This window comes from Nonomuraea gerenzanensis (genome assembly GCF_020215645.1).
In the GTDB taxonomy this organism is placed as follows: Bacteria; Actinomycetota; Actinomycetes; order Streptosporangiales; family Streptosporangiaceae; genus Nonomuraea; species Nonomuraea gerenzanensis.
Genome location: NZ_CP084058.1, coordinates 8490556 through 8546199 on the forward strand (window position 1 = coordinate 8490556; position 55644 = coordinate 8546199).

At 72.0% G+C, this 55644-nt stretch carries 54 protein-coding genes (2 of these 54 cut by a window edge); 14 read left to right on the top strand and 40 right to left on the bottom strand.

The annotated features are described in order from the left end of the window. On the bottom strand, nucleotides 1-530 hold the 5' portion of the coding sequence (locus tag LCN96_RS39525; RefSeq protein ID WP_225267526.1) for a polyprenyl synthetase family protein. It extends 481 nt beyond the left edge of the window; only the first 530 of its 1011 coding nucleotides appear in the window; the start codon lies at nucleotides 528-530; the stop codon falls past the left edge of the window. A 431-nt stretch (nucleotides 531-961) separates the two neighbouring features. Here LCN96_RS39525 and LCN96_RS39530 point away from each other — a divergent pair, with 431 nt between their 5' ends. Further along, entirely contained in the window at nucleotides 962-2266 is a 1305-nt protein-coding gene (locus tag LCN96_RS39530; protein WP_225267527.1) for a cytochrome P450, read from the top strand. After that, entirely contained in the window at nucleotides 2263-3819 is a 1557-nt protein-coding gene (locus tag LCN96_RS39535; RefSeq protein WP_225267528.1) for a prenyltransferase/squalene oxidase repeat-containing protein, read from the top strand. The genes LCN96_RS39530 and LCN96_RS39535 overlap by 4 nt, the downstream gene beginning before the upstream one ends. Here the strand turns inward: LCN96_RS39535 and LCN96_RS39540 are convergent. Continuing rightward, the gene (locus LCN96_RS39540) at nucleotides 3816-4934 is read right to left on the bottom strand and encodes a terpene synthase family protein (protein ID WP_225267529.1); all 1119 of its coding nucleotides are present in this window, start codon (nucleotides 4932-4934) and stop codon (nucleotides 3816-3818) included. The genes LCN96_RS39535 and LCN96_RS39540 overlap by 4 nt on opposite strands. Before the next feature lie 193 nt (nucleotides 4935-5127). On the opposite strand from LCN96_RS39540, the gene LCN96_RS39545 reads away from it, so the two are divergent. From LCN96_RS39545 to LCN96_RS39560, 4 genes are read left to right on the top strand one after another with little or no spacing between them, the layout of a single operon-like run. Next, nucleotides 5128-7494 carry a nitrate- and nitrite sensing domain-containing protein gene (locus LCN96_RS39545; RefSeq protein ID WP_225267530.1) on the top strand — a complete coding sequence of 789 codons (2367 nt, stop codon included), beginning with the start codon at nucleotides 5128-5130 and terminating at the stop codon, nucleotides 7492-7494. Further along, a complete protein-coding gene (locus LCN96_RS39550; RefSeq protein WP_225267531.1) occupies nucleotides 7491-7910 on the top strand; it encodes a roadblock/LC7 domain-containing protein in 420 nt (139 codons plus the stop codon). Before LCN96_RS39545 ends, LCN96_RS39550 begins: the two co-directional genes overlap by 4 nt. After that, entirely contained in the window at nucleotides 7907-8284 is a 378-nt protein-coding gene (locus LCN96_RS39555; protein WP_080036635.1) for a DUF742 domain-containing protein, read from the top strand. The genes LCN96_RS39550 and LCN96_RS39555 overlap by 4 nt, the downstream gene beginning before the upstream one ends. After that, nucleotides 8265-8852: a GTP-binding protein gene (locus tag LCN96_RS39560; protein ID WP_225267532.1), complete on the top strand. Its 588-nt coding sequence runs from the start codon at nucleotides 8265-8267 to the stop codon at nucleotides 8850-8852. The genes LCN96_RS39555 and LCN96_RS39560 overlap by 20 nt, the downstream gene beginning before the upstream one ends. A 51-nt stretch (nucleotides 8853-8903) precedes the next feature. Here LCN96_RS39560 and LCN96_RS39565 read toward each other — a convergent pair whose 3' ends face one another. Together LCN96_RS39565 and LCN96_RS39570 are read right to left on the bottom strand one after the other, a co-directional pair. Then, nucleotides 8904-9452 carry a histidine phosphatase family protein gene (locus LCN96_RS39565; RefSeq protein WP_225267533.1) on the bottom strand — a complete coding sequence of 183 codons (549 nt, stop codon included), beginning with the start codon at nucleotides 9450-9452 and terminating at the stop codon, nucleotides 8904-8906. Between the two features lie 214 nt (nucleotides 9453-9666). Then, nucleotides 9667-10386: a DUF6882 domain-containing protein gene (locus LCN96_RS39570; RefSeq protein WP_397351788.1), complete on the bottom strand. Its 720-nt coding sequence runs from the start codon at nucleotides 10384-10386 to the stop codon at nucleotides 9667-9669. 106 nt (nucleotides 10387-10492) lie between these two features. Between LCN96_RS39570 and LCN96_RS39575 the strand changes: the two genes are divergently transcribed. After that, nucleotides 10493-11002 carry a 2'-5' RNA ligase family protein gene (locus LCN96_RS39575; protein WP_225267534.1) on the top strand — a complete coding sequence of 170 codons (510 nt, stop codon included), beginning with the start codon at nucleotides 10493-10495 and terminating at the stop codon, nucleotides 11000-11002. A 148-nt stretch (nucleotides 11003-11150) separates the two neighbouring features. Here the strand turns inward: LCN96_RS39575 and LCN96_RS39580 are convergent, their stop codons facing one another. Beyond that, nucleotides 11151-11867, bottom strand: coding sequence for a TioE family transcriptional regulator (locus LCN96_RS39580; RefSeq protein ID WP_225276155.1), 717 nt, complete (start codon nucleotides 11865-11867; stop codon nucleotides 11151-11153). 120 nt (nucleotides 11868-11987) lie between these two features. Between LCN96_RS39580 and LCN96_RS39585 the strand changes: the two genes are divergently transcribed. Beyond that, nucleotides 11988-13229 (top strand): erythromycin esterase family protein, encoded by a 1242-nt coding sequence (locus LCN96_RS39585; RefSeq protein ID WP_225267535.1) that lies wholly within the window; start codon nucleotides 11988-11990, stop codon nucleotides 13227-13229. Here LCN96_RS39585 and LCN96_RS39590 read toward each other — a convergent pair. The 3 genes from LCN96_RS39590 to LCN96_RS39600 all read right to left on the bottom strand — a co-directional run bounded on the left by LCN96_RS39590 (nucleotide 13192) and on the right by LCN96_RS39600 (nucleotide 16203). Further along, nucleotides 13192-14619 carry an MFS transporter gene (locus LCN96_RS39590; RefSeq protein WP_225267536.1) on the bottom strand — a complete coding sequence of 476 codons (1428 nt, stop codon included), beginning with the start codon at nucleotides 14617-14619 and terminating at the stop codon, nucleotides 13192-13194. The two genes, LCN96_RS39585 and LCN96_RS39590, sit on opposite strands and share 38 nt — an antisense overlap. A 9-nt stretch (nucleotides 14620-14628) precedes the next feature. Beyond that, nucleotides 14629-15780: a serine hydrolase domain-containing protein gene (locus tag LCN96_RS39595; protein WP_225267537.1), complete on the bottom strand. Its 1152-nt coding sequence runs from the start codon at nucleotides 15778-15780 to the stop codon at nucleotides 14629-14631. Nucleotides 15781-15858: 78 nt separating this feature from the next. After that, nucleotides 15859-16203 (bottom strand): NAD-dependent epimerase/dehydratase family protein, encoded by a 345-nt coding sequence (locus LCN96_RS39600; RefSeq protein ID WP_225267538.1) that lies wholly within the window; start codon nucleotides 16201-16203, stop codon nucleotides 15859-15861. On the opposite strand from LCN96_RS39600, the gene LCN96_RS39605 reads away from it, so the two are divergent. Continuing rightward, nucleotides 16189-16500 (top strand): hypothetical protein, encoded by a 312-nt coding sequence (locus LCN96_RS39605; protein WP_225267539.1) that lies wholly within the window; start codon nucleotides 16189-16191, stop codon nucleotides 16498-16500. The two genes, LCN96_RS39600 and LCN96_RS39605, sit on opposite strands and share 15 nt — an antisense overlap. Here the strand turns inward: LCN96_RS39605 and LCN96_RS39610 are convergent. From LCN96_RS39610 to LCN96_RS39635, 6 genes are all read right to left on the bottom strand, one after another. Further along, entirely contained in the window at nucleotides 16466-18490 is a 2025-nt protein-coding gene (locus LCN96_RS39610) for a prenyltransferase/squalene oxidase repeat-containing protein (protein WP_225267540.1), read from the bottom strand. The genes LCN96_RS39605 and LCN96_RS39610 overlap by 35 nt on opposite strands. Continuing rightward, nucleotides 18484-21060: an alpha-mannosidase gene (locus LCN96_RS39615; RefSeq protein WP_225267541.1), complete on the bottom strand. Its 2577-nt coding sequence runs from the start codon at nucleotides 21058-21060 to the stop codon at nucleotides 18484-18486. The genes LCN96_RS39610 and LCN96_RS39615 overlap by 7 nt, the downstream gene beginning before the upstream one ends. Further along, the gene (locus LCN96_RS39620) at nucleotides 21045-21620 is read right to left on the bottom strand and encodes a D-sedoheptulose-7-phosphate isomerase (RefSeq protein ID WP_225267542.1); all 576 of its coding nucleotides are present in this window, start codon (nucleotides 21618-21620) and stop codon (nucleotides 21045-21047) included. Before LCN96_RS39620 ends, LCN96_RS39615 begins: the two co-directional genes overlap by 16 nt. 147 nt (nucleotides 21621-21767) lie before the next feature. Then, nucleotides 21768-22733: an ROK family protein gene (locus tag LCN96_RS39625; RefSeq protein ID WP_225267543.1), complete on the bottom strand. Its 966-nt coding sequence runs from the start codon at nucleotides 22731-22733 to the stop codon at nucleotides 21768-21770. 107 nt (nucleotides 22734-22840) lie between these two features. After that, nucleotides 22841-23884: a LacI family DNA-binding transcriptional regulator gene (locus LCN96_RS39630; protein ID WP_225267544.1), complete on the bottom strand. Its 1044-nt coding sequence runs from the start codon at nucleotides 23882-23884 to the stop codon at nucleotides 22841-22843. Further along, complete coding sequence (locus LCN96_RS39635; RefSeq protein WP_225267545.1) at nucleotides 23881-25686, bottom strand: MBL fold metallo-hydrolase; 1806 nt, start codon at nucleotides 25684-25686, stop codon at nucleotides 23881-23883. Before LCN96_RS39635 ends, LCN96_RS39630 begins: the two co-directional genes overlap by 4 nt. A gap of 74 nt (nucleotides 25687-25760) precedes the next feature. Here LCN96_RS39635 and LCN96_RS39640 point away from each other — a divergent pair, with 74 nt between their 5' ends. Next, complete coding sequence (locus tag LCN96_RS39640; RefSeq protein WP_225267546.1) at nucleotides 25761-27395, top strand: beta-N-acetylhexosaminidase family protein; 1635 nt, start codon at nucleotides 25761-25763, stop codon at nucleotides 27393-27395. Between the two features lie 65 nt (nucleotides 27396-27460). Here the strand turns inward: LCN96_RS39640 and LCN96_RS39645 are convergent, their stop codons facing one another. The 12 genes from LCN96_RS39645 to LCN96_RS39700 form a co-directional block, all read right to left on the bottom strand. Then, complete coding sequence (locus LCN96_RS39645) at nucleotides 27461-28963, bottom strand: FAD-dependent oxidoreductase (RefSeq protein WP_225267547.1); 1503 nt, start codon at nucleotides 28961-28963, stop codon at nucleotides 27461-27463. Next, on the bottom strand, nucleotides 28960-30669 hold the full coding sequence (locus LCN96_RS39650) for an alpha-amylase family protein (protein WP_225267548.1): 1710 nt from the start codon (nucleotides 30667-30669) through the stop codon (nucleotides 28960-28962). Before LCN96_RS39650 ends, LCN96_RS39645 begins: the two co-directional genes overlap by 4 nt. 3 nt (nucleotides 30670-30672) lie before the next feature. Then, nucleotides 30673-32019, bottom strand: coding sequence for a GH1 family beta-glucosidase (locus tag LCN96_RS39655; protein ID WP_225267549.1), 1347 nt, complete (start codon nucleotides 32017-32019; stop codon nucleotides 30673-30675). Further along, nucleotides 32016-32843, bottom strand: a complete 828-nt coding sequence (locus tag LCN96_RS39660) for a carbohydrate ABC transporter permease (RefSeq protein ID WP_225267550.1) — start codon at nucleotides 32841-32843, stop codon at nucleotides 32016-32018. Before LCN96_RS39660 ends, LCN96_RS39655 begins: the two co-directional genes overlap by 4 nt. Next, a complete protein-coding gene (locus LCN96_RS39665) occupies nucleotides 32840-33742 on the bottom strand; it encodes a carbohydrate ABC transporter permease (protein ID WP_225267551.1) in 903 nt (300 codons plus the stop codon). Before LCN96_RS39665 ends, LCN96_RS39660 begins: the two co-directional genes overlap by 4 nt. 19 nt (nucleotides 33743-33761) lie before the next feature. Next, entirely contained in the window at nucleotides 33762-35153 is a 1392-nt protein-coding gene (locus tag LCN96_RS39670; RefSeq protein ID WP_225267552.1) for an ABC transporter substrate-binding protein, read from the bottom strand. Nucleotides 35154-35489: 336 nt separating this feature from the next. Further along, on the bottom strand, nucleotides 35490-37088 hold the full coding sequence (locus LCN96_RS39675) for a solute symporter family protein (RefSeq protein ID WP_225276156.1): 1599 nt from the start codon (nucleotides 37086-37088) through the stop codon (nucleotides 35490-35492). A gap of 17 nt (nucleotides 37089-37105) precedes the next feature. Further along, complete coding sequence (locus tag LCN96_RS39680; RefSeq protein ID WP_225267553.1) at nucleotides 37106-37435, bottom strand: DUF485 domain-containing protein; 330 nt, start codon at nucleotides 37433-37435, stop codon at nucleotides 37106-37108. 165 nt (nucleotides 37436-37600) lie between these two features. Then, nucleotides 37601-38425 carry a carbohydrate ABC transporter permease gene (locus tag LCN96_RS39685; protein ID WP_225267554.1) on the bottom strand — a complete coding sequence of 275 codons (825 nt, stop codon included), beginning with the start codon at nucleotides 38423-38425 and terminating at the stop codon, nucleotides 37601-37603. Continuing rightward, entirely contained in the window at nucleotides 38422-39306 is an 885-nt protein-coding gene (locus LCN96_RS39690; protein WP_225267555.1) for a carbohydrate ABC transporter permease, read from the bottom strand. The genes LCN96_RS39685 and LCN96_RS39690 overlap by 4 nt, the downstream gene beginning before the upstream one ends. Then, nucleotides 39303-40565 (bottom strand): ABC transporter substrate-binding protein, encoded by a 1263-nt coding sequence (locus LCN96_RS39695; RefSeq protein ID WP_225267556.1) that lies wholly within the window; start codon nucleotides 40563-40565, stop codon nucleotides 39303-39305. Before LCN96_RS39695 ends, LCN96_RS39690 begins: the two co-directional genes overlap by 4 nt. A gap of 40 nt (nucleotides 40566-40605) precedes the next feature. After that, the gene (locus LCN96_RS39700; RefSeq protein WP_225267557.1) at nucleotides 40606-41763 is read right to left on the bottom strand and encodes a trans-sulfuration enzyme family protein; all 1158 of its coding nucleotides are present in this window, start codon (nucleotides 41761-41763) and stop codon (nucleotides 40606-40608) included. A gap of 11 nt (nucleotides 41764-41774) precedes the next feature. Between LCN96_RS39700 and LCN96_RS39705 the strand changes: the two genes are divergently transcribed. The 3 genes from LCN96_RS39705 to LCN96_RS39715 all read left to right on the top strand — a co-directional run bounded on the left by LCN96_RS39705 (nucleotide 41775) and on the right by LCN96_RS39715 (nucleotide 43841). After that, complete coding sequence (locus LCN96_RS39705; RefSeq protein ID WP_225267558.1) at nucleotides 41775-42767, top strand: LacI family DNA-binding transcriptional regulator; 993 nt, start codon at nucleotides 41775-41777, stop codon at nucleotides 42765-42767. Nucleotides 42768-42837: 70 nt separating this feature from the next. Then, nucleotides 42838-43572, top strand: coding sequence for a hypothetical protein (locus LCN96_RS39710; protein WP_225267559.1), 735 nt, complete (start codon nucleotides 42838-42840; stop codon nucleotides 43570-43572). A gap of 8 nt (nucleotides 43573-43580) precedes the next feature. Next, nucleotides 43581-43841 carry a hypothetical protein gene (locus LCN96_RS39715; protein WP_225267560.1) on the top strand — a complete coding sequence of 87 codons (261 nt, stop codon included), beginning with the start codon at nucleotides 43581-43583 and terminating at the stop codon, nucleotides 43839-43841. Between the two features lie 26 nt (nucleotides 43842-43867). On the opposite strand, the gene LCN96_RS39720 is transcribed toward LCN96_RS39715, so the two are convergent. The 14 genes from LCN96_RS39720 to LCN96_RS39785 all read right to left on the bottom strand — a co-directional run bounded on the left by LCN96_RS39720 (nucleotide 43868) and on the right by LCN96_RS39785 (nucleotide 55136). Continuing rightward, nucleotides 43868-45487 carry an IS1634 family transposase gene (locus LCN96_RS39720; RefSeq protein WP_225267561.1) on the bottom strand — a complete coding sequence of 540 codons (1620 nt, stop codon included), beginning with the start codon at nucleotides 45485-45487 and terminating at the stop codon, nucleotides 43868-43870. A gap of 77 nt (nucleotides 45488-45564) precedes the next feature. Then, nucleotides 45565-46440: an inositol monophosphatase family protein gene (locus tag LCN96_RS39725; RefSeq protein WP_225267562.1), complete on the bottom strand. Its 876-nt coding sequence runs from the start codon at nucleotides 46438-46440 to the stop codon at nucleotides 45565-45567. A gap of 65 nt (nucleotides 46441-46505) precedes the next feature. Continuing rightward, nucleotides 46506-47993, bottom strand: a complete 1488-nt coding sequence (locus tag LCN96_RS39730) for a sodium/solute symporter (RefSeq protein WP_225267563.1) — start codon at nucleotides 47991-47993, stop codon at nucleotides 46506-46508. 37 nt (nucleotides 47994-48030) lie between these two features. Next, nucleotides 48031-48450, bottom strand: a complete 420-nt coding sequence (locus LCN96_RS39735) for a hypothetical protein (protein WP_225267564.1) — start codon at nucleotides 48448-48450, stop codon at nucleotides 48031-48033. Further along, nucleotides 48447-49196, bottom strand: a complete 750-nt coding sequence (locus LCN96_RS39740; protein WP_225267565.1) for a LytR/AlgR family response regulator transcription factor — start codon at nucleotides 49194-49196, stop codon at nucleotides 48447-48449. Before LCN96_RS39740 ends, LCN96_RS39735 begins: the two co-directional genes overlap by 4 nt. Before the next feature lie 33 nt (nucleotides 49197-49229). Beyond that, entirely contained in the window at nucleotides 49230-50411 is a 1182-nt protein-coding gene (locus tag LCN96_RS39745; RefSeq protein WP_225267566.1) for a histidine kinase, read from the bottom strand. Nucleotides 50412-50447: 36 nt separating this feature from the next. Continuing rightward, on the bottom strand, nucleotides 50448-50852 hold the full coding sequence (locus LCN96_RS39750) for an HIT family protein (RefSeq protein WP_225267567.1): 405 nt from the start codon (nucleotides 50850-50852) through the stop codon (nucleotides 50448-50450). Continuing rightward, a complete protein-coding gene (locus LCN96_RS39755) occupies nucleotides 50849-51556 on the bottom strand; it encodes a DUF1838 family protein (protein ID WP_225267568.1) in 708 nt (235 codons plus the stop codon). The genes LCN96_RS39750 and LCN96_RS39755 overlap by 4 nt, the downstream gene beginning before the upstream one ends. A gap of 10 nt (nucleotides 51557-51566) precedes the next feature. Further along, on the bottom strand, nucleotides 51567-51998 hold the full coding sequence (locus tag LCN96_RS39760; RefSeq protein ID WP_225267569.1) for a protease inhibitor I42 family protein: 432 nt from the start codon (nucleotides 51996-51998) through the stop codon (nucleotides 51567-51569). After that, complete coding sequence (locus LCN96_RS39765) at nucleotides 51995-52945, bottom strand: YihY/virulence factor BrkB family protein (protein WP_225267570.1); 951 nt, start codon at nucleotides 52943-52945, stop codon at nucleotides 51995-51997. Before LCN96_RS39765 ends, LCN96_RS39760 begins: the two co-directional genes overlap by 4 nt. Before the next feature lie 4 nt (nucleotides 52946-52949). Next, a complete protein-coding gene (locus LCN96_RS39770) occupies nucleotides 52950-53708 on the bottom strand; it encodes a DUF3618 domain-containing protein (protein WP_225267571.1) in 759 nt (252 codons plus the stop codon). Continuing rightward, the gene (locus tag LCN96_RS39775; protein ID WP_225267572.1) at nucleotides 53705-54085 is read right to left on the bottom strand and encodes a phage holin family protein; all 381 of its coding nucleotides are present in this window, start codon (nucleotides 54083-54085) and stop codon (nucleotides 53705-53707) included. Before LCN96_RS39775 ends, LCN96_RS39770 begins: the two co-directional genes overlap by 4 nt. A gap of 71 nt (nucleotides 54086-54156) precedes the next feature. Next, a complete protein-coding gene (locus tag LCN96_RS39780; protein ID WP_225267573.1) occupies nucleotides 54157-54330 on the bottom strand; it encodes a hypothetical protein in 174 nt (57 codons plus the stop codon). 56 nt (nucleotides 54331-54386) lie between these two features. After that, a complete protein-coding gene (locus LCN96_RS39785; RefSeq protein WP_225267574.1) occupies nucleotides 54387-55136 on the bottom strand; it encodes a methyltransferase domain-containing protein in 750 nt (249 codons plus the stop codon). A gap of 81 nt (nucleotides 55137-55217) precedes the next feature. Here LCN96_RS39785 and LCN96_RS39790 point away from each other — a divergent pair, with 81 nt between their 5' ends. After that, nucleotides 55218-55644: the 5' end (the start) of a DEAD/DEAH box helicase gene (locus LCN96_RS39790; protein ID WP_225267575.1), read on the top strand. It continues 2537 nt past the right edge of the window; 427 of the gene's 2964 nt are visible here — the first part of the coding sequence; it begins with the start codon at nucleotides 55218-55220; its stop codon lies beyond the right edge, outside the window.

The following is a 55644-nucleotide window of genomic DNA, read 5'->3' on the forward strand; positions in this document are numbered from 1 at the left end:
TCGATCGTGACCACGCCGGGGCCGCTCCAGGGGCGGCTCTCGAAGGCCATGTCGGCGGTCTGGCCCTGGACGAGCTCGATCAGGGCCGCCGACAGGTACGGCATCGCCTCGGGCCGCGCGGCGAGCCGGCCGACGGCCAGGGCGAGCAGCGCGTCGCCGGTGAGGAGGGCGGGGCCGACGCCGTACGCCTTCCAAAGGGCGGCGCGGTGCCTGCGCAGCTCGTCACGGTCGATGATGTCGTCGTGCGCCAGTGAGAAGGCGTGCACCAGCTCCACCGCCACGGCCGCGGGCAGCGCGTCAGGCGCGGTGCCGCCGACGGCCTCGGCGCTGAGCAGCGCGATGGCGGGCCGCAGGCCCTTGCCACCGTCGGAGTCCAGCTCCCTGCCGTCGAGATCCGCCCAGCCCATCGCGAACGCCACCATCCTGGCGCCCCACGGATGCAGCCCCGAGACCGCCTCACGCAGCGCGGGCTCGACCAGGCGCCGGCAGCGGGCGATCGTGCCGCTGCTGTGCGGATGGCTCAGATTCAATGGTGCTCCTACCCGGGTACGATCTTGAATCTACATGCACAAGCATGTGATACTCCACCCATCGGTTGACATTTGTCAGGGAATGTCCGTGATGTGAGACGTGTACCCTGCGCGATGAAGGGATTACCAGGTGGCAGTCGTGGCTCTGGCCGACGCATCCGCCTCTTCCGCACCTGACGACCCGAAGCCCGCACGTCTCCGACAGGGCCGAGCCGCCCCGCCACTCTAGGACGGCCCCGCGCGGCCACCGCCACGGGCTGCCCCGAGGCGACCGCACCCTCAGTCTCCAGGCGTGGCATCGCCGATGTGCACGCCGTCACTCTCAGTCGCACCACGCATCCGGATCGGGGATCGCTGCCATGCCGCACGTCAAGGGAGCCTTGACGACCAGCCCTCACATCGTCCCGACACACCGGGCCATACCCCGGCTCGTGAGCGACCCGGTCACCGAGCTGGCCAGGATGGGCACCGACGCCTCCGGCCAGGTCGTCCGGCTCCACCTCGGGCCGTTCCGCCCCTACCTCGTCTCGCATCCCGACCACGTCCAGCAGGTGCTCAAGACCGACTGGGGCAACTTCGTCCGCGAGGGCGTGTTCTGGCGGCCGTTGCAACGCCTGATCGGCCAGAGCATCCTCGGCGAGGGCGAGGCGTGGGCGTCGGCCAGGAAGATCCTCCAGCCGCTCTTCACCGCGCGCTACACGGCCTCGCTGGCCGAGGACATGGCCGACATCATCGCCGAGCGCGTCGACGAGCTCGACGGCTTCGCGCGGTCGGGCCAGGCGATCGACGTGGAGCACCAGATGACCTCCATCGTCAACCAGGCCGTCATCAAGGTCCTGTTCGGCGGCCGGATCACCCGTGAGACCGCCGAACGGCTGGCCCCCGAGTTCGCCACCTGCGCCACCTCGATCGGCTTCCGCATGCTCTTCCCCTTCGCGCCGTACTCGATCCGGGTCCCGGGCGACCGCGCGTTCCTGCGGTCGGCGAAGAAGATCGACGAGATCGTCTACCCGCTCATCCAGCAGGCGCAGCGTGAGAACAACAACGGCAAGGAGGTCGTCTCGGCGCTGCTGACGGCCAGGCTGGAGAAGGAGGGCAGGGCCGATCTGCACCAGGTGCGCGACGACCTGGTCAACATCTACGGCGCCGCCTCCGAGACCACGGCGATGACGCTGATCTGGCTGTGGCAGGTGCTGCACGACCACCCGGACGTCAACGCCCGGCTGCAGGAGGAGATCGACCGCGTGGTGGGCGGCGGCCCGGTGCGGCCGGCGCACGTCGCCGAGCTGCCCTACCTGCGCATGGTGCTGCAGGAGCTGCTGCGGGTCTACCCGAACGCCTGGGTCGTCCCGCGCCAGACCGTGGCGGACACGGAGATCGGCGGCGTCCGGATCGGGGCCGGCTCGCAGGTGCTGATCAGCCCGTACACGACGCACCGGCTGGCGGAGTTCTGGCCCCGGCCGCTGGAGTTCGACCCGGAGCGCTGGGCCAACGAGAAGACCGAGCGCCGGCACCGCTACGCGTTCATCCCGTTCGGCCTGGGGCCGCACGTCTGCCTCGGCCAGCACCTGTTCTACGTCGAGGCGTCCCTGGTGATAGCCAACCTGATGAGCAGGTACCGGCCGGTGCTGGCCAACCCGCAGAAGCTGCGTCCCGTCCCGGGCGGCGCCACGCTGCGGCCCAAGCAGAAGCTCTACCTCCACCTGCAGCCGATCGAACGGAACCACGCGGCATGAGCATCGGCGAAGCCGTGAACGCCACCACGGAAGCGGACGAGCTGGTCACGAGCCTCATGCTCCGCCCGTGGGGCCAGGTCTCCCCCTCGGTCTACGAGACCGGGCGGCTGGTCTCGCTCGCCCCCTGGCTGACCGGCCATCGGGAACGCCTCGACTACCTGATCAGCACCCAGCGGCCGGACGGCTCCTGGGGAGCGCCCGACGGGTACGGTGTGGTGCCGACCCTGAGCGCCACCGAGGGCCTGCTCGCCGCGACGGCGCGCGGCGAGCAGGCCCTCGGGGACCTGGACGGCGGGAGCCTCGCCGCCGCGGCGGACCGGGGGCTGCGGGTGCTGTCCACCTGGCTGAGCGGCCCCCTGGAGCTGCCCGACATGCCGGCGATCGAGCACATCGTGCCCTCCTTGGTGCACCGCATCAACCGGCACGTCGAGGGCCTGCCGGGCCGCTCGCCCGTGCCGTTGCCGGAAAGCATGAGCTACGACACCCTCCACGTGGTCAGGTCGCGGGTCCGGGCCGGCGAGGAGGTGCCGGAGAAGCTGCTGCACGCCCTGGAGATCGCGGCCGAGGCCGCCGCCGGCGCGCCCGGCATCCGTCCCACGCCCATCGGCAGCGTCGGCGCCTCGCCTGCCGCGACCGCCGCGTGGCTGGGCGAGGAACAGGGCGGGCATCGCGAGAACGGGGAGCACGAGCCGGCGCGCAGGCACCTGGAGGCGGTGGTCCGGCTGTTCGGCGGCCCGGTGCCCGTCGGGCTGCCCATCACCGTGTTCGAGCGCGGCTGGGTGCTGAGCTGGCTGCTGCGGGCGGGCGTGAGCGTCGAGGTGCCGCCGGAGATGGTGGCCGACATCAGGGCGGCCATCGGCCCGGCCGGCACGCCGGCGGGCCCCGGGCTGCCCGCCGACTGCGACACGACGTCCGTGGCGCTGTACGCGCTGGCGCTGCTCGGGGCGCCCTGCGAACCGGACAGCCTGTGGGCCTTCCGCACCGGCACCCACTTCGCCACCTGGCCCGGCGAGCAGGGCGTCTCGGTCAGCGTCAACGCGCACGTGCTCGACGCCTTCGGCGAGTACGCCCGCCGCCGGCCCGCCGCCGCGCCGCGGTACCAGGCGGCCGTCGCCGAGCTGGCCGCCTGGATCCGCGACCGCCAGTTACCTGACGGGAGCTGGACGGACCGCTGGCATGCCTCGCCGTACTACGCCGCCGCGAGCTGCGCGCTGGCGCTGGACGCCTTCGGCGGCGACGCCTCGCGGGACGCGGTGCGCGCGGCGGCCGAGTGGGTGCTGGCCACGCAGCGGCCGGACGGCTCCTGGGGCCGGTGGGAGGGCACGGCCGAGGAGAGCGCGTACGCGATCCAGATCCTGCTGCTGACCCGGGGGCACGAGGAGCCACGGCGCCTGCGGGCGGCGGAGCGCGGTGAGCCGCACCTGACCGGCTCGGCCGGCGACCATCCGCCGCTCTGGCACGACAAGGACCTGTACGTCCCCAGGGCCGTGGCCCGCGCCGCGGTGATCGCGTCGTCGCACCTCATCCGGCGCGCGCGGGCCGGGGCGGGCTAGCCGCGATGAGCATCCGCATCCGCTGCGAGGTCCTGCGCGGTGCAGGCGTGGGCGTCCCTGTCCGCGCCGAGGCCCCGGGCGACGTCGGCGTGCGCGTCCCTGTCCGCCGCGAGGTCCCGGACGGTGTAGGCGTGCGTGTCCCTGGCCATGTACCAGCCTCCGCTGAAGGTCACGCACCTGTACTGCCCGTCCGCGACCCACGCCAGCCCGGCCGGCAGGTCGGCGACCGCCGCCGCGAAGTCCGCGTTGAGCGAGCGGATGTGCGCCGACACCCGCTCGACCGCCGCCTCGGTGCTCAGCCCCGCGCGTTCGAGGATCAGGACGGCGTTCGGCTTGCCCTCGTCGCGCTCCCGCTGGAAGGTCCTGACGTCGTTGGCCAGCCGCAGGCACGCCGCACCCAGGTCGGTGACCTGCTCGACGGAGCTCCAGACGGCGGCGTCGGCGTGATCCGGGCCGCAGATGCCCAGGGCCGCCAGCCACCACGTGTGGTAGAGGAAGGTGACGGCGGCGTGCGGCAGGTACTCCTCGTACGCCGGCCACGGCTCGCCGCCCGTCGCCCAGACCCGCTCCTGCGCCATGGCCGCGCCGGTGCGTTCGAGCTGCGTCACCAGGCTGGGCACGTACGCGCCGGCGCCCTCGTAGCGGTGGAAGCGCGCGCACCACGTCCGCCAGGCCCGAAGGGCCTCGTCCACGGGCCCCGTGCCGCGGTCAGTGCCGCTGTGCGTGCCCGCCAGGACGGCGGCCAGGTCGCCGAACAGCGCCACGATGTCGCGGTCGGTCCACTCCCCCGCGATGTTGTCGGTGATGTCGTCCACGCCGAACAGGATCGTGCTCAGCGCCCCGAGATCGGCGATCCGCTCCCGCGGCGCGTCCGGGAACGTGGCCGCGGCGGACAGGCAGCTGAAGGCCAGGCGGCTGGCGGCGCTGTTGCCGTCGGCGAACAGCGAGGCATGCGGGCGCAGCAACCGCTCCACCTCGGGGACGGCGCCGAGCGCGGCATCCAGGACGTCACCCCGGTCCTGCTCGGGCACGCCGGCCAGTTGATGTGACTGTTCGAGGAGCTGGTCGGCGAGGTCATTGCGGATGCCGAAATAGGCGGGGGCGGGGTCGATCACGTGCTAATAATACTGATTTTGACCTATTTCGTCGGAAATTTGACTAAATTGGGTCAAGTCTCTGACTTCTGCGATTCTCGTTACTTGAGAGGCGCTTTGCCCTCCGCTAGGGTTCCTTGATCGATATGATGTCCCGCGTCACCGCATGCCAGGTGGCCGGAACACAACATGTGACTTTCACAGGGTGGATACAATGCGCTTCCGCAAGACGCGGCTGCGGACCAAGATCACAGCGATGCTGCTCTCCCTGGCGGCATTGTGGGTCTTCGCCGCGTGGGTCACCCTCCGCGAGGGTGTCAACCTCCTGTGGGTCTCCCAGCTCGACGCCTCCGTGTCGGCCCCGAGCGACCCCTTGCTCTTCGCTCTGCAGAGAGAGCGCCGGCTGTCCATGGTCAGGCTGAGCGAGAAGACGGTCCAGACCCGCAAAGAGCTCGAGACCCAGCGGAAGGAGACCGACCGCCTGCACGCCGCCTTCCGCGAGGAAGCCGACACCACGGTCGTGAGCTGGGCCCTGGACGACCAGGGCGAGGAGCGGCTCGCCGGGATGCTCAAGCGGCTGGAGTCGCTCAAGGAGATCCGCAAGAGCATCGACGCGGGCCGCTTCGACCGGGGCCAGACGTCGGGGGCCTACGACGGCGTCATCGACCCCATCTACGCCCTCTACGGCTCGCTGGCGACGCTCGACGACAAGGAGCTGGCCAAGGACGTCCGCTCCCTGCTCGCCCTCAGCCGCGCCCGTGAGCTGCTCACCAGGGAGGACGCCCTGCTGGCCAGCGCCCTCGGCGAGGGGCGGCTGACGCCCGCGACGGTGGCCGAGTTCGCCCAGCTCGTGGGCTCGTGGCGGATCACCGCCGAACAGGCCGCGACCGACCTGCCCGACAGCGACAGGGCCGCCTACGACAAGCTGGTCAAGGGCCAGGCGTCCGTACGGCTGCAGAGCCTCGAACGGCAGGTCATGCAGTACGACCAGGCCGCGCTGAGCCTGCCCTTCACCACCGAGGAGTGGAAGGCGGCGACCGAGCGGTTCCTCGCCGACTTCAACACCATGGTGCTCGACGCGGGCGACAGAGTGGTGGACCGCACCGTGCCGGTCGCCGTCAACGTCATCATCCGGCTGGTCCTGGCCGGCGGTCTCGGCCTGCTGGCGGTCATCGCCTCGATCATCCTGTCCATCACCACGGCCAGGGCGCTGCTCGCCCAGCTCCAGAAGCTGCGCGACGCCGCCCACGAGCTGTCCGACGAGCGCCTGCCCGGCATCGTCGAGCGCATCGGTCACGGCGAGGAGGTGGACGTCGCCAAGGAGGCCCCCGCGCTCGACTTCGGTGACGACGAGATCGGCCAGGTGGGCCAGGCGTTCAACACCGTGCAGCGCACCGCCATCGCCGTCGCCGCCGAGCAGGCCGAGCTGCGCCGCAGCATCCGCGACATCCTGCTCAGCCTGGCGCGCAGGACGCAGGGCCTGGTGCACCGCCAGCTCACCGTGCTGGACGTGATGGAGCGCCGCGAGACCGACCCCGAGGAGCTGAAGGAGCTCTTCCGCCTGGACCACCTGGCCATCCGCATGCGCCGCAACGCGGAGAACCTCATCGTCCTGTCCGGCTCCTCCCCCGCCCGTACGTGGCGGCGCTCGGTGCCCATGGTGGACGTGGTCCGCGGCGCGCTGGCCGAGGTCGAGGACTACACCCGCGTCTCGCTCCTGCCGATGGGCGACGTGGTGCTCGTCGGCCGCGCCGTCGGTGACGTCATCCACCTGCTGGCCGAGCTGATCGAGAACGCCGTGTCGTTCTCGCCCCCGTACACGAACGTGCAGGTCAGCGGACAGCTCGTGGCCAACGGGTACGTGATCGAGATCGAGGACCGCGGCCTGGGCATGAAGCCCGAGGACCTGGACGCGGCCAACGAGCGCATCGCCGACCCGCCCGAGTTCCGCATCACCGGCACCGCCCGGCTGGGGCTCTACGTGGTCAGCCAGCTCGCCAGGCGCCACGACATCCAGGTGGTGCTCAAGGCGTCGCCGTACGGTGGCACCACGGTCGTGGTGCTGCTGCCGCAGGAGCTCGTCCAGCTCGACCCCACGCCCGAGCCGCGCGACGGCGGCACGCGGGAGGGGCTGCCGCGCAGGCAGCCGGCCGTCGCCACGGCCACCAGGCCCGCCACGGCGGAGAACGTGCGCACGCTGCCCTCGCGGCCCGTCCCCGCCTCCGTTCCCGAGCCCCGGCCCGCCCGATCGGCGCGGCAGGAAGCCGCACCCCGGCCCGTGCGGCCGGCGCGGCCGGAGCCCGTGCCCGCCCCCGAACCATCAGCACCAACGCCAGCCGAACCGGAGCAGGAGTCTGTGACCGAGTTCACACCAGGGGGGCTCCCCCTTCGGGTGCCCCAGGCCAACCTGGCGCCAGCGCTGCGGGACGACACGCCCACGCAGCCCGACCTTGAGGAGGACGATGACGAGCGTTCGCCGGAGGAGATCCGCGCGATGATGGGATCTCTGCAGTCAGGCACCCGTCGCGGCCGCTCCCAGGCGGCCAAGATGCTGGAGGAACAGCAAGGAGGTGACGCATGACCCCCACCGCGGGCACCGACCTCAACTGGTTGATGGACGACCTGGTCAACCGGGTCAAGGAGGCCGAACACGCGATCGTGCTGTCGTCCGACGGGCTGCTGATGGCCTCGTCGGCCGCGCTGCAGCGGACCGACGGCGAGCACCTGTCCGCCGTCGCCTCCGGGCTGCAGAGCCTGGCCAAGGGCGTCTCCGACCACATCTCCGGTGGTGCGGTGCGGCAGACGGTCGTGGAGTGGAAGAACCAGTTCCTCATCGTCACCGCGGCCGGCGAGCGGGCCTGCCTGGCCGTCCTCTGCGCGCAGAACGCCGACATCGGGCTGGTCGCGTACGAGATGGCGATGATGGTCGCGCGGGTGGGCCAGTATCTCACCTCGGGCGCGCGCAACGCCGAGGCCGCCGCCAGGAGCGACCGGTGAGAGGCGCGGACGAGCCCACGGACGAGCACTGGGTGGATCCGGAGATCATCCGGCCCTACGTGGTGACCCGTGGCCGTACCCAGCCTGCCCACGGCAGGTTCGACCTGATCTCCATGGCGCTGGCGGTCGGCCCGCCGCCGGGGCCGGACGCCGGGCTCGACCCCGAACACCTGCGCATACTCCAGCTCTGCCGCGAACCCAAGTCCGTAGCCGAGATAGCCGCATACCTGGACCTCCCGGCCGGCACCATCCGCGTGCTGCTCGGCGACCTGTTCGACCGCGAACTCGTCTCTGCCCAGGAACCCCGATCCGAGGTGGACATGCACGACATGAAGATGTACAGGGCGGTGCTCGATGGTCTTCGCTCGCTCTGAGCGTCCGCGCCTGCCGACGGCGATCAAGATCCTGGTCGCCGGCGGGTTCGGCGCGGGCAAGACGACGATGGTGGGCGCGGTCTCCGAGACCAGGCCGCTGCGCACCGAAGAGGTGCTGACCGACCGTGGCATCGGCGTCGACGACCTCACCTCGGTCGAGGCCAAGCGCACCACCACCGTGGCGATGGACTTCGGCCGGATCACCCTCGGCAACGACTACGTCCTGTACCTGTTCGGCACGCCGGGGCAGGAGCGCTTCTGGTTCGTGTGGGACGAGCTGGCGGAGGGCTCGCTGGGCGCCGTCATCCTCGCCGACACCCGCCGCCTGGCCGACTGCTTCCCCTCGGTCGACTACTTCGAGCGGCGTGGCACGCCGTTCGTGGTGGCGGTCAACTGCTTCGAGGGGGCGCCGACGTTCGAGCTGGACGAGGTGCGGCTGGCGCTGCAGCTCAGCCCGTCCATCCCGATCATCTTGTGTGACGCGCGCAAGCGCGACTCCAGCCGGGAGGTGCTGATCACGCTGGTCAAGCACTCGGCCAGGCTGCGCGCCGAACCGGTCGGCAGCTGACCCCCCGGGGGCTCGCGGTTCCGGCCGCGAGCCCCCTCGACGGGGCGTCCGTCAGAAGCCGTCCGGCACCGTGTAGGACCACCCCGGCTGCCAGGCGAACCGCCCCTCCCCCACCGCCTCCTCCAGCGAGGCCCCGTCGAGCAGGCAGTCCAGCGCCCACCGGTTGGCGGAGTGGGCGATCACCAGCACCCGGGCGCCGTCCCAGCCCTTCGCGAGATCGTGCAGGAAGGCCCGCGTGGCCGCCACGACCTGGCGGTAGCTCTGCCCGCCGGGGAACGGCTCGTCGAGGTGGCGGGCCCGGCGTTCGGCGATCAGCGTGGCGGGGCTGCCGTTGAGGTCGCCGTAGTCGCATTCGCGCAGCCGCCGGTCCTGGTGGACCGGCGGGCAGCCGTCGGGGAACGCGATGCGGGCCGTCTGGACGGCGCGGTGCAGGTCGGAGACGAACACCGCCGCCAGGCCGTCGGAGCGGCGGCGTTCGCCCAGCTCGCGGGCCTGGCGGCGGCCCGTGGCCGACAGCTCGCCGGGGAGCCAGCCGGTGGCGATGCCGCTCTCGTTGTCGGTGGTGGTGGCATGCGTCTCGTAGATGAGCTCCACGGCCATGACAGGGCTCCTTCGGCTCGATCGTGCACGGGCCGGCGGTGCGGGCCGCCCGGCTGATCTCCATCCTCGCCGGGCAGGACCGCCGGGGCCAGCGGCCCTGGCGTCGCGGGTCAGCCGCCGGGCCGTCGGCCTTGGCGTCGCGCGCCAGCTGCCGGGGTCAGCGGCACCGGCGTCACGCGTCAGTTGCCGGGGTCAGCGGCATCGGCGTCGCGCGTCAGTTGCCGGGCGGCGCGGACAGGGTCGCCTTGATGCCGGCCACGCGGCCGTACCCGTCGAAGTCCACGAGCCCCTCGAACCCCGGCCCGGCGATCCTGGCCTGGTCGCCGGCGAAGTCGGCGTCGAAGCCGCGCTTGACGGCGTAGCTGTGCAGGGCGCGCCGGCGGTCGCGGAGCATCAGGCCGGTGAGCCCCTGCTGGAGGACGCGCATGACGCGGGCCGGCTCCGGCGCGGGCAGGCGGAAGTCCGGGTGCTCGACGAGGAAGGCGGCGCGCGTGCCGCCGCCCGCGTCGCCGTTGTAGGAGGACCAGAGGCCGGTCACCGCCTTGGCGGCCTCCGTCAGCAGCCCCGCCACGAGGTGCGGCTCCGTCGGCGAGCCCGGCAGGGCGCTGAACGGCACCTCCGCCGAGGCGAGCTCCTGGATGCCGTGCTGGAGCCCGAAGTCGCGCAGCCGTGCGGACGTGCCGACCACCGGCTCCGGCCAGCCGGACGGGTTCGCCCACGCCCACAGCCACGTGCCGGGGCCGGCGGCGGCGCTGCCGAGCAGGTGGAAGGCGGTGCAGGTGATCGTGCGGGCGCCGATGAAGTCGAAGCGTGGCTGCTGGAGGTCCACGTGCCAGCTGTGCTCGGCGAGGACCTCCTCCAGGTGGAGCTGGTGTTCCAGGGACAGGAGGGCGGCGTCGTCGAGCAGATCGGCGAGGGTGAGGGAATTGTGCACCTTCCGCACCCTAGCGGCTGGGACGCCGCCCGCCGCGGCCCCGATGGGGCGGCGGTGGTGCGTTGGCGGGATCGACGGCATGCGGGTCCGGGAGGACAGTGGGGGGATGACTGCCACCGGGACCAGGGTGTCGAGGGAAGGGGAGACGGCGCTCGTGCTCGACGTGCCGGAGGCGGAGCCTCTGGTGCGGCCGTGGCGGGCGCGGGACGTCGGCCTCGGCGCGCACGTGACCGTGCTGACGCCGTTCCTGCACGCCGGGGTGATCGACGAGGGTGTGCGTGGGGAGCTGCGGGCGTTGTTCGCCCGGTTTCCGGCGATCGACGTACGGTTCGGGGAGATCCGGCGGTTTCCCGGGGTGGTGTACCTGGCGCCGGAGCCGGTGGGGGTGTTCACGCGGCTGATCGAGGCGGTGACGGGGCGGTGGCCGCAGACGCCTCCCTACGGCGGGCTGTACGAGGAGATCGTGCCGCATCTGACCCTGGGGGTGGAGGGTGCCGTGGACGAGGTGCGGGTGGCCGGCGGGCTGCCGCTGGCGGCGCGGGTCTCGGCCGTGTCGCTGCTGGCGCGCGACGCCGTCGGGCGCTGGCGAACGGCCGGCCTCTTCCCGCTGGGCTGAGCCGCGTCAGCTTCCCGCTGGGCTGAGCCGCCGCAGCTTCACGCCGGGCTGAGCCGCCGCAGCTTCACGCCGGGCTGAGCCGCGTCAGCGCTTGTACGGGGCGGCCAGGCGGGGCAGGCTGCGGCCGACAAGAACCGCCCGGCACAGGTCAGTCCGCCCGGTCCAGGTAAGCGTCCAGGTAGGCGTCCAGGGCGGCGGCGCCGCGCAGCATCGCCCGTCCCCTGGCCGACAACCGCGCCTGCCAGTCGCGCAGCGCGCTCTCCAGGGGGGCCAGCCCGCCCGCCGTACGCACCTGCCGGATCAGCGGCGCGATCTGCTCCAGCAGGTAGCCGCCCCGCCGGAGCTGGTGGGCGAGCTGCGCGTCCCGTACGTCGGCGGCGCTGTAGACGCGGTAGCCGGTCGCCGGGTCGCGGCGCGGCTCGACCAGCCCGGCCTGCTCCCACTTGCGCAGCGTCGCGGGGCGGATCCCCAGCTTCCTGGCCAGCGGCCCGATGAACGTGGCGCCCCCGGCGGGCTCCGGCGCGCGCGGCGGCACCAGGGAGCGCAGCGCCTGCTCGACCGCCTGGAGGGTGCGCCGGTCCTCGAGGAGCTGGGCGTGGCTCTCGTCGATGAGCCGCAGGGCCTCCTCGGTGGCGCCCTCGTTGGCCGCCCGCATGATGGACGTCGCCGTCGCGTGCCCGTGCCCCGGCACCAGGGCGAGGAACGCGCGCAGCGCGGAGGCGTGGCGGCCCGTGTAGGTGCGGTAGCCGTGCTCGGTGCGCGCGGCGGCGGGCAGGATGCCGGCGTCCTCGTAGTTGCGCACCGCCTGGGTGGACAGGCCGTGCTCGCGTGCCAGGTCCACCGGACGCAGCCGCCCTCGGGGCATGATGTACCTCACCGGGTTGAGGGTCCGGCAGCGGTGCCGCAGCGGAGCCGGCGTCAAAGTCTCAACAAGTGCTTCAACGATACCGTAGAAGGTATGAACCCGGCAGAACAGGACCGTGCGATGAGTGCCGCCCCCCTGGTCCGCGACGCCGCCCGCGACCTCGACGTCGAGGGCGCCGCCGCCGTCACCCGGCTCGTCCGCTCCCTGCCCGCCCGCCCGCGCCTGCTCGGCCTGGGCGAGGCGCTGCACGACGAGCGGGCGGTCCACGAGCTGCGTAACGAGATCTTCCGCGAGCTGGTCGAGCAGGAGGGCTACCGCGCGTTCGCCCTGGAGAGCGACTGCCTGGCGGGCCTGGTGGTGGACGAGTACGTCCGGACGGGCGCAGGCTCGCTGGACGACGTCATGCGGACCGGGTTCAGCCACGGGTTCTGGGACCGGGAGGCGACCCGTGACCTGCTCCGGTGGATGCGCGCGTACAACGAGGGCCGCCCCGAGGCGGACCGGCTGCGCTTCTTCGGCTTCGACGCGCCCCTGGAGATGATGAGCGCGGCCAGCCCGCGCCACGCGCTCCTGGCCCTGCACGACTACCTGGCGGCGGCCGGCGTGCCCCTCACCTGCGCCCGCGACACCCTGGAGCGGCTGCTCGGCCCCGACGAGCGGTGGACGAACGAGGCCGCCGCCCTGGACCCCGCCCAGTCGGTGGGCGGCTCCCCCGACGCCGCCGAGCTGCGCCTGCTCGCCGACGACCTCGTACCGCTGCTGACTGTGCACGCGCCGCACCTGCTCGGCGCGACCTCGCGGGCGCAGTGGGAGCGGGCGCACCTGTACGCGCGCACCGCCACGGGGCTGCTCCGCTACCACGCGATCATGGCCGACCCGGCGCCGGCGCGGGTGGTGCGGATGCTGGGGCTGCGCGACGCGATGATGGCCGGCAACCTGGAGGCCGTCGCCCAGCACGGGCCCGCGCTCGTCTTCGCCCACAACCGGCACCTCCAGCGCGAGGTCAGCCGGTGGCAGCTCGCGGACCTGGACCTGCGGTGGTGGAGCGCGGGCGCCATCGCCGCCGCGCGCCTCGGCACCGGGTACGCCTTCCTGGCCTCCGTCCTCGGCGCCGTCCGCCATCACGGCCTCGGCGACCCGGATCCCGGCACGATCGAAGGGGTGCTGTCCACGCTGCCGGGCAACCGGTACGTGCTCGACTCGCGCCTGCTGGCGGCGGCGGTGCGGGAGGCCCGGCTGGTCCAGCGGACGGACGTCGCGGACAACCACGGGTACTTCTCGTTCGACCCCGATCAGCTGGGCGAGACCGACGGGATCGTCTTCGTCAAGGACGTGCCCGGCCCCGATCGGAGTACCTCGTAGAGATCAGGAGGACCGCGGCGAGAGCCGCGGCCAGGTAGAACGCGCCGGCGCCGAGCAGCCCCGTGGTGTAGCCCGCCGTGACGGCGCCCCGGTCGAGGAGGCCGGCCTGCTGGGTGGCGGTGGCCGCGACGCCGGACAGGATCGCCAGCCCGAGCGCTCCGCCGACCTGCTGGCTGGTGTTGACCAGCCCGGAGGCGATGCCGGACTCCTGCGCGGCCACCCCCTGCACGCCGCCGATCGTCGCGGCGACGAACCCGATGCCCAGACCGACGCCCGCGACCAGCTGAGCCGGCAGCAGGGTCACCCAGGCGTCCTGGTCCGGGGTGAGCAGACTGAACCAGCCCATGGCCGCCGCAGCCACCGCCAGGCCCGTCACCAGAGTGGCGCGGGCGGAGGCGCGGGCCTGCAACCGGGGGCCGACCAGGCCGGAGCCGAGGCCGATGCCGATCGCGAACGGCAAGTAGGCCAGCCCGGTGAGCATCGGCGGATACTGCTTGATCGACTGCATGTAGAGGGTGAGGAAGTAGAAGGTGGCCAGCTGCCCGCCGCCCATCAGCAGCATGACCAGGTTCGCGCCGACGCGCCCTCGGTCGGCCAGCACCCTGGCCGGGATCATCGGAGCCGTGACACGGCGCTGGACGAGGACGAAGGCGAGGGCCAGCAGGGCGCCCGCCGCGCCGGAGGCGAGGGTGAGCGGGTCGGCCAGGCCGTCCGTCCCCGCCCGGTTGATGGCGTAGACGAGCGAGCCGAGCGCGAGGGTCGCGGTGAGCGCGCCGGGCAGGTCGATCCGGCCGCGCTCGCGGGTGCCGGGGACGACGGCGAGCGTGCCCGCCAGCAGCGCCAGGGCGAAGGGGACGTTGACGAACATGATCCAGCGCCAGCCCAGGTACTCCGTCAGCGCACCGCCCAGCAGCAGGCCGGCGACGGCGCCCAGGCCGCCCATCGCGCCGTACACGCCCAGTGCCCTGTTGCGGGCCGGCCCGGCGGGGAAGGTGTCGGCGAGCAGGGAGAGCGCGGCCGGGGCGATGAGCGCGCCGCCGACGCCCTGCAGCACCCGCGCGGCGATCAGCACGCCGCCGCCCGGCGCCACCCCGCCGAGCAAGGAGGCCAGCAGGAAGACCACCAGCCCGGCGCGGAACAGCCTGCGGCGGCCGAACAGGTCACCAGCCCGACCGCCGGCCAGCAGCAGCCCGCCGAAGGACAGCGCGTAGGCGGTCAGCACCCAGCTCAGGTGGGCCTCGGGGATGGCCAGGCCGGCGCCGATGACGGGCAGCCCGACGGTCACGATGGTGCCGTCCATCACGATCAGCAGCTGGGCGGCGGCGATCACCAGCAGCGCCAGGCCGCTGTTGCGGACGGGTGGGATCGAGGTCTCGGTGGTCGAGGTCATGAGGGTTCCTCAAGCCGTGGTGACCGCGCGGTGGACCGCGGCGGCCAGCCGGTCGTGTTCGGGGTAGGACCAGTTGAAGGAGAAGCGGCGGCGGGTGTAGGCGAAGGCGACGCCGCTGCGGGGGTCGGCGAACGACTCCGCGCCGGCGGAGCCGTTGTGGCCGAAGGCGGTCGCGCTCAGGAACGGGTAGCGCAGGCCCTTGGCCTGGAAGCCCAGCGCGTACTGGCCGGCTTCGCCGACCACCAGGTCACGGCCGGTGGAGTGCGGCATGGCGAACTCGCCCACGGTGTCCGTCCCGAGCAGCGGGGCGTGGCCGTCCCGGCCGAAGACGGCCGCGCTGTAGAGCGCGGCGAGCCCGCGGGCGCTGCCCACGGCGCCGGCGGAGGCCTGGCCGAGCGCGCGCACCCTCCTGGTGTTCAGGAACGCCACCTGGTCCAGCGGCGGGGTGGAGTTCAGGCCGTAGCCGATGCCGGTGAGGCTGTGCGGTCCGGGCACCGCCGCCCAGAACGCGGCCTGCTCCTCCTCGCTGGCCAACCCGGGGAGTATCGGCCGGTAGCGGTCCTCCTGCTCCTCGGGCAGGCCGAGGTGGACCGCCAGGCCGTACGGGGCGCGGATCCGTTCCTCGAAGTGCTCCTGCAGCGAGCGGCCGGTGGCGCGGCGCACCACCTCGCCGACCAGCGCGAACACCACGAACCCGCCGTAACCGTACGCCGTCCCCGGCCGCCAGTACGGCCGCTGCCCGGCCAGCCGCCGGGCGATCATCCGGTCGTCGGCGAGCTCGTCGGCGCTCAGGCCGCCGTCCACGCCGATCACGCCGCTGCGGTGCGTCAGCACGTCCCGCAGGGTGATCCCGGCCTTGCCCGCGGCGGCGAACTCCGGCCAGTGATCGGCCACCGGCCGGTCCAGCTCCAGCGCGCCCTCCTGCACGAGGAGCGCCACCACCAGCGTGGCCGCGCCCTTGGTGACGGAGTAGAGGCCGGTCAGGGTGTCGCCGGTGATCTCCTCCCCCGCCCACAGGTCCACCACGCGGCGGCCGTGCACCTCGACCGCGAGCTGCGCGCCGGTGGGCCCGCGCTCCCCGGCCACCACGGCGGCGAACTCCTCGCGCACCGCCTCGAACCCGTCGGCCACCGTCCCGGAGACCTCGATGGTGCTCGTCATGTGTGCTGCTCCGTTCGTCAGGTCGGAAGTCATCGACGGCATGACGGACGGGCGGCGGAGAAGGTGACCGGCTCGGGATCAGGGTGACAGGACGCGCGCGGTGGCGAGCCATCCCTCGCGGGCGCTGGGGTAGCGGGGTGCCCACCCCGCCGCCTGGCGGAAACGCGCGTTGCTGACGCGCGGCGAACGGGTGAGCGAGGTGAGCCGCTCACCGAACACGTACGCCAGCCGCCCTGGCCCGCGCACCCACGTCGCCGCCCCGGCGGCCCTTGCGAGCGCCTGCGCGTAGGCCCGCTTGGTCAGCGGCTCGTCGTCCACGACGTTGTACGTGCCCCCCGGCACCGTCAGCGCGGCCACCACGGCGGAGGCGGCGTCGGCCAGGTGGATCGAGGAGACGTACCCGCCGGGGTGGCCGAGGATCATGCCGACGTGGTGCCGGGCCTGCGCGAAGAGCTGTTCGAGGGCATGTGGCAGGGCGTGCTGGCAGGCGGGTACGCCGAGGGGGCGCGGTGGATCGCGGAGCAGCGGGAGCTGGGCAGGGTCCAGACCGGTGACCCGGAGGCCACGGCGGCCGTGCTGCTGTCCTCGCTCACGTACTATCCGCTGCTCCGCCTCCTGATCGGCCACACCCCCGGCGACCTGGAGCCCGAGCGGTTCCTCGCGGCCTGGGTCGAGCACGCCGCCGTCACGCTCGGGCTGCCGCCCGCCGCCCGTCCGTAGCCGCGAGCACCTGCTCGCACGCCAGCAACAGCACTCCCGCGCTCCAGGCGTGCGACAGCGTCAGGTACATGCCCTTCGGCTGGAAGCAGTCCGTCTGGTAGTAGCGTTCGGTGATCATGCCGCGGTAGGCGTTGAGGTCGCCGTCGGCCGCCGGCAGGAGCTGGCGGAAGCACTCCAGCGTCTCGTGCGCCCGCTCCGCGTAGTACGGGTCCCCGAGCGCCTGCGACAGCTCCACCAGCTCCGCCGTGCACACCAGCCCATACGCGTGCAGGTGCTGGTTCGACGGCGAGGCCTGGTCGGCGCCGCGGGTGGCGAAGCCGTAGCGGCCGAGCGGGGTCCGGGGGCCGAAGCGCACGTTGTAGGTGTAGCGGAAGGTGAGCGTCCAGTCGGCGGCGCGGCGGGCCAGGCCGAGCCAGCGGGCCGCGCCCGTGCGGCGGTGCAGCGCCATGTACGCCATCACGGCGGCGTACCCGTCCTCCGAGGTCGGGGCCAGGTCCACGTCCTCGGGGGCGCCGTAGACGAACTCGTCGTGCACGAACGAGGCGTAGTACTCCCCCGCCCGCTCGGCCGCCCGCAGGTGGTCCGGGTCGCCGGACTCGGCGAGCGCGGCCACCCAGGTCAGGCCCGAGGCGCCGGACCAGGACAGGACCTCGCCGGTGGCGGCGTGGTGCAGTGTGCCGAGGTTGCCGTCGGCGCGCTGGCGGGCCGCCATCACCCGCAGGTTGGAGCGGGCGGCCGCCTCCCAGGCCGGGTGCGGCCGGTGGCGCAGCGCGCGCAGCAGGAAGAGGGTGGCCTCGCCGAGGGTGCGCGCGTGCAGGGCGTCCTTGACGTGACTCCAGCTCTGCGACCAGCCCGACTGCCGGTACCAGGTGCCCCAGAACGTCCCGGACGGCGACAGGTTGGCGCAGATGAAGTCGATGACCCGTTCGGCGGCGGCGACGTGCTCAGGCCGTCCCCTCCGCAGCCCGTGCTCCAGGAGCGCCGCCGCCCACGGGATCCCGCTCACCCAGCCGACGTGCATGGCCTGCCGGTCCACGCGCTCGCCGTTGGTGCCGCTCACCTCCCTGTCGAACCCGACCGTCTCCAGCAGCACGCCGGGGTCGGGGTCGTAGTGCCAGCGGTACAGGCCCTCGGCGGCGATGTCGGCGGCCTGCGCCACGTCCTCCCACGGCTCGACGGGCGCGCCGGGCAGCCGCAGGTCGCGGTCCTCGCGCAGGAGCGGCGCGTACGCGTGCCGGTCCGCCGGCAGGGCGCTGGTCGCGAGCGTGAGGACGTGCTCCTGACCCGGCTCCCACACGTGCGTGGCCGCGTGGGCGGGCACCGCGAGGGCGGAGCCGTAGTAGGTGACGGGGAACTCCCGGTACGGGAACAGCAGCGCGATTGTCGCCCGCCCGTCCTCGTGCTCGATGGCCAGGCCCGTCGGCCCGACCGGCGAGTGCTCGTCCGCGATCAGCGCGGTGCCGCCGGTGTCGCCCCAGACCAGGACGGCGGGGGTGGCGGCCCGGTCGGCGCGGAAGCCCCAGCGGGCCGAGACCATCTCCTCGGGGCGGTCGGCGCCGGGCTCGAAGCGGGGGAAGACGCGCTGGCAGGCCGCCGGGCGGTTCTCGCCGTAGAAGAGGCCGGGGATGAGCCACCACGGGTCGCCGACGGCCGTCACCGATCTGCTCACGCGGACGGTCGCGGCGGACGGCTCGGCGCCCTCGTACCGGATGCGCAGGCTCAGCCCGCGGCGGCCGGTGGGGCGGCGCTCGCCCCACGCCCACTCCACGCTGAACGGCCCCGCGGCGTCCAGCAGCTCGACCAGCACCTCACCGCCGTCGGGGTCGGCGACGACGACGCGCGGCGCCGGCTCGGGCAGGCGGGCGAGCGGCCCACCGACCGCATCGGCGTGCGGCGGGTCCGCGAGCTCGCCTGGCCGAAACGCGTCCTGCGGCGGGTCCGCGAGGTCGCCGGGCCGGGGTGGGTCCGCGAGCGGCCCGGCGGTCACCACGCCTCCACGGTGAACGCGCCCTTGCGCACCCCCAGCTCGACCAGGTCCGTCTCCATCGCGGAGAGCGGGTCGTCCAGCGGGATCCGGAACGTGCGGATCTCGCTCGGCCCGAAGTCGGCCGTCAGCCTGATCCCGGCCATGGGGATGTTCAGCGTCGCGACCGCCGCCCGCCCCGTGGTCTCCACGGCCCGCACCACGAGGTCGCGCGGCGCGTCCTCGTGCAGCTTGACCGCCGTGACCATGACCTGCGCGCCGCCGTCGTCCAGGTAGCCGCGCGCGCTGGGCAGCGGGCCGTCGTGGAAGCTCTCCAGCATCGCCCGCACCGGCGAGCCGAGCAGCGCGGCCCGCCGGGTGAGCCCGGCCGCGCGCCAGTCGCCGGCGTGCGGTACCAGCAGGTACGTGAACCGCTGCGTCCCCTGGTCCTGGAAGGAGTAGTAACCGTCGGGGTCCAGCAGCCGGGGGTCGTGCCAGGAGTAGACCGGGCTGCGGACGGCGGTGATGCCGATGCTGTGACCGCGCCCCGGGCTCGGCGGGGAGACGTCGTAGCCGTGCTTGGCGTTGTTGATCACGGCCAGGCCGGCCCGGGTGCCGCGCACGGAGCCCGACAGGTCCACCCACGACTGGGCCGGCTCCTCGGCTCCGTCGATCGGCCTGTTCAGGTGGGCGAACGGGATCTCGTACGTGGCCACGGGGCTCTCCAGCCCGACGGGGAAGCGCAGCTTCATCAGGTGCGCCTGCTCCCGCCAGTCGAGCGTGACCCGCACCTCGACGGCGTCGTCGTCGCCCGCGCCCAGGATGAACTCCTCGGCCATCGTGGAGCGGCCCCACTCGCGCTCGACGCGCAGGCGGGCCCGCAGCGGGCCGTGCTCGCGCAGCACGATGGCGGTGGTGACCATCTCCTCGCCCGGCCAGTCGTAGGAGACGACCCGGTGGCCCCAGGTGTCGGTGGGGTCCTCGCAGACCTGGGTGTGCGGGCCGGCGGCGCCGGCCAGCAGGTCCACGCCGGTGCGCTTGTCGACCAGGCTGGACAGCCAGCCGGTGACGGGGTCGAGCTCCAAACGGAGCACGTCGTTCTCCAGGCGGCTCGCCGAGGCGAGCAGCGTGCCCGCCGGGTGCGCGCCGGGGCCCTGGCGCAGCCGGTAGAGGCGGTAGCCGAGCGCGGGCAGCTCCGCCCGGAACACGGTGGCGCCGCGCCCCTTGTCGTCGGTGGTGGCGACCGACTGGGTGCGCTGGCAGGGCACGTCGGCGCCGTCGGCGTCCACGACGTGCACGCCGTTCGGGGCCAGGCCGTACTGCATCTCGACCCTGGTGGTGACCGGCCACGGGTGCGGGTTGAACACGACGACCGGCTGCGTGCCGCTCTCCTCGGGCACCGCGATGTCGCGGGCGATCATGTTGTGCGCCCTGGTGATGATCCGCTTGGAGATCGCCACGGCTTCGCCGAGCTGGTCGCGGGCGTCGTCGTAGGCGGGCTCGATGGCCGAGCCGGGCAGCACGTCGTGGAACTGGTTGAACAGCACCTGCTTCCACGCCCGCTCCAGGTCGGCGCGGGCGTCGTGGCCGGCGACGGCGGCCCACCGCTCGGCCGACAGCACCGCGGCCTGCGCCCTGCGCTGCCAGGCCTTGATGCCGGAGTGCGCGGAGTAGCAGCCGGCCGCGTGGTGCTGCAGGTCGTCGCGCCACACGGGCAGCTCCGCCAGGCCCTGCTCGCCGAGCCGCTTGGCCATCTCGTCGAAGTAGCGGCGCGGGGACGACATCGTCAGCTCCCCGAACGTGCCCATCCGGTCGTAGCGGTGGATGGACTCGATGTTGGCCTTGGTGGGGCCGCCGCCGTGGTTGCCCACCCCGTAGAAGATCATCAGGTCGCCGAGGGAACGGTCGAGCTGGCCGAGCGCCTTCTCCGTCTGCCCGGCGACCTCGCCGGGCGGGCTGCAGTACTCGAACGGGATCCGGTAGGCCAGCACCCGGCTGCCGTCGGGCGCCTCCCACCAGAACATCGTGCCCGGCAGGTCGCTCTCGTGCGGTCCTGGACGTAGGAAGCAGTACGAGTCCATGCCCTGGCCGCGCAGGATGGCGGGCAGCATGGCGTTGTGGCCGAACGGGTCCACGTTCATGCCGACCGAGGCCGTGACGCCGAACTTCTCCTTGAGGTAGCGCTGCCCGTACAGGCCCTGCCGGACGAACGACTCGCCCGACGGCATGTTGCAGTCGGGCTCCACCCACCAGCCGCCGACCATGACCCAGCGGCCCTCCGCCACCTTCTCCTGGATCCTGGCGAACAGCTCGGGGTCCGACTCCTCCACCCACGACAGCAGCACGACCTGGTCGCAGGTGAAGACGAAGTCCGGGTACTCGTCCATGCGGTGGATCGCCGACCAGAACGTGGCCCGCGCCTCCTGGTAACCCTCCTGCCACGGCCACAGCCACACCGGGTCGAGGTGGGCGTTGCCGATCATGTGCAGGGTACGGCCGGGGGAGGCCACGGGCCTGGGCGCCCTGGGCAGGTCGCGCGGCTGGTCGCCGGAGGGCGCGTTCGACATGGGGGCCCGCCGGGTCATGCCGCCGCCCATGCGTCGACCTTCTCGCTGATCATGTGCAGCATCAGTGTGTGGATCTCCTGGATGCGCGGGGTCTCTGAGCTGGGGGCGAGGAGGAGGTGGTCGGCGTGCTTGGCGGCGGCCCCGCCGTCGCCACCGCCGAACAGGACCGTCACCGCGCCGTTGGACTGGGCGACCTCTAGTGCGCTGACCACGTTGGGCGAGTTGCCGCTCGTGGTGAACGCGGCCACGACGTCGCCGGGCCGGGCGAGCGCCCTGACTTGACGGGCGAAGACGTCATCATAGGCGTAGTCATTGGCTATGCAGGTCATAACGGTCGCATCGGTGGTGAGCGTGACCGTGGGCAGGGGGCGGCGGTCGCGCTTGTAGTGGCCGATCAGCTCGCCGGTGAGGTGCTGGGCGTCGGCGGCACTGCCGCCGTTGCCCATCGTGTAGAGGGTGCCGCCGCGGGTGAAGGTGTCGATGAGCAGGTCGGCGGCTGCCTCCACGGCGGGCAGCAGCGCCGTCATGCCGCGGGCGGCGGCCAGGTGACCTGCCACGTGCTCGGCGAGGACGTCAGTGATCGGGGGCATCGGGGGAAGATCAGGCATCGGGGGTCTTTCCTGAGGCGAGTTCAGGCGTCGGTGCCGGTGACCGCACCGGGCTCCGGCGATGGCGTCAGGCGCCGGCGCAGACGGTGGCACAGACGGTGGCACAGACGGTGGCGCAGACGGTGGCGGTCAGGCCTTGGCTCCGGTGACGAGGTCGTGGGCGACGGCGCCGGCGCCGACCACGCAGACGCCGTCGCCGAGCTTGGCCAGCTCGAAGCGGGCGGCGCGGGCGGCGGGCGGCATGGCGTCCCTGGCGACCGCCGCGGCGACGGGGTCGAGGAGCCGGGCGCCGGATCGGGTGACGCCGCCGCCGAGGACGACGAGCTCGGGCTCGAACGCGTTCACCAGGTCGGTGAGCGCCGTTCCCAGTGCCCATGTGGTTTCGTCCCACACTTCGACGGCGAGCGCGTCACCCGCCTCGGCCGCGCGGGAGACGTCCTCCGCCCTGGGCTGGGCGAGTGCGGACAGCGAGGAGGGCCGGCCGGCGGCCAGCGCCTCGCGGGCGCGCTCGGCGATGGAGGTGCCCGACGCGTACGCCTCCAGGCAGCCCCGGCGCCCGCACGAGCACAACCGCCCGCCCGGACGCACCATGACGTGCCCCAGCTCACCGCCGTTGCCGGCCGCGCCGCGGTGCAGCCGGCCGCCGATGACGGAGCCGCCGCCGACGCCCGTGGAGATGGTGAGGTAGAGCATCGTGCTGGTGCCGCGCCCCGCGCCGTACCGGAACTCGCCCAGCGCGGCGGCCGTGGCATCGTTCTCAAGCGCGGCCGGTACGCCGAACGCCTCCGTGGCCAGCGCGCAGATCGGGACGTCGATCCAGCCGGGCAGGTGCGGCGGGCACTGCAGGACGCCGGTCGTGGTGTCCAGCGGGCCGCCGCACGAGATGCCGACAGCGGCCACCTCCGGCACGCCGGCCTCCGCGATCGCCTTCCTGCCCAGGTCGAACAGCCTGGTCAGGACGTGCCGCGGCCCCTCCTCCCTGCGGGTGGGGGTGACCTGCCACCCGTGGATCAGGCCATCGCCTGTGACCACGCCCGCGGCGAGTTTCGTGCCGCCGATGTCCAGGGACAGGACGGCGGGAAGATCGTGCTCCATTGGGCCTCCGACGGGAACGACTGCCGCGTTGAGGCTGTGACATCGTTCCCACACGGGATCCTAGGGCGACCTTTCCCCGTGGGTCAACGCACCGGACGGGAGAAATGTCAGAGGGCGGGGGGCGGCGCGGTCGACCCGCGCTCGACGAGCCGCACGTTGAGCACGGTCGTGACGGAGTCGGACTCGGGCCGCTCGATGCGCTCGTCCAGCCTGCGTACGGCGGTCGCGCCCAGGTTGAAGGTGTCCTGCGAGACCGCGCTGACCGTGGGCGAGACCATGCTCATCCACGGCGCGTCGTCGAAGGCGACGAGGCTGATGTCGCCGGGCACGCGCAGGCCCAGCTCGCCGATCGCCCGCCAGACACCTTCGGCGAGCACGTTGTTGGCGGCGAACACGGCTGTGGGACGATCCGGGCCACGCAGCATGTCGAGCGCCCGGCGGCGCGAGTCGGCGACGTCCCAGCCGGAGGAGACGACGAGGTCGGGATCCACCTTGATGTCGCCGGCGGTCAGCGCCTCCAGGTAGCCCTGGTAGCGCTCGTAACCGGTGGTCCAGTCGGTCTCGTCGATGAACAGCGCGATCCTGCGGTGGCCGAGCCCGACGAGGTGGGCGGTGGCGGTGCGGGCGCCGACGCGGTTGCCGACGACCACGCCGTCGGTCGAGCCGGCCGCGAACTGCCGGTCCACCTCGACGACGGGGATGCCGTGGCCGGCGAGGTAGGTGGAGACGGCCGAGGAGTTGGGCGTCACGACCACCCCGGCCACGCGCAGCGCGACCAGCGCCTCGGCGGCCTCGCTCTCGGCCTGGGCCGACAGGCTCGTGTCGGCCAGCACCATGGTGTAGCCGCGCTCGCGGGCCTCCCTGCTGGCGCCGGCGGCCAGCTCCGCGTAGAACGGGTTGCGCAGGTCGCTCACCAGGACCCCGACCGACCGGCTGACCTGCTGCTTGAGCGTGCGGGCCATGACGTCGGGCACGTAGCCCAGCTCGGCCGCGGCACGCAGGACCCGCTCGCGCACGTCGCTGGCGGCGTAGCCGCGCCCGGTGAGCGCCCGGGAGACGGTGGAGCGGGAGACGCCGGCGGCCTCGGCCACGTCCTTGATGGTGGGGCGGCGGGAACGGCTGAGGGGGGTGCTGCGCCGTTCTATGGTCATCGAATCCCTTCCCCGACCACGTCGACGAGTGCCTCGGCGTGCTGTCCGAGACGCAGATCGCCGATGGTCACGTCGACTGCGAGGCGAACGCGGCGTCGTGGCACGACGTCGGCGCCGAGACGGAGATGCACCTGCTCCATACCCCCTCCGGGCAGCCTAAGCGTCAGGGATCCCTGCTCGCGCCGCCAGCCGGGCGGCACCACCGGCTCGACGGTGGCCACGACCTTGTCCGGCCACGGGTTGCGCACGGTGGCGGTCAGCACGACCTCGCCGCCCGCGGGGACGCTCGTATAGTACGGCGTCAGCCGGCACAGCACGCCGTCCGCCCCGAGGTCGATCCGGTCCAGCGGGAGCAGGTCGTGGTGCAGCGCGACCAGCTCCTCGCCTCGTTCGGTCAGCATGTGCAGGTAGTCGTCGTCCACCCAGCGGGGTCGCCAGTGGCCGCTGACCATGAGATCGGGCCGCAGGCGCCGGTAGAGCGCGGCGCTCCGGCGGTAGTCCTCGATGCGGAACCTATTCTTGTACTGAAAATTCAGAATCTCCTGGCGTTCGCCGGGAATCCCCATCCCGTCCTGCTGGTCGCCGGTCACCAGCACCCGGTGCCCGTCCACCTCGAACTCGTACGCCGCCGCGAACAGCGTGTGCCCCGGCAGGTCGTGCACCGTGATCTCGTACTCCCGCCAGCGCACCGTCTCCCCCAGCCCGAGCACGCGGTCGGCCGGGATCGGGTCGAACCACTGGCACGGCAGGTCGTGGTGGAGCGGCGTGGCCAGGATGGGCGCCATGTGGGAAGGTGCCCAGATCGCGGTGCCCTCGACGTCGCGCAGCAGCGGCATGCCCGCCACGTGGTCGTCGTGGTAGTGGGTGGGCAGGGCGACCTCGACGGTGGTGACGCCGTGGTGCTCGCGCAGCGCGGGCAGGGAGGCCAGCCAGGGGCGCCGGGCCTCGCGGGCGGTGCTCTTGACCAGCCCCGTGCACATGTCGTAGCCGAAGTCGAAGACCATGGCCGCGCCCGACTCCGACAGCAGCACGTAGCTGTGGGACTGGCTGCTCCTGTTCATCAGCAGGTGCGGTGTGACCTGCACGAACGGGTTGTTCAGCAGGCCGCGCACGTCCCAGGGGTGCGGGCGGCGGAAGTCCACGTAGCGCTGCATCGCGGCCGACAGCCGGGTCAGGGCGTCGCCGGGGTCGATCATGGGCTCGCCGTGCGAGGGCAGCAGCACGTCGAGCTCCTCCCGCTGGAGCAGCTCCGCGCTGAGGACGACCATGGCGGGGCCCTCGTTCTCGGTGTACGACCACTGGGTGGCGGCCAGGGACCACACCTTGCCGGGGGCGTAGATCAGGTCACCGGTGAAGGCGGCGCGGCCCACCACGTACGTGACGGAGCCCGGCGTGTGACCCGGGGTGGGCAGGACGCGCACGTCCACCCCGCCGTATTCGGCCGTCCGATACTCCGGCACCACGTCCGTGATCGCGACCGGCTCCAGCAGCGAGAAGCGGTCGTCGCGCAGGTCGTAGTCGTTGAGCAGCTGACGCCCCGCCCACATCTCGCCGACCTTCTCGAACAGGTCGCGCTCGACGGGCGGCACGTGGATCTCCACGCCCGCCTCGGCCGCCCGGTGCAGCCCCTGCACCTGGTCGCGGTGGTGGTGGGTGACGAGGACATGGGTGAGGCGGTCGAGGCCCAGCTCGCCGAGCAGGTCGAGGACCCGCCCTGAACCGAAGTCGACGGCGATCCCGGTGCGCTCCTCACCCTCGCGGACGGGAGCCTTGATGACGTAGACGTGGCAGGTGTCCTCCACGCGGAGCACCCCGGGCACAACTTCGGTTACATCCATACCCACGAGGCAGGATCCTATCCGGTATCGTTCCCACAATGGATGTCCTGGAGTGGATTGTTCCCTGTCCGAAAAAGGCCACTTTCGGTATTTCGCACGTCGAGCTGTGTGACGCTGGAGTCCAGGGCGACACCGCTTCCGAGAGTGCCGTCACCGAGCTGCGCCACGCGCTCGGCTCCCCCGCCTGCGCCACGCCGCTCGTCCAGGTGCGCGTCGACGCCGGTGCCGGGCTGCCGCCGGAGGGGTACACGCTGACGGCGGGCGACGGCCGGGTCTCGATCGTGGGAGCCGATCCTGCCGGGGCGTTCTACGGGGCGCAGACCCTGCTCGCCATGGCCGGGGCGCCTTGTGCCGAGCACGCGGTGTGCGTGCCGGAGTCCGACGTGCGCGACTGGCCCGACCTGCCGCTCCGGGGCACGATCGAGGGCTTCTACGGCACGCCGTGGACCCACGCCGACCGCCTGGACCACCTGCGGTTCTCCGCCAGGCACAAGCTCAACGCCTACGTGTACGCGCCCAAGGACGACCCGTTCCACCGGGAGCGGTGGCGGGAGCCGTACCCGGAGGAGGAGCTGGCGCGGCTGGCCGAGCTGGTCGGGCAGGCCGCGGCGCGGCACGTGCGCTTCGTCTTCGCGCTCAGCCCCGGCCTGTCGATGGTCTACAGCGACCCGGCCGACCGGGCGGCGCTGCGGGCCAAGGCGGAGCAGGTGTGGCGGGCCGGCGTCAGGGAGTACGCGCTGCTGTTCGACGACATCCCGCCCGAGCTGAGCCACCTGCCCGACCGGGAGGCGTACGGCACGGCGGAGGGGGCGAGCGCGAGCGCCCACGCGGCGGTGTGCCGCGACTTCGCCGAGCACTTCCTCGCCCCGCACGGCGCCGACCGGCCGCTGACCATGGTGCCCACCGACTACGCGGGCACCGCGCGCACCGCCTACCGCGACCGGCTGGCGGCGGAGCTGCCCGCCGACGTGCTGGTGTGGTGGACGGGCTCCGACGTGGTGGTGGGCGCGATCTCCGCCTACGACATGACGGCCGCGGCGGCCTCCTACGGGCACCGTGTGGCGCTGTGGGACAACTTTCCCGTCAACGACTTCGACTTCTCCAGGGTGTTCCTCGGGCCGCTGGTCGGGCGGGCCACGGAGCTGGAGGACGTGCCGATCGAGGGCATCACGGCCAACCCGATGGTGGAGGCGGCGGCCTCGCGGATCGCGCTGACGACGGTGGCCGACTACGCCTGGCACCTGGCGGCCTACGACCCGGCGCGCGCGCACGAGCGGGCGATCCGGCTGCTGCCCGGGGCCGCGGAGCTGCTGCCGCTGGTGGAGGCGTGCTCGGCGTGGCCGCCCGGCGACGACCAGAGCCCGGCGCTGACCGCGCTGTGCGCCGCCGCGCTGGAGGGCGGGCCCTACGAGGGGCTGCGCGCCGAGCTGACGCGGCTGGCGGAGCTGCCTTCTGACGTGCCCGGGCCGATCGCCAGGGAGCTGGCCCGGTGGGTGTCGGCGGCCAGGGACATGGGCGCGGCCGGGCTGGCCGCGCTCGACCTGCTGGCCGGGGCGGGCGGCCTGGCGGCGGCCGAGGAGGCGCTGGCCCGCGCCGAGGCGCACGAGGCGAACGTGCTGCGCAAGGTGATCCCGCCGTTCGCCCGACAGGTGCTCGAACGCGTCACCGCCTGAGACGCGGAACGGCCCGTGGCGGTGAGGCGCACCTCACCGCCACGGGCCGTTCCATGGCACGCGGGTCAGAGTGACAGCACCTGACCGGCCGCCCGCAGCTCCTCCTGCAGCGCCGTCACGTCCACGTCCTGCACCGCCTTCCCGCTCCCCGCGGCCCGGGCGGCGGCCAGCCCGGCGGCGTGCCCGAGCATCTGGTACTGCACCTCCATCCGGATGGAGGAGAACGCCACGTGCGAGGCCGACACGCACACCGGCACGAGGAGGTTCGCGCATTCCTCCCGCCGCGGCACGATCGCCCCGTACGGGATCGGGTACGGCGCCACCCCCACCGACAGGTACCCCTCGGTCACCACCATGGGCACCGGGTCGGGATGCTCGTACACCTCCCGCCAGGTCCGCTGCACCTCACGGATGTCCAGGTGGTAGGACCCCATCGCGACCACGTCGGGCCGCACCCCTCCCCGCACCAGGTCGTGCTCGGTCAGATGCGTCTGCCCCAGCATCCGCCGCGCCTCGCGCACGTAGAGCTGGTGCGGCAGGTGCCCGGTGTCGGCGAACTCGTCGGCGGGCAGCCCCCACCGCGACAGCTCGGCCCGCACGGCGGCGGGCACCTCGGGGTCGTGGGAGAGGAAGTGGAGCAGGTCCTGGGCGTGGTGCAGGTGGTGCAGGCGGATGCGCTCGCGTTCGTCGGCGCCGGCGTCGGGGTAGGCCCAGGCCGAGCGGTCGAGCACGCTGAGCGAGAACGGCCCCAGCGAGTTGCCGTCGCACTTGCCGTGGGGCAGGTTCGGCTCCAGCCCGACCAGGCGTCCGGCCCGGGGCTCGACGCCCTGCTCGCGCCAGTGGCGGAAGAGCCGCCGCCCCAGCTCCCAGTGCTCCTCGTCGTAGCCGGGCCGCCGCTCGAACGGGATCCGGTCGGGCGCGGTGCTCATGCAGACGCGGTAGCCGTACGACATCACGCCGCCGTCACCCGCGCCCACCTCGGCCATCGGCCCGTCGGCGACCTGCGGCAGCAGCGTGCCGTCAGCGCGGAACGGCGAGATCCACGGCGGGAAGTTGTGCATCCCGGGCACCACCTCGCGCCGCCCGGCGAACCTCTCCCCGTGCAGCGAGCGGTCCTCGCGGCCCACCCGGTACGACACCCCGGCGGCGGCCAGCAGGTCACCCTCGTAGCTCGCGTCCACGAAGACCCCCGCGGCGTGCTCCCCCACCGAGCCGATCCGGTCCCCGGAGGTGACCACCGCGCCCAGCGGCGCGTCGAACACCACCTCCACGCCCGCCCGGTCCAGCCAGGACAGGAAGATCTCCTCGGCGACATGCGGCTCGGGGCCCGCGTAGTGGCCGGGCGCCACCCCGTAGGCGTCGGCGACCGCCTGGCGGAACTCCGTGGCCATGCCGCCCAGCACGCGGGCGTCGCCGACGTCGGTGTAACCCAGCCCGCCGGAGGTCATGCCGCCGACGTGCCGGCCGGGTTCGAGCAGCACGGTGTCCAGGCCGCGCCGGGCGGCGGCCACCGCGGCGCACACGCCGGCCGAGGTCGCGCCGTACACGACCACCTCGGCCTGCCTCATCGCAGCCCCCACCAGGCCGCGATCTGCTCCAGGTCCGCGCCGCCGATCGGCTCGCCGGTGTTGTCGATGCGCTCGACGTAGTACAGGGCGGGCACCCCCAGCTCGGGCTGGGCCCGGGCGTAGGCGAGCCAGTCCGCCTTGCTGGGCATCGGCCACTGGTCGGTGTCGATCAGGTGGTGCGGCAGGGCGTGGGTGGCCACCGCGTGGCGGTAGCGGAGCTGGTCCACGGCGGGCACGAGGTCGCCGCGGGCGTCGTACTCCAGCACGTCGTTGAGCCTGATCATGTCGCTGACGTCGGCGAAGGCCGGGTGCGGGGTGTGGGTGATCATGAGGGCGTCGGGTTTGACCTGCTTGGCGGCGTCGTACATGGTGGCGAGCAGCTCGTGCAGGAGGGCGATGCCCCAGGTCGAGCCGTACGTCTTCAGGTGCGAGCCGCTGGGGGACCACTGCGTGAAGTCGATCTTGAAGCCGTCGGCGCCGAGGTCGCCCAGCAGCCGCCGCATGATGGCCCGCACGCGCAGCCGGTAGGCGGGGTTCGACGGGTCGGCGGCCACGGGGCGGCCGCCGGCGTCCGTCACGCACTCCTCGGGCGGCAGCCCGTCGGCCGACCAGGCGCGCCACCACAGCAGCACGCGCTGGCCGCGCGCGTGCCGGTCGGCGATCCACTCGCGCAGCCCCGGCCACTTGGCCTCGTCGGGCTCGCAGTCGCCGTAGGTGAGCTGCCAGCGGTCGTCGATGACGATCGTGCCGGGCACGATGCCGTGCTCCTCCAGCGTGCCCAGCCACTCGTCGTACAGCTCGCGCCGCGACAGCTCCACCGGGGAGCCGCCGTCGGCCCTGGCACACTGGGCGCCCCAGCCGCAGAAGATCGGCCGGCTCCACCAGCCGGCCGGCTCGGGGACCCGCGACGGGGCCAGGCCGTGCTCGACGAGGTCGGCGCGGTGCTGAGTGATCGCCTCCCAGGGCGAGGAGGCGACGCGGAACACCACGGCGGGCGAGGTCCACGAGCCGCGCACCTCGGTGTGGCACTCGTAGTCGAAGCGCAGCAGCGCGCCGCCGTCCAGCGGCTCGTACGTCAGCTCGGTGAAGGTCAGGTCGGCGATCCCGGCGCGCACCGACGCGCTCAGCCAGTCGCCGTCCGGGACGGCGGTGGCGCCGTCCGGCTCGGCCTTGCAGAAGGCCAGCACCAGCGGCGGCGGGGAGAAGACGGCGTGCAGCCGGCCGGGCGAGGCGTCGCCGACGACGGTCAGCGCGACCGGCGCGGACACCGGCCGCACCACCCGCACGGGGTGCGCGGGCGTGGGGCTGAAGACGCCGCGCGCGTGCACTGCGGAGCGGAACGTGCCGGCGGCGCGGGTGTTGAGCACGGCCCTGCCGCCCATCAGCGTCACGTCACCGAGCACGCCGTCGCCCTCGACCCGCACCTCCAGCGCGATCGTCTCGGGGGTGCAGGTCAGGCGGACCGTCTTGGCCTGCCACTCGGTGGTGCGCTGCGGGAAGTCGAAGATCGCCACGTCGCCGCGCTCGACGAGCACGGGCGGCAGCGTCTCGTACGTCTCGTCACGCCCGCCCCTGGTGTTCACCGAGGCCAGCAGGTTGAGCGTCATCCAGCCGACCAGCTCGGCGCTGGGGTCGGTGCGCGAGACGGTCAGATGGTAGTGGCCGCTGTCCAGGTGGTAGGCCGTGTCAGTGGTGGTGATCCGCATGGGTTAGCCGTAAGCCTCGATCCTGGGCAGGGCGGGGGCCGTGCCGCCCCCGGCGATGAGCCGGGCGTAGTAGCGCCCGGAGTCCTTGACGGTGCGGGCTCCGGTGGCGTAGTCGACGTGGACGAGCCCGAACCTGGGCCGGTAGCCCAGCGCCCACTCGAAGTTGTCCATGAGCGACCAGTGCAGGTAGCCGCGCACGTCGGCGCCCGCGTCGAGAGCCTCTTGCACAGCCGCCACGTGGTCGCGCAGGTAGGCGATCCTGCGGGTGTCGTGCACCCGGCCGTCGTGGGCGGGCGTGTCGCCGAAGACGCCGCCGTTCTCGGTGATCATCAGCGGGGTGCCGGGGAAGCGCCCGCTCAGCCCGGCGAGCAGGTCGCGCAGCGCGCCGGGGTTGATCTCCCAGCCCTCGTCGGTCCTGGCCACGTCGCCGCTGGGGCCGACCACCTTCCAGGGGAACGGGTCCGGCGGCGCGGCGGCCATGACCCGGCGCGTGTAGTAGTTGACGCCGAGGAAGTCACTGCGCCCGCCGATCGCGGCCTCGTCGCCGTCCTGGATGAAGTCCAGGCCGTGGCCGAGCGCCCGTTCCCAGTGTTCGCGCATGTCGGCGGGGTAGCCGTCGCCGAGCAGCGGGTCGAGGTACCAGCGGTTGACGTAGCCGTCGGAGCCCCGGGCCGCCGCCCGGTCGGCCTGGCTGCCGGTGGCCGGGTCGCAGGGGAACAGGCTCAGCGCGCACCCGGCCCTGGTGCCGGCGTGCGCGTGCAGCACGTCGGCCGCCGCGCCGTGGCCGAGCAGCACGTGGTGCCCGGCCTTGACGGCGGTGCCCAGGTCGGCGACGCCGGGGGCGTGCAGGCCGAGCTGGTAGCCGAGCAATGCGATGATCCACGGCTCGTTCTGGGTGATCCACCAGGTCACACGGTCGGCCAGCCGGTCGGCCACCGCCTGGGCGTAGGCGGTGAAAGCGTTTACGGACGAGCGCTCGGCCCAGGTCAGGCTCGACGGCATGTCCCAGTGGTTGAGTGTGAGCACCGGCTCGACGCCGGCCTCCAGCAGCGCGTCGGTGAAACGCTCGTAGTGGTCGAGCGCCTCGGGGTCGGCGTGCGCGCCGTCCGGCATCACCCGCGACCAGCCGGTCGAGAAGCGGTAGGCGCTCAGCCCCAGCTCCTTGACCAGCTCCACGTCCTCGCGCCAGCGCAGGAACGAGTCGCAGGCCCGCGAGCCGTCGCCGCCGCCCTCGACGGCGCCGGGACGGCGGCAGAACACCTCCCACACCGACTCGCCGCGGCCGTGGTGCCCCTCGATCTGGTACGCGGAGGTGCCCGCGCCCCACAGGAACCCGTCGGGGAAGCTCATCCCTTGCTCCCGGTCGTGGCGATGCCCTTGACGAAGTGCTTCTGGCCGAGGAAGAACAGGATGATCATCGGGATCGTGGTGATCACGCTCGCCGTCATGACGATCTCCCAGTGCCACTCGCCGCCGAACCCGAACTGGTCGAGCAGCGCCTTCAGCCCGCGCGGCACGGTGAACATGCTGGAGTCCCGCAGGTAGATGAGGGGCCGCATGAGGTCCGTCCACGCCGCCTGGAACTCGAACAGCAGCGTCACCACGACCGCCGGCTTGCACAGCGGCAGGGCCATCCTGGTGAAGATCGTCCAGTTGTTCGCACCGTCGATCTTCGCCGCCTCGAACGGCTCGCGCGGCAGGCCCATGAAGAACTGCCGCAGCAGGAAGATGTAGAACGCGCTGCCGAACAGGTTCTGCGCCCACAGCGGGGTCAGGGTGCCGACCATGCCCAAGGAGTTCCAGATCAGGAACACCGGCACCATGGTGACCGCGCCCGGCAGCATCATCGTGGCCAGCAGCAGGCCGAACAGCGCGTTCCTGCCGGGGAAGCGGAAGTAGGCGAAGCCCCACGCCACCATCGCGCTGGTGATCGTCACGGCCGTCGCGGCCAGCACCGTCACCAGCAGCGTGTTGAACATCCACAGCGCCAGCGGCGCCTCCTGCCACACCTGGATGTAGTTGTCGAAGGTGAACGTCTCGGGCAGGATCCGGTGGTCGAACACCTCGCTGCGCGGCTTGAAGGAGGCGCTGAGCAGCCAGATGAACGGGTAGATGAACGCGACGGCGAACGCGCTCAGCGCCGCCCAGATCAGGATCTTGCGCAGGCGCCTCACGGGTTGCCCCCTTCGTAGTGCACGAACCGCCTGGTGACCAGGAACTGCACACCGGTGATCGCCATGATCACGATGAACAGCAGCCAGGCCAGCGCGGAGGCGTACCCCATGTGCAGGAACTCGAAGGCCTGCTGGAACAGGTAGATCGCGTAGAACAGGGCGGCGTCGTTGCTGTAGGTGGTGTTGCCCGCGCCGAAGAAGGCGGTGTACGCCTCGGTGAAGGACTGTAGGGCGTTGATGCTGTCCACGATGAACAGGAAGAACAGCGTGGGACTGATCATCGGCACGGTGATCCGCAACGTGCGCCGCCACCAGCCGGCCCCGTCCACCAGGGCGGAGTCGTACAGCTCCTGGGGGACGCCGCGCAGCGCCGCCAGAATGATGACCACCGACGCGCCGACCGTCCACAGGCTCATCAGCACCAGGCCCGGCTTGATCCAGGCCGGGTCGGTGGTCCAGGCGGGGCCGTCGATGCCGAAGATGCCGAGGAAGCCGTTGATCAGGCCGTTCTGGCCGTTGAACAGCATCAGCAGCAGGATGCCGACCGCGACGGGCGGCGTCATCTTGGGCAGGAAGAAGGCCGTGCGGAAGAAGCCGGTGGCCCGGGTGGCGCTGTTGAGCAGCAGCGCCAGGCCGAGGGAGACGACGAGCTGGATGGGCACGGACATCACGGTGAACAGGAACGTGTTGCGCAGCGCCAGCCCGACCTTCGGATCCTCGAAGAGGGTCACGTAGTTGTCGAAGCCGATGAACGACGGGTCGTTGATCACGTCGTAGTCGGTCAGCGACAGGTAGGCGCTGTTGATCACGGGCCAGGCGGTGAAGATCAGGAAACCGATGATCCAGGGGCTGATGAACAGCAGCGCGGCCCTGGTCTCGATGAAGCGCATGGTTCTCATGCGCGGTGCTCGGGCCATCTCAGTTCGTACGCTTCGTCCAGTCGGCCCATGCCTTGTCGAGTGCCGCCTGGGCGTCCTGCTGGGCCTTGTCGAGCGCGGCCTGCGGCTCGTCCTGGCCGTTGAGCACCCGGTTCACCGCGCCCTGCCAGGCGTCCTTGAACTCCTTGTCGGCCGGGTTGGCCGGCAGGCTGAAGGTGTTCTGGTTGGCCTCGTAGACGGCCTTGACGCCGGAGTCCCAGGGCTCGCCGCCGGAGGTGAGCATCTTCTGGATCTCCTCGTCGGCCTTGACGTTGCCGGTGAGGATGCCGGTGAACGGCTTGCCGTCGGCCTTGCGCTTGTCCACGCGGGCCTGGGCGGCGGCCTTCCACGACTCCACCAGCGTCATCGTCTTGGCGAAGCGGCAGGCGGCGCCGGGGTTCTTGGAGCCCTTGGGGATGGCCCACGACGAGCCGGAGGAGTAGGCCAGCGGCTTGCCCTCCGGGGTGCGGAAGGTGTCGAAGGCCATGGGGGCCTTGGGCGAGACGTCGTTGAGCACGTTGACGTACCACTGCTCCATCGGCATGGCGCCCAGCGCGTCCTCGGCGAACTGGTTGCCCTTGCCGAAGAAGTCGGCCGAGTCGCGCACGGCCTTGACCTTGGCGAAGCCGCCCTGCGCGTCGTAGACGGCGACCGCGAACTGCAGCGCCTTGACCACCTCGGGGCTGTTGAGCTGGGCGGTCTTCCCGTCGGCCGACAGCAGGTCGGCGCCGAGGGACTTGGCCCACAGCGGCAGGAACTCCGGCAGCTTGCTGTCGAAGCCGATCACCTGGAGCTTGCCGCCGGGCGCCTTGACCAGCTTCTTGGTCGCCGCGGTGACCTTGTCCCAGTCGGAGCCGTTGACGTCCTCGATCGTCAGGCCGGCCTGCTTGAGCAGGTCGGCGTTGGCCATGGTGATCTGGACCTGGTTGAACTCGGGGATCGCGTAGACCTCGTTGCCGAACGTCACCTGGCTGAGCGCGTTCTTGTTGTACATCGAGGTGTCGATCTGCTCCCCCTGGACGCACGACGTGAGGGGGATGATCGCGCCCCGCGAGGCGAAGGTGCCGATCTGGTCGCGGTTGGCGTAGATGATGTCCGGCGGGTCGCCGGCCGCCACCGCCGACAGGAACTGCTGGATGTCGAGGTCGCCCTCGATCAGCTTCACGTCCGCGCCCTTGAGCGACTTCTTGGCCAACTCGACGCGGGTCTCGCCGATCTCGTCGGTGGCGCCGAAGCCCATGACCGAGATGGTGCCCTGGTAGGAGGCGCCGGGGTTGAACTGGCCTGCCGACGGCGCGGGGGCCGCGGCGCCACCGGTGCCCTTGGCACACGAGGTGAGCGCGAGCGCGAGCGACAGCGACAGGACGGACCAGCGGACGAGCGGGGTTCTCATTGGGGGTTTCGCCTCCACACTGAACAAGCGGGGCATCAGGCATGCTGATGACGGCCACGTGGCGCCAGGCCAGTGTGGCAACGTTCACACATCTGAGAACGTACCCATACCGCTGAAATCCCGTCAACCACTCACTTCACTGCGTTTCTGTCCTGTTAACAAGTCCAGCGGTGTGGGACGCCGCACTGGGACGCCGCACTGGACGCCCGCACCTCCTGCCCCGCCGGGGATCGCGTACACGCGAGAGGGCCCGGCCGTTGACACGGCCGGGCCCTCAGGGGACAGGGCGCCCCGGGGCAGGGGGGTCGGGCGCCCCGTATATGGATGGAGCAGGCGTCAGTGCTCCGAGGCCTTCTCCGCCCCCACACCCGTGAGCGAGCGGACCTCCATCTCGGCCCACTTGCTGGCGTTGTACTCCTTGCTGAGCACCGTGCCGAGCCAGCCGCACAGGAAGCCGAGCGGGATCGAGACGATGCCCGGGTTGCTCAGCGGGAAGATCACGAAGTCGGCCGTCTTGAACAGCGCCGTCTCGCCGCCGGAGACGACCGGCGAGAAGATCACCAGCACGAGGGCGGAGACCAGGCCGCCGTAGATGGCCGACACCGCGCCTGTCGTGTTGAACCTCTTCCAGAACAGGCTGTACAGGATCGCGGGCAGGTTGCCGGAGGCGGCCACGGCGAAGGCCAGGGCCACCAGGAACGCCACGTTCTGTCCCTGGGCCAGGATGCCGAGGCCGATCGCGACGGCGCCGATGACCAGGGCGGAGATGCGGGCCACCACGACCTCCTGGCGCTCGCTGGCCTGGCCGCGCTTGAAGACGTGCGCGTACAGGTCGTGCGAGAAGCTGGAGGAGGAGGCCAGGGTCAGGCCCGCGACCACGGCCAGGATCGTGGCGAAGGCCACCGCGCCGATGAGCGCCAGCAGGATCGTGCCGCCGACCGGGCCGAAGATGTCCGCGCCGATCTGCTGGGCCAGCAGCGGCGCGGCGGTGTTGCCGGCCTTGTCACCCGCGACGATCGCCTCCTTGCCGACCAGGGCCGCCGCGCCGAAGCCGAGGACCAGGGTCAGCAGGTAGAAGGCGCCGATGATGCCGATGCCCCACAGGACCGACTTGCGGGCGTCCTTGGCGGTGGGGACGGTGTAGAAGCGGATGAGGATGTGCGGCAGGCCCGCCGTCCCCAGCACCAGCGCCAGGCCGAGGCTGATCAGGTCGATCTTGCCGGCCAGGCCCTGCGCCTCGGTGCCGTACTTCAGGCCGGGGCTGAGGAAGCTCTCAGGGTTGGCCTTGGGGCCGCTGACCTGGGCGGCCTGGCCGAGCAGCCCCGACAGGTTGAAGCCGAACTTGGCCAGCACCAGCAGCGTCACCAGCGCGGCGCCGCCCATCAGCAGCACGGCCTTGACGATCTGCACCCAGGTGGTGCCCTTCATACCGCCGAACACCACGTAGATGATCATCAGCGCGCCCACGCCGACGATCGTCCACGCCTTGCCCGCGTCGCTGGTGATGCCGAGCAGCAGGCCGACCAGCGCGCCCGCGCCGACCATCTGGGCCAGCAGGTAGAAGATGCTGACGACGATCGTGGACACGCCCGCCGCCGTACGGACCGGGCGCGGGCTCATCCTGAACGCCAGCACGTCGGCCATCGTGAACTTGCCGGAGTTCCGCATCAGCTCGGCCACCAGCAGCAGCGCCACCAGCCAGGCGACGAGGAAGCCGATCGAGTAGAGGAATCCGTCATATCCGGACAGCGCGATGATGCCCGCGATGCCGAGGAAGGAGGCGGCCGACATGTAGTCGCCGCCGATCGCCAGGCCGTTCTGCACGCCGCTGAACGACCTGCCGCCCGCGTAGTAGTCGGCGGCCGTCTTGGTCTGCCGGCTCGCCCAGAAGGTGATCGCCAGGGTGGCGGCCACGAAGGCGAGGAAGAGGATCATCCCCAGGGTCGTCGAGCTCACTGAGTCTTCTCCTCCACCTCGTGGCGCAGCTTGTCGGCGATCGGGTCGAGCTTGCGCTCGGCGTGCCTGGCGTACGTCCACGCGATGAGGAAGGTGGACACGAACTGCAGCAGGCCGAGGACCAGGCCGACGTTGATCTCGCCGAGCAGCTTGATCCCCATGAAGCCGCGCGCCCATCCTGACAGCACCACATACAGCAGGTACCACGCGAGGAACGCCACGGTCATGGGGAACGTCCAGCGGCGGAAGGCCCTTTTCAGCTCCTGGAACTCACTGCTCTCCTGCACTTGTTCATAGACCGACGCGTCATGTTCTCTAGTCGTCACGAGACCTCCACTGTGATGCGGATCACGCCCAACGTAAGAGCGCAACCTACCCGTCGTGGAGATCCGTAGGTGGGTTGTTCGGTGAGGCGGTGCCGTCCGGCGCTTAGTTGGGGATGGCCTGCGGTGAAAGGTCCTTCTAGTGCGATGAGCGGTCGGCCATCCCTTTCACCCCTTTACGGCCCCCGCCGTGAGTCCCTCCACGATGTAGCGGCGGATCGCGGCGAACAGGACGAGCGTCGGCACCACCGAGACGACCGTGGCCGCCGCCATCGAGCCCCAGTCGATGTCGTACTGGGTGATGAAGGAGTTCATCGCCACCGGGATGGTCTTGGCGTCCTCGCTGTCGATGAACGTGATCGCCAGGAACAGCTCGTTCCAGCACTGCACGAAGGCGAAGATGAAGGTGGCCGCGATCCCCGGCAGCATCACCGGGATCACCACCCTGACCATGGCCGCCAGCCGCGAGGCCCCGTCCACCTGCGCCGCCTCCTCCAGCGCCACCGGCACCCGCTCGTAGAAGCCGCGCATGATGATCGTCGAGAACGGCACCAGCATCGCCACGTACACCAGCATCAGCCCCGCCAGCCGGTTGAGCAGGTCGAGGTCGGACATCAGCAGGTAGAGCGGGCCGAGCGCGATGAACAGCGGGATCATCTGGGTGACCAGGAAGGCCAGCATCAGCGCGCCCCTGCCGGGGAAGGCGAAGCGGGCCAGCGTGTAGCCGCCCAGCACGCCGATCACCGTGACGGCCGCGGCGGCGACGAGGGAGACGAGCAGCGAGTTCAGCAGGTAGGTGCCGAAGTCGGCGAAGGCGAACAACTCGGCGTAGTGCTCGAAGGTGAGGTTCGCCGGCCAGTAGCGCAGCGGCACCGAGAAGATCTCGGGCTTGGGCTTGAGCGAGGTGACGACGATCCAGTACAGCGGGAACAGGGTGATCAGCAGCCAGGCGGCCAGCACGACGGCCTTGGCCGCGCTCGCCAGGCGCCTCATCGGGCCTTCTCGAATCGGGTGGCGTTCAGGTAGAAGATGCTGAAGGCCAGCAGCAGGGCCAGCACGAGCAGGCCGACCGCGCCCGCCCGGCCGTAGTCGCCGCCGATGACCTGCTGGATGAGGAACGTGGTGACGATGTCGGTGCTGCCGGCCGGGCCGCCGCCGGTCATCGCGTAGATGAGGTCGGGGAAGTTCAGGATCCAGATGATCCGCAGCAGCACGATCAGGGCCAGCGTGGGCCGGATGTGCGGCAGCGTGACGTGCCAGAACCGGCGCAGCCGGGAGGCCCCGTCCACGGCCGCCGCCTCGTACAGCTCGCCGGGCACCGACTGCAGCGCGGCCATGATCATGATGGCGAAGAACGTGACGCCGTACCAGATGTTGGCCACGATGACGGAGGTCATCGCCCAGCCCGGCGAGGCCAGGAAGCCGATGCGCTCCTCGATCAGGCCCGCCTTCAGCAGCAGGTCGTTGACCACGCCGAACTGCCCGTTGAACATCCACCGCCACAGCAGCCCGATCAGGAACCCCGACATGGCCCACGGGAAGAACACCCACGCCTGGTAGAGCCCCCGCCCGCGGAAGTGTCTACGCAGCAGCAACGCCAGGCCGAAGCCGAGGAGGAACTGGAAGAACAGCGAGACGGCCACCCACGTGCCGGTGTTGCGCAGCGCCGTCCAGAAGCGGTCCTCGGCCAGCACGGCGCGGAAGTTCTCCAGGCCGACGAACGGGGTGGCGGTGATGTCGAACAGGTTGTAGCGCTGAAAGGCGATCACCGCGCCGCGCACCATCGGGTAGTACGTGAACAACACGACGAACACCACGCCAGGCAGCAGGCACAGCGCGATGAAACGGGCCCTGCGGACGGTGAACGTCCTCATGAGACCTTCTTGGCCTGGTCCACCCAGAAGGCGTCCCACGCCTTGAGCACCTCGGCGGTGCCCTTCTTGCCGGTGATCAGGGACTGGACGTCGCGGTCGGAGTCCACCAGGAACTGGCTCCAGCCCGGGTAGTCCACCGGCCTGATCGTGATCACCTGCTTCGGGTCCTGCTGGGCCTGGAGGTACGCCTTCCACGCGCCCTGAGAGAACTGCGGGTCGTTCTGCGCCTCCTTGGAGATCGGGATGAGCGAGTTGCCCTTGGCGAAGGCGATGCTCTGCTCGGCTTCCGACAGGAACTGCACCAGCTTGACCGCCTCGGCGGGGTGCTCGCTGAAGGAGGTCACACCCCAGCCGGCGTAGCCGACGGGCTGGTAGGCGTACCCGGTGGGGCCCTTGGGGATGGGGGCGGTGGACCAGGCGGTCACGCCGCTCTCCTCGACCGTCTTGATCACCTCGGGGTCCTGGATGAGCATGCCGGTGACGCCCGAGGTGAAGCCCTGGACCATCTCGGGGTAGCCCCAGGACACCGAGTCGGGCGGCGACGCCTCCTTGAAGATCTTGACGAAGAGGTCGAGGGCCTGCGCCGCCTCGGGGGTGGAGAAGATCGTGCGCTTGTCCTTCAGATAGAAGGATTTCTCCGGATTCAGCTGGTCGCCGTTGTAGGCGCTGATCATCATCACCGCGTAGTCGGCGCCGCCCTTGCCGCCTCTGAAGGAGTAGCCGTACCGGTCGCCGGTGGTCATCCGCTTGCCGGCCTCGTACAGCTCCTGCCAGGTGGCCGGGGGCGCGGTCATGCCGAAGTCCGTACGGTAGAACAGCGTGCGCTGGTAGAACCCGTACGGGATCAAGTACGCCTTGCCCCCGACCTCCACCGCCTTCTTCTGGGCCAGCTCGGTCAGGGCCGGCCAGCCGGCCCACTCCGTGGTGGGCAGCTCGGCCAGCCAGCCGTTGTTGGAGAAGGACTTGGCCGTGTGGTCGCGCACCTCCAGCACGTCCAGGCCCTTCTTCGTCTGCAGGATCTGGGTGATCTTCTGGTCGGCGCTGTCGAGCGGCGGGGAGATGAGCTCGACGGTGACGCCCGGGTTGGCCCGCTCGAAGTCGGCGAGGAGGGACTTGATGAGTTTCGTACGTTCGGGGCCGGTCAGGCTCTCGATCATCCGCAGCCGGATCTCGCCCGGCTGACCGGAGGAGCCCGAGCCGCAGCCCGTGAGCAACAGCGTGACGACGGTGGCCGTGGCCACCAGGACGGGGTTTCTCATGACGAGCCTCCCGCGAGGTCAGACAGCGCTGTCAATCACGTTAGGCGGACATTCCCTCCAGGGCCAGACCGAGATCCTTGATCAGGATCTCCGCGGGCTCCAGGCCGACCGAGAGCCGCACGAGGCCCACGGGGATGCCCATGGTGGCCCGCACGCTCTCCTCGGTGGACAGCGCGGGCGCGTTCACCAGGCTCTCGAACCCACCCCACGACACCCCGATGCGGAAATGTCGCAACCTGGCGAGGAACGCCCCGACCTCCGGCCGCGACTCCGTGTCCAGCTCCAGGCTGAACAGGCTGGAGAAGCCGGACATCTGCCGCACCGCGATCGCATGCCCCGGATGCGACGGCAACCCCGGATGGTTCACCGACCGCACGGCGGGATGGTCGCGCAGGAAAGCCGCCACCGCCAGCCCGCGCTCCTGGTGCGCCGCCATCCGCACCGGCAGTGTGCGCAACCCCTTGATCACCTTGGCGGCGTCGTGCGGCGACATGGCGGCCCCGTAGAGCTGGTACTCGGTCAGCGCCAGCGGCCTGATCAGCCGGGCCGGCCCCACCACCACCCCGCCGACCAGGTCGCTGTGCCCGCCGATGTACTTCGACAGCGAGTGCACGACCAGGTCCACGCCCATGGTCAGCGGCTTTTGGAACAGCGGCGTGGACCAGGTGTTGTCCATCACCGTCACCAGCCCGCGCTCCCGCGCCCACCCCGTCACCTCGGCGATGTCCACCACCGCGTAGGCCATGTAGGAGGGGGACTCGAAGTAGAGTAGGCGGGTGCTCGCCGTGATAGCGCTGTCACCTTCCCCGAGGTCCCTGACATGCGTGTGCGTGACCCCGAACTTCTCCAGGTATCTCAGGAACTGGGTGGTCGGCCCGTAGACGGCGCCGAGCACCAGCACGTGGTCACCCGCCGACACCAGCGAGGAGATGGTCGCCGAGATCGCGCCCATGCCCGACGCGAAACACTTCGCCCGCTCTCCCCGCTCCAGCGCGGCAAGCTTACGCTGGGCGAGATCGACCGTCGGGTTGGTCCCCCGCCAGTAGACGTAGCGCTCGTCCTCGTTCCTGACGGCCTCGCCGAGCTCCTCCGCCGTCGCGAACGTGAACACCGAGTTCTCGAACACCGGTGGGTTGACCGCTCCCAGCGTCCAAGGCTCGTCCTCACCCAACCGGCCACAGATCCAGTCATCATCCATGGGGGCACACTATGACAGCACGCAAGCCGACCATGGCGGACGTCGCCCGGCAGGCGGGTGTGAGCCTCAAGACCGTCTCCCGGGTGGTCAACCAGGAGCCCCACGTCAGGGCGTCACTGCAGCAGCGGGTGCAGGCCGCGATCAGCGCGCTGGGCTACCGCCGCAACGAGGCCGCCGCCCGGCTGGCCAGGGGCGCGACCATGCTGACGCTCGGGCTGGTGATGGAGAACATCTCCAACGAGTTCTACGCGCGCCTGGCCGCCGCCGTCGAGGCCGCCGCGGCCGGTCACGAGGCGCTGGTGGTGTTCGGCTCGTACGAGGAGAGCGCCGACAAGGAGCGCATGCTCATCGAGTCCATGTACGCCAGGGGCGTCGACTCCCTCATCGTCGTGCCCTCGGCGGCCGACCACTCCTGGCTGGCCGAGCACGCCAGCCTCACCACGGTGTTCGTGGACCGGGTGCCGCTGGGCCTCGACGGGGCCGACGTGGTGCTGCTCGACGACGTGTGGGGCGGCCGCGTCGCGACCGAGCACCTGCTCGCCCGCGGCCACCGCCGGATCGCGCTGATCTCCGACGACGACGGCATCAGCTCGGTGCACGACCGTGCGACCGGCTACCGCGCCGCCCTGGCCGACGCGGGCGTGCCAGCCGACGAGGAGCTGGTCGTGCGCGCGGTGTACGACCCCGGCCGGGTGTCGGGCGAGGTCGCCAGGCTGCTCGACCTGCCGTCGCCGCCCACGGCGTTCTTCGCCACGAACAACCGGGCCGCCATCGGCATCCTCCAGGCGCTGCGCGAGCGGCCCGAGCGGCCGGCGTACGTGGGGTTCGACGACTTCGCGCTGGCGGACGTGTTCAACCCGGGGGTGACGGTGGTCCGCTACGACACCGCCCGCCTGGCCCGCGCCGCCGTGGACCTCCTGCTGAACCCGTCCCCGGCCGCGCGCCGCATCAAGGTGCCGGTGGAGCTGGTGCCGCGCGGCTCCGGCGAGCTGCCTCTCCCCTGAACCCCCAAAACGTGGTCACGTCTCCCCATGCCCCCGGCTGACCGTCCACCGGGCTGGGTACGGGTGGGCCATGCCCGAGGACGCGGAGGATCCGACCGAGGCCATCGACCCGGACGTCTACCTCGACGTGCCCGTGGTGCTGGTGGACGAGATCAGCCTGGACGTGCGTGACCTGCGGGCCAAGGTGTCGCTGCAGGCCGAGGTGCTCGATCTGCTCAAGCTGAGCGTGGGCGCGGACGTGTTCCTCGGGTCCGTCAACCTCACGATCAAGGGCGTGGAGGCGCAGGCGCTGCTGAAGGTGCGGCTGGACAACGTGGCGCGGATCATCGACCGGGTGCTGCAGACCATCGACGACAACCCGCAGATCCTGGAGAACCTGACGCGGAACCTCGGCACGGCCGTGCGCGAGATCGGCAGCGGCGCGGGGTACGCGGTGCGCGACGTGGGGGCCGGAGCCGGGGACGCCGTGCGCGACGTGGGCGCGGGCGCCGGCACGGCGGTCCGCGACGTGGGCGCCGGAGCCGGTGAGGCCGTCCGCGACGTCGGCGCCGGAGCAGGCGGTGCCGTGCGGGACGTCGGCGCGGGCGCCGGTGAGGCCGTTCATGAGGTCGGTGCCGGAACCGGTGAGGTCGTGCGGGACGTCGGGGCCACGGCCGGTGACGCGGTCCAGGACACCACGGGCACCGTGCGCGACGTCGGCCCGGGCCCCGTGCCGGAGAGCGGCGAGGCCCAGGAACAGCGCCGGCCGCAGCACCAGCGACGGCACCACCACTACCGCTTCCAGCGCCGCCACGACCACAAGTGAGCCCCACCATGCCGAAGCCAGAGCACCCCCGCACCCCGGACGTCGAGATCAGCGCCTCCGCCACGGCCAGGGAGCTCCGCTTCCACGACCGTCCGCGGGTGTCGGTGCACGCGCAGGCGGAGCCCGCCGGCGAGTGCGCCTGGGGCAGCGACCGTACGAACCTGCCCGGCCAGGTGGAGCCGCACGTCACCTACCGCGACATCCGGATCGACTTCCGCGTGGCGGCCGAGCTCACCACCCCCGCACCCTCGGAAGAGGAATCCGGCTAGCCCCGTTTTCCGCAGGTGGGTGATCTTCAGCGGAGGTCTCGTGGATCGATGCCGAGAAGGTCCAGGAGATCGAGTTGGAGGTCGGTGGGTTGCGGGATGGTCGGGGGTGACTGGCCGGTGCCCGGGATGAGCCGGATGCCGGCCAGGGCGTCGAGGATGAGCTTGCCGGTGGGGACGGCGGGCCGTCCGGCGTACAGGCCGTTGACCTTGGTTTCGCCGCGGTCGGCGAGGGCTTGGCGGGCCTGGCGTTCGATCAGGCAGAAGATGAGCAGGGCCAGGCAGATGACGGTGATCAGTGCGTGGATGCGGCGGTTGTTCTTCAGGTACAGGTTGGTGACGGCCAGTGGCCCCTTGAAGGCCTGGTAGCGGCGTTCGACGGCTTCTTGGCCTTTGTAATGGCGTAGCACCTGTTCGGCGTCGGCGGCCTCGGGGGGCAGGTTGGTGAGCAGGGCGTACCAGCCGTCGGTGGCGGCTTCGGCGTCGATCGCGTTCTGGTCGAAGTGCCAGGTCAGGGTGGGCTTGCCGGTGGCCGGGTCGGTGCCGGTGGCCGCGGTCAGGTAGGTGCTGACCCGGCGGTCGCGGCCGATCGCGGCGAGGCGGTCGGCGACGGCCTGCTCGGTGGGGTAGTGGCGGCTGCCCAGGCCGCGTTCCAGCCGGGCCAGGTCGTCGCGGGCCCGATCGAGTTTCTTGGCCCGGGCGGTGGCGGCGGCCTGGGCGCGGGCCGAGGAGTGCACGAAGATGCGCCGCAGGGTCAGGATCGGGTCCTTCTTGCGCGGCCCGGCCAGTGTCATGGTGTCGTCCTCGCGCACGTGCCAGAGGCCGCGCCGGTCGGCGCTCTTGTGCTCGTCCCGGGCGGCGACGTAGTCCACCCGGGTCGCGTCGCCGATCTTCTGGCCGGCCAGGGCCGCGGCGCCGACGTACTGCTTGGAGGCCGGCGCGATGAAGGCGACCCCGGCGGCGGTCATGGCCGCCAGATTGGCATACGAGATCAGCTTGGAATCGCCGATCATGAGCATGCGTTGCGGGCCGGCCAGCTTTTGCAGGCCCTGCATGGCGCCGATGACCTGCCCGACCTCACCGGCCGCGCCGTCGTAGGCGCGGTGCAAGACCGGGATCGCGCCATCGGCGGTCACCGCGATCCCGGCCTGGATCTGCTTCAGGTCCGGCCGCCGGTCTTTGGGGTGACCGAAGCGCGGTGTCGCGAAAGCGGGCTCGGCCTGCTCGTAGTCGCCGTGCAGCGAGATCGAGGTCATGTCCCAGTGCAGGCGCGCCGCGTCCAGGCCGAACGCCTCGATCGTGGCCAGCCCGACCGACCCGGCCAGTTGCTCCAGATGCGGGGCGATGGCATCCAGCGCGCGGCCGATCCGGTCATCGTTGAGCAGTTCGGGATCGGTCCCGAACGCCTCACCCACCGCCCAGGCGCGCGCCCAGTCCTGCACGTGCACCAGCGGGGCGGGCGAGGTCAGCCGGTTGGCCACCAGCACCTCGATCACCTGCCCGTGAGTCAGCTGCGCGACATCGCGCACCGGACAGGCCGCATCCACCAGCTCCCGGATCCGCAACCGTGAGCAGAACCCGGCCACCACCGGTAATGCCCCGAGCATCTTCTCGATACTGGCCTGGCCCCACTGCGCACGCTGTCTCACCAGCCAGGTCATACCGCGACAACGATCACCACAGCAACCCGGCGATCTTCACTTACCTCTACGTGCGGAAAACGGGGCTAGCCCTCCCGCCCGGCCTCGTAAGCCTCGCGCAGGACCGAGGCCAGCTCGTCGGCCAGCTCCGCGCTGGCGGCCACCACCCCGCTCCACCGCCTGGTCAGATCGGTGTCCAGCACCACCGCCCGCCCGAACACGTCCCTGACCGCCCCGCCCGCCGCCTCGGCCAGCACGACGGAGGCGGCGATGTCCACCAGCCGGTGCGTGTCGGTGGCGGCGTCGGCGAAGGCGTCGGTGGCGCCCTGGGCCACGAGGGCGCCCTCCAGGCAGCTCGTGCTGAGTATCCGCACGCGCGCCGCCCGCCGCGCCACCTCCCACCAGGCGGAGCTGGCTCCCGGGTTGGCCGGGTGGGGCCGCAGGAGGGAGACGGCGGCGCCCGCGAGCGCCGTGCGGCCGCTCGTCCGCAGCGGCGACGGCACGCCCGCCCGGGCCCACCAGCTCCGCCCGGTCTCCAGCCACACGGTCAGCGCCTCGGTGAAGACGCCGTCCTCGGCCACGGCCGCCGAGAAGGCCGACAGGGGGACGCCGGCGGCGGCGTTGGCCGAGCCGTCCACCGGATCCATGACCAGGGTGAGCGCTGAGCCGTGGTCCACCCAGCCGGTCTCCTCGGTCAGGACGTTGACCGGGTGCCGGGACAGCGCGGCGAGGATGGCGTCCTCGACGAGGACGTCGATGCGCATGGTCGGAGTGCCGTCCGCGCCGTCCGCCACCACGGCGGCCAGGGTGGCGCGGTCGTGCTCGGCGGTGGCGGCGGTGTACGCCTCCAGCGCGGCCGAAGCGGCGGCGGCCAGCGCGGGATGCGCCTCCCCCGGCACCCCGGCACCCCACCCACGCCCGCCCGCCATCGCCGTCCCCTCTCCCCCGGCCGTCCCGCTCATCGTCCTACCCCCGCCGGTGGCACGGAGTCACCCACCGTGACGTTCGCGCCGCTCGTCCTCGCGCGTCAGGACGAGCGGGGCCGCCAGTCGCCGCGGTCGAGGTCGAGGTCCTCGGGCGTGTGCAGCCGGACCATGGTCCTGGCCACCCCGGCCGGCACCCGGTGCGGGGTCAGGAACGACACGGCCACCATCACCGCGAACGCGATCGGCACCGTCCAGGCCGCCGGCTGGGCCAGCAGCGCCCCCGCCAGCCCCCGCTGCGGCCCGGCCACGATCGTCACCAGCACGGCCGCGCTGGCCAGCCCGCCGCCCACGAACAGGCCCGCCAGCGCCCCCGTCGTGGACAGCCGACGCCACCAGATGCCCAGCACCAGCAGCGGGCAGAACGACGAGGCCGCCACGGCGAACGCGAGCCCCACCACGTCCGCCACCGGCAGCGCCCGCGCCCACAGCGCCAGGGCCAGCGGCACCGCGACCGCCATCAGCGTGGCGATCCTGAACGAGCGCACCGAGCCCTTGAGCAGGTCCTGGGCGATCACCCCCGCCACGGAGACGGTCAGGCCGGAGGAGGTGGACAGGAACGCGGCGAACGCGCCCGCGGTGACCAGCGCGGTCAGCAGGTCGCCGAGGGTGCCGCCGATCATGCGGGAGGGCAGCGTCAGCACGACCGTGTCCGTGCGGACGAGGTCGGGGGTGTACATGCGGCCCAGCCATCCGTACACGGCGGGCAGCAGGTAGAAGGCGCCGAGCAGCGACAGCACCACGAGCGTGGTGCGCCGGGCGGCCCGCCCGTCGGGGTTGGTGTAGAAGCGGACCAGCACGTGCGGCAGCCCCATCGTGCCCAGGAACGTGGCCAGGATCAGCGAGTACGTCGAGTACAGCCCGTACTCCTTGCCCCCGGCCAGCGGCACCTGCCAGGTGGCGGCGTCGGCGGCGGACACGTTCGGCGCCCCGTCGGCCTGCCAGGCCATCAGCAGGAACACCAGCGGCACGGCCAGCGCGGTCAGCTTCAGCCAGTACTGGAACGCCTGCACGAACGTGATCGACCGCATCCCGCCGGACAGCACGTTCACCGCCACGACCACCGCGACGAGCAGCCCGCCCACCCACACGGGCGCCCCGGTGATCGTGCGCAGCACCAGGCCGGCGCTCTGGAACTGCGGCATCAGGTAGAGCCAGCCGATCAGCACGACCAGCACGCTCGCGGTGCGGCGCACGGTCATCGACTCCAGCCTGGCCTCGGCGAAGTCCGGCAGCGTGTACGCCCCCGACCGGCGCAGCGGCGCCGAGACCAGCACCAGCAGCACGAGGTACCCGCCGGTCCAGCCGACGGGCAGCCACAACATGTCCACGCCGAAGGACAGGATCAGCCCGGCCACGCCCAGGAAGGAGGCCGCCGACAGGTACTCGCCGCCGATGGCGGAGGCGTTCCAGAGCGGGCTGACCGTCCTGGAGGCGACGTAGAAGTCGGACGTGGTCCGCGAGACCCTGATCCCGAACGCCCCGATGAGCACGGCCGCCACCACGACGACCAGGACCGCCGTCAGGCTCATGCGGCCGGCTCCGCGTCGCGCCGGGCCCGGTGCCCGCTCACCGGCGCTCGACCAGCTCGGCGAAGTGCCGCTCGTTGCGCTCGGCCTGGCGCACGTACAGCCAGGCGCCGATGACGAAGGCGGGGTAGATGAGGCCGGCCAGCACCGCCCACGGGAGCGGCACGCCGAGCACGTCCACCTCGCGCAGCTCGGGGATGAGCAGGAACAGCAGCGGCAGCCCGCCCACCACGCACGCCAGCACCGTGCAGACGAACAACGCCAGCCTGAACTGGGTGCGCAGTAAGGAGTGCATGTAGACCTCGCCGAGCTGGGTCTGCTCGTCGATCTCCCGGGTGGCGGGGTAGCGGGGGCGGCGGGCGGCGGCGGTGCGCGGGCTGGTGACGGCGACGCGCCGGGGGACGTCGGCGCGCCCCCGCGACAGGTCGGCGCGCCGGCCGGGACGCGGCTCGGCGCTCATTCCTGCCTGCCCTTCCTGGCCCGCCGCACCAGCAGGTCGCGCAGCTCGCGCGTGTGCCGCCGGCTGACCGGGATCTCGGTGTCGCCCACCCGCACGGTGCACTTGCCGGAGTCGATGTGCAGCTCCTCGATGTGCTTGACCGCCACCAGGTGGCTGCGGTGCACCCGGACGAACCCGGCCGAGGCCCACCGCTCCTCCAGCGTGGCCAGCGGGATGCGCACCAGGTGGCTGCCCGCGGCGGTGTGCAGGCGGGCGTAGTCGCCGTGCGCCTCCACGTAGACGACGTCGGCGCTGGAGACGAACCGGGTCACCCCGCCCAGCTCCACCGGGATCGTGTCACTCTCGCCGCCCTCCGCGGGCACGTCGGCGGAGATCGCGACCCGCCTGATCGCCTCCGCCAGCCGCTCGGGCCGTACGGGCTTGAGCAGGTAGTCCTCGGCCTTGATCTCGAACGCGTCCACCGCGTGCTCCTCGTAGGCGGTCACGAACACCACCCTCGGCGGGTTCGCGAACTGCGACAGCAGCCGCCCGAGCACCACGCCGTCCAGCCCGCGCATCCTGATGTCGAGGAACACGGCGTCGATCGGCCGCCCGTCGGCGATGGCGCGGTCGAGCAGCCGCAGCGCCGCCGCGCCGTCCCTGGCGGTGGCCACCTCGCCGATGCGGGGATCGGCGCGCAGCAGGTACGACAGGTCTTCGAGGGCGGGCAGCTCGTCGTCGACCGCGAGTACCCGGAGTTGTGCCATAGACAGTGATGAAACCGACAACAAAGATCGAGGTCAACGGGCGGAGACGCCTGGGTGATATTTCGGCAATCTGATGTTGACCTTCGTGCCCGCGCCGCTGGCCGTCTCGACGACGAGACCGTACTCGTCGCCGTACACCTGCCGGAGCCGCTCGTCCACGTTCGCCAGCCCGACGCCGCCCGCGGGGGTGATCTCACCTGCGAGGATGCGGCGCAGCCTGTCGGGGTCCATGCCGAGGCCGTCGTCCTCGACGCTGATGCGGCACTCGGCGCCGGCGTCCTCGGCGATGATCGTGATGCGGCCGACGCCGTTCTTGCTCTCCAGGCCGTGCCGCACCGCGTTCTCGACCAGCGGCTGCAGGCACAGGAACGGCACCGCGACCGGCAGCACCTCGGGCGCGATGCGCAGCGTCACCTGGAGCTGGTCGCCGAACCTGGCCCGCTCCAGGATCAGGTAGCGGTCGATCGAGCGCAGCTCCTCGGCCAGCGTGGTGAACTCGCCGTGCCGGCGGAAGGAGTAGCGGGTGAAGTCGGCGAACTCCAGCAGCAGCTCCCTGGCCCGCTCGGGGTCGGTGCGGACGAACGAGGCGATCGTGGTGAGCGAGTTGTAGATGAAGTGCGGCGAGATCTGCGCGCGCAGCGCCCGCACCTCGGCCTCCATGAGCAGCGTGCGCGAGCGGTCCAGCTCGGCCAGCTCCAGCTGCGAGTCCACCCAGCCGGCCACCTCCTGCGCGGCCCTGACCAGCCCGGCGGAGGCGTTCTGCCCGTAGGCGGCCAGCGTGCCCACGACCCGGTCGTCGGTGGTCAGCGGCACCACCACGGCGTGCCTGATGGGGCATTCGAGCAGGTCGCAGTCGATGGTGAGGACCTGCGTGCGGCCGTCCTTCAGGGTGGCCGCGGCGTGGTCGAAGGCGTGCTCGGCGTGGTGGTCGTCGCCGTCGCCGTCGTAGACGAGCAGGCGCTCGCCGTCGGTGATCGCCAGCGCGGCCGAGCCGAGCAGCGCGCGCAGGTGCCGCGAGGCGCGCTCGGCGCCGTCGGCGGTCAGGCCGGCCCGCAGCGGCGGCCCGGCGAGCGAGGCGGTGTGCAGCGTCTCGAACGTGGCCCGCTCCGCCGGGCTGGTGCCCAGCTCCCTGCGGCCCCGCATGACGCGCCACAACACGATCGAGGGCACACCGACGAGCACCGCCACGACGGCCACGCCGACCAGGTACTCCACGCGGCCAGAGCCTAGCCGCTCACGGAGCCGACGGCCTCACAGGGCCTTGGAGACCAGGTCGGCGTAGGACTGGGCCTCCTCGGCGGAGTCGTAGGCGGTGCGCGGCCAGAAGAAGCCGCGCAGCCCGTCCTTCTTGTTGCGCGGCACGACGTGCACGTGCAGGTGGGCGACGCTCTGGCTGATGCGGTTGTTCATCGCCACGAACGTGCCGCCCGCCTGCAGCCCCTGCTCCACGGCGCGCGCCATGGCCTGCACGCGCTCGAAGAACGGCCCGACGTCGCCGAGGTCGGTGAGCGTCTCCACGTGGGCGCGCGGCACGACCAGCACGTGCCCCTTGAAGACGGGCCGGGTGTCGAGGAAGGAGACCGCCACCTCGTCGGAGCTGACCACGTAGGCGGGCCGCTCACCGGCGATGATCTCGCAGAACAGGTCGGTGCTCACCGCCCGACCCTATCCGCGAACGCCGTCCAGCTCGTCATGTTGGGCGCCGACCACTCCGACGGCGCGTGCAGGAAGCGCTCGCCGACCCGCTCGCGCAGCCGCTCGGGCACCTCGGCCACCTTGGCGCCCCGGCAGTGGTAGACCAGCCCGCCCCCGCGCTGCCCCATGGCCATCCACGGCAGCCACGGCGAGACCCGGCACCAGGAGAACACGCACGGCACGTCGGGCATGCCCGAGCGCACGTCGGCCGCCGAGGCGAAGAACTGGAACAGCTCCAGCGCCCGGTAGGTGTCGCTCGCGGAGTTGTCGGGATGGTCGGCCACCTTCAGCGGCGATGGGTAGGCCAGCCGTACGTCCACGTTGTAGACGACCTGCTCGCCGAGCCGCGTCTCGGGCACCGGGTAGGCGCCCAGCCGCTGGTTGACCGGGTCGTTGAAGACGTGCTGCACCTCGACCTCGCGCCCGGTGAACGGGCTCTGCCAGGAGTCGAGGACCTGCCTGCTCCTCGGGTCGAGGTAGAGGGCGGCCTCCCTGGTCAGCAGCTGCCAGCCGCCGTCGGCCTCGACCGCCCTGGCCACGTTGAGCCCCTCGAAGCCGAACAGGTGGTGCGGGCCGTCGTCGTCCTGCCAGCCGTAGACGTCGCCGGTCCAGTACGAGATCGTCTCGGCGCCGTCGGACGAGGCGCGTACCCGGAGGAAGTCCATGATCGCCAGCCTAACGCGGCACCACGGTCACGGCGAAGATCGCTTCACCGGACTGCCGCTTGCTCTCCTCCGAGGTGGGCGTCGTCGCCTGCCCGCAGCGCCAGCAGTCGAACAGCCTGATCTCGGTGGTGCCCGGCCGCTTGCCGTTGAAGACGAAGTAGGCGGTGCGGCCCGCCCCCGGCTGCTCGCCGCCGCCCTGATGCTCCTCGCTGATGAACGAGGCCACCTTGGCGTCGGGCACCCCCACCAGCCCCCAGCTGTCGCCCACCGACGGGTTGTCGACGACCGCCAGCGAGAACCGCTCGCCCGAGCGCACCTGGACCTGCACGGTCGCGCCCTTGGCGCCCTTGACCACCTTGCCGTAGTCGCTCACGGCCGACCCTGCGCCGCAGCCCGTCACCAGGAGGGCGAGCAGGACGGCGGCGCAGGTTCGACGGATCACCCTGGCAGGTTATCGGGCTCCGGCGGGTCGCGGGGCACCGCGTACGGCTCCCGCTCGACCGGCTGCCCCTCGGCGATCCTGCGCTGCCTGACCAGCTCGGCGTCCAGCTCGGCGCCGAGCAGCAGCACCATGTTCGACAGCCACAGCCAGACCAGGAACACCACGACCGCCGCGAGCGTCCCGTACGTCTTGTCGTAGGACGCGAAGCGGGAGGCGTACAGGGCGAACCCGCCCGAGACGAGCACCCACAGCACCACCGCGAGCAGCCCGCCCGGGGTCAGCCAGCGCATGCCGGGCTGGCGGACGTTGGGCGCCGCCCAGTACAGGACCATGATCATGCCGACGGCGATCAGCGCGAGCACGGGCCACTTGAGCACGTTCCACGCCGTCACCACCACCTGGTCCACGCCGAGCGCCGCGCCCACGGCCTCGGCCAGCCGGCCCGTCAGCGCGACGGCGATCGAGCCCGCCGCGAGCAGCACGGTGGTCAGCACCGTCAGGCCGAGCCGGAGCGGGGTGATCTTCCAGAACGGGCGCCCCTCCTCGATGTCGTAGATCACGTTGCCGGCCCTGATGAAGGCGGCGACGTAGCCGGAGGCGGACCACAGGGCTATGACCAGCCCCGCGGCCGCCACCACGCTCGCCGCGTAGTCCGTGCCCTCGATGGCCTGCACGCCCTGCTGGATCACGCTGCGCACCTCGGCGGGCGCCACCTGCAGCAGGGTGCCCACGATCGCGGCCGCGTCCTGCCTGCCCAGCAGGCGGAACACCGATACCAGCACGATCAGGGCCGGGAAGATGGACAGCACGGCGTAGTACGTCAGCCCCGCCGCCAGGTCCTGGACCCGGTCGTCGCGGAACTCGGCGACCGTCCGCCGTAACACGTGCCACCAGGCCCGCCGGGGTAGCTGGGCCGGATGGTCAGGGACGGTCCGGGGGGAGGGCATCGTCCTACTTCTTGGCCTTCGTGTACTTCTTGGACTTCGTGGTCGTCCTGCGGCGCCTCATCATGCGGCGCAGCACGAAAGCCGTCACCGCGCCGGCCGCCGCGATCAGCACCACGGGGCGCTTCCTCGCCTCGGCGGCGGCGTCCTTGACCTGGTCGGGGGTGTTCTCGCGGACCTTGTCCGCCACCTCGGTGGCCTTGCCCTTCACCGTGTCGGCCGCGTCCACGGCCTTGCCCTTGACGGTGTCCGCCGCGCCGGCGGCCCGTTCCTTGGCGACCTCCGCCGCGTGGCTCGCCCTGGCCTTCACATCGGCCTTGGCGGCGAGCTGGCTGACGGTCTCGCCCATCTCGTTGCGCGTCTGCTGGATGTCTCTACGCACTGCGTCTTGATCCTCCTCGTCGTCGTCCCCGCCTGCCCCATGCCTGGACTCGCGCCCGGACTCGCGCCTGGACTCGCGCCCGGACTCGTGCCTGGACTCGTGCCTGGACTCGTGCCGGGAGCCGCGCCGGGTCTCCTGCTGTGACTCCTCCTCGGTCCGCAGGTGCTCGACCGCTTCGGACCGCTCGTCCTCGATGGGGGCTTCGGGAATGAACGTCTCGTGTTCCTGCCTGGCCACCTCGGCCTTGCGCGCGTTGTCGGCCGCGCCGGGCCTGGTGGGAGGGACATTGATGGATTCGCGCTCCGTCGGGGTGCCCACGGTCGCTCTGTGTGCGCCGACGTCACCGGCGTGCTGCTGGCTGTGTCCCGGGTCCGTCTCGCTCATCGCCGTGCCCTCTCCTTGACCATGTCGATGTCGGCCTTGACGCTCGCGATGGTCTCCTCGGGGACCGGCGGCGTGGCCCGTTTGACCTCGTTCTTGCCGAACAGCCCGAGCAGGGCGGAGACGATGAACAGCGCTCCCCCCACGATGGCCGCGGCCGCCCAGCCGGGCAGTACCAGAGCGAGGAGCATGACGACAGCGGCCACCAGGGCGGCACCGCCGAAGAACGCGGCCATCCCGGCCGCACCGAACAGGCCCGCGCCGAGCCCGGCGCGCTTGCCCTTCTCCGTGAGCTCCATCCTGGCCAGGCGAAGCTCATCCTTCACGAGCCTGGAGACCTGCTCGGAGAGCTCGTTGACCAGTTTGTGGGTGTCGTTCACGACGTTCGCCTCCTCCGCTGAGGAAGGCGACTACCCAGACAAACTGCCTTCTATCACGCGCAAATCAGCGCTCAGCGACGCTTCCCCGTCGCGGCCTTCAGCAGGAAGCCGAGCACGGAAACCACCGGGTCCTTCTGGACCTCGCACCAGTTGTCGGGCTGCTTCGGCTTGCTCCACGGGGAGGGGAGCTCGCACGAGGGAGCCTGCGGCTTGGGCCGCTCACACCACGATCCTGGACGCTCCATACCTCGATCCTACGTCTTCCTGCCCCGTCGCGACAGACGAGATATGTCGTTTCTTCTCATCCGCCGGCATGACAGACGAGGTGCGTCAGGGCCGCCACCGCCCGGTAGGGATCGGTACGCCCCGCCCGCTCCTCGACCGCCAGCAGCTCCTCCAGGTCGCCGGGCACGGGCGCGCCGTCGGGCGCCACGTCCGTGAACACCCGCACCCCGTACCACTGCCGCACCTCAAGCCCCGTCACGGCCAGCCGCCGCGTCAAATCGGCGAGCCGGTCGGCCCTGGCCGTGACGCCGATCCTGTTGCGGTAGTACGCCTCGTCGAACCCCCGCTGCGCCCCCGCCCAGTCACCCAGCAGCCCCGGCCGCATGGCCAGCGCGTCACCGTTGCGCACGAGCAGCGACAGCATGCCGCCGGGGGCCAGCATGCCCGCCAGCGCGGCGAGCAGCGGGCCCGGATCGTCGAAGTACATCAGCACGCCGTGGCACAGCACCGCGTCGAACCCGCCCGGCTCGAACAGCTCCCCCAGCCGCTCCGCCTCGGCCTGCACGGTCCTGACCCGCATCCCCGGCTGCACCCCGGACTCCAGGACGTCGAGCAGCTCGCGGGACGCGTCCAGCGCGGTGACCCGGTGCCCTCTGGCCGCCATCCTGAGCGCCTGTGTGCCCTGGCCGGAGCCGACGTCCAGGACGCGGCAGGGGGTGATGGGGAGGTGCTCGGCGAGCTGGCGGGTGACGAGCTCCTGGCGCACGACGTCGCGTAGCGAGCCGAGCCCCTCGCGCCACCTGCCCTCGGCCCCCGAAAACCTCATGCTCACGACCATAGCCGCCGGTCGTCCACAGGCTCCAGGGAGCCCGGCCCGATCACCTGCCGGTCCGGGTAACCTGCCGGGGTGCTGGTACACGGGGTATGGACGACGGAGGGGCTGGCCTTCTGGGCCGAGACGGCGCAGGCGGCCGACGCGCCGCGCCCGCCCCTGCACCCGTTCGCCGCCCCGGCGGCCGAGGTCGCCCCCGCTCTCGGCCTCGCAGACCCGCGGTCGCCGCTGCTGGAGCTGCTCCTGCCCGGCTCGGCCAAGGAGCCGCTGCCCTCGCCCGAGACCGGCCGCATGGCCCAGGTGAGCCGCCCGCGGCTGCGCCTGTGGCAGGTGCCGGCCGTCGTCCCGGCCACCGCCGACACCCTGCGCGTCCTCGACGAGCACGCCGAAACCGCGACGGTGCGCCACTGGGCCGCCGTCGCCGCCTTCGCCGACGACCTGGTACGCCGGGGCCGGGTGATCCCGCAGCTCGTCCCCGCCGCCGACCAGCACCCATCGCAGC

Excerpts from the sequence above, each read along its gene's own strand:
- LCN96_RS39535 (WP_225267528.1), top strand. The coding sequence starts at position 2,263 with ATGAGCATCGGCGAAGCCGTGAACGCCACCACGGAAGCGGACGAGCTG.
- LCN96_RS39545 (WP_225267530.1), top strand. The coding sequence starts at position 5,128 with ATGCGCTTCCGCAAGACGCGGCTGCGGACCAAGATCACAGCGATGCTG.
- LCN96_RS39550 (WP_225267531.1), top strand. The coding sequence starts at position 7,491 with ATGACCCCCACCGCGGGCACCGACCTCAACTGGTTGATGGACGACCTG.
- LCN96_RS39560 (WP_225267532.1), top strand. The coding sequence starts at position 8,265 with ATGGTCTTCGCTCGCTCTGAGCGTCCGCGCCTGCCGACGGCGATCAAG.
- LCN96_RS39565 (WP_225267533.1), bottom strand. The coding sequence starts at position 9,452 with ATGGCCGTGGAGCTCATCTACGAGACGCATGCCACCACCACCGACAAC.
- LCN96_RS39575 (WP_225267534.1), top strand. The coding sequence starts at position 10,493 with ATGACTGCCACCGGGACCAGGGTGTCGAGGGAAGGGGAGACGGCGCTC.
- LCN96_RS39580 (WP_225276155.1), bottom strand. The coding sequence starts at position 11,867 with ATGCCCCGAGGGCGGCTGCGTCCGGTGGACCTGGCACGCGAGCACGGC.
- LCN96_RS39585 (WP_225267535.1), top strand. The coding sequence starts at position 11,988 with ATGAGTGCCGCCCCCCTGGTCCGCGACGCCGCCCGCGACCTCGACGTC.
- LCN96_RS39590 (WP_225267536.1), bottom strand. The coding sequence starts at position 14,619 with ATGACCTCGACCACCGAGACCTCGATCCCACCCGTCCGCAACAGCGGC.
- LCN96_RS39595 (WP_225267537.1), bottom strand. The coding sequence starts at position 15,780 with ATGACGAGCACCATCGAGGTCTCCGGGACGGTGGCCGACGGGTTCGAG.
- LCN96_RS39600 (WP_225267538.1), bottom strand. The coding sequence starts at position 16,203 with ATGATCCTCGGCCACCCCGGCGGGTACGTCTCCTCGATCCACCTGGCC.
- LCN96_RS39615 (WP_225267541.1), bottom strand. The coding sequence starts at position 21,060 with ATGGGCGGCGGCATGACCCGGCGGGCCCCCATGTCGAACGCGCCCTCC.
- LCN96_RS39620 (WP_225267542.1), bottom strand. The coding sequence starts at position 21,620 with ATGCCCCCGATCACTGACGTCCTCGCCGAGCACGTGGCAGGTCACCTG.
- LCN96_RS39625 (WP_225267543.1), bottom strand. The coding sequence starts at position 22,733 with ATGGAGCACGATCTTCCCGCCGTCCTGTCCCTGGACATCGGCGGCACG.
- LCN96_RS39630 (WP_225267544.1), bottom strand. The coding sequence starts at position 23,884 with ATGACCATAGAACGGCGCAGCACCCCCCTCAGCCGTTCCCGCCGCCCC.
- LCN96_RS39640 (WP_225267546.1), top strand. The coding sequence starts at position 25,761 with ATGGATGTCCTGGAGTGGATTGTTCCCTGTCCGAAAAAGGCCACTTTC.
- LCN96_RS39645 (WP_225267547.1), bottom strand. The coding sequence starts at position 28,963 with ATGAGGCAGGCCGAGGTGGTCGTGTACGGCGCGACCTCGGCCGGCGTG.
- LCN96_RS39650 (WP_225267548.1), bottom strand. The coding sequence starts at position 30,669 with ATGCGGATCACCACCACTGACACGGCCTACCACCTGGACAGCGGCCAC.
- LCN96_RS39655 (WP_225267549.1), bottom strand. The coding sequence starts at position 32,019 with ATGAGCTTCCCCGACGGGTTCCTGTGGGGCGCGGGCACCTCCGCGTAC.
- LCN96_RS39665 (WP_225267551.1), bottom strand. The coding sequence starts at position 33,742 with ATGAGAACCATGCGCTTCATCGAGACCAGGGCCGCGCTGCTGTTCATC.
- LCN96_RS39670 (WP_225267552.1), bottom strand. The coding sequence starts at position 35,153 with ATGAGAACCCCGCTCGTCCGCTGGTCCGTCCTGTCGCTGTCGCTCGCG.
- LCN96_RS39675 (WP_225276156.1), bottom strand. The coding sequence starts at position 37,088 with ATGATCCTCTTCCTCGCCTTCGTGGCCGCCACCCTGGCGATCACCTTC.
- LCN96_RS39685 (WP_225267554.1), bottom strand. The coding sequence starts at position 38,425 with ATGAGGCGCCTGGCGAGCGCGGCCAAGGCCGTCGTGCTGGCCGCCTGG.
- LCN96_RS39690 (WP_225267555.1), bottom strand. The coding sequence starts at position 39,306 with ATGAGGACGTTCACCGTCCGCAGGGCCCGTTTCATCGCGCTGTGCCTG.
- LCN96_RS39695 (WP_225267556.1), bottom strand. The coding sequence starts at position 40,565 with ATGAGAAACCCCGTCCTGGTGGCCACGGCCACCGTCGTCACGCTGTTG.
- LCN96_RS39700 (WP_225267557.1), bottom strand. The coding sequence starts at position 41,763 with ATGGATGATGACTGGATCTGTGGCCGGTTGGGTGAGGACGAGCCTTGG.
- LCN96_RS39705 (WP_225267558.1), top strand. The coding sequence starts at position 41,775 with ATGACAGCACGCAAGCCGACCATGGCGGACGTCGCCCGGCAGGCGGGT.
- LCN96_RS39710 (WP_225267559.1), top strand. The coding sequence starts at position 42,838 with ATGCCCGAGGACGCGGAGGATCCGACCGAGGCCATCGACCCGGACGTC.
- LCN96_RS39715 (WP_225267560.1), top strand. The coding sequence starts at position 43,581 with ATGCCGAAGCCAGAGCACCCCCGCACCCCGGACGTCGAGATCAGCGCC.
- LCN96_RS39725 (WP_225267562.1), bottom strand. The coding sequence starts at position 46,440 with ATGAGCGGGACGGCCGGGGGAGAGGGGACGGCGATGGCGGGCGGGCGT.
- LCN96_RS39730 (WP_225267563.1), bottom strand. The coding sequence starts at position 47,993 with ATGAGCCTGACGGCGGTCCTGGTCGTCGTGGTGGCGGCCGTGCTCATC.
- LCN96_RS39735 (WP_225267564.1), bottom strand. The coding sequence starts at position 48,450 with ATGAGCGCCGAGCCGCGTCCCGGCCGGCGCGCCGACCTGTCGCGGGGG.
- LCN96_RS39740 (WP_225267565.1), bottom strand. The coding sequence starts at position 49,196 with ATGGCACAACTCCGGGTACTCGCGGTCGACGACGAGCTGCCCGCCCTC.
- LCN96_RS39755 (WP_225267568.1), bottom strand. The coding sequence starts at position 51,556 with ATGGACTTCCTCCGGGTACGCGCCTCGTCCGACGGCGCCGAGACGATC.
- LCN96_RS39765 (WP_225267570.1), bottom strand. The coding sequence starts at position 52,945 with ATGCCCTCCCCCCGGACCGTCCCTGACCATCCGGCCCAGCTACCCCGG.
- LCN96_RS39770 (WP_225267571.1), bottom strand. The coding sequence starts at position 53,708 with ATGAGCGAGACGGACCCGGGACACAGCCAGCAGCACGCCGGTGACGTC.
- LCN96_RS39780 (WP_225267573.1), bottom strand. The coding sequence starts at position 54,330 with ATGGAGCGTCCAGGATCGTGGTGTGAGCGGCCCAAGCCGCAGGCTCCC.
- LCN96_RS39785 (WP_225267574.1), bottom strand. The coding sequence starts at position 55,136 with ATGAGGTTTTCGGGGGCCGAGGGCAGGTGGCGCGAGGGGCTCGGCTCG.